The organism is Lactiplantibacillus plajomi, from assembly GCF_005405405.1.
GTDB lineage: Bacteria > Bacillota > Bacilli > Lactobacillales > Lactobacillaceae > Lactiplantibacillus > Lactiplantibacillus plajomi.
The window spans coordinates 1-57,529 of sequence record NZ_BJDZ01000008.1 but is presented as its reverse complement, the minus strand read 5'-3'; the positions used below and the strand labels follow the sequence as shown (position 1 = coordinate 57,529).

At 50.2% G+C, this 57,529-nt stretch carries 57 protein-coding genes (1 of these 57 cut by a window edge); 26 read left to right on the top strand and 31 right to left on the bottom strand.

The annotated features are described in order from the left end of the window. A protein-coding gene (hisJ, locus tag FFM82_RS04735; protein WP_137644724.1) for a histidinol-phosphatase HisJ crosses the window boundary here: on the bottom strand, positions 1-24 show its 5' portion. It extends 813 nt beyond the left edge of the window; 24 of the gene's 837 nt are visible here — the first part of the coding sequence; its start codon is at positions 22-24; its stop codon lies beyond the left edge, outside the window. Between the two features lie 183 nt (positions 25-207). Here hisJ and FFM82_RS04730 point away from each other — a divergent pair, with 183 nt between their 5' ends. From FFM82_RS04730 to FFM82_RS04710, 5 genes are all read left to right on the top strand, one after another. Beyond that, positions 208-1,368: a VanZ family protein gene (locus FFM82_RS04730; RefSeq protein ID WP_137644723.1), complete on the top strand. Its 1,161-nt coding sequence runs from the start codon at positions 208-210 to the stop codon at positions 1,366-1,368. A 92-nt stretch (positions 1,369-1,460) separates the two neighbouring features. Next, positions 1,461-2,369: a magnesium transporter CorA family protein gene (locus FFM82_RS04725; RefSeq protein ID WP_137644722.1), complete on the top strand. Its 909-nt coding sequence runs from the start codon at positions 1,461-1,463 to the stop codon at positions 2,367-2,369. Between the two features lie 264 nt (positions 2,370-2,633). Beyond that, entirely contained in the window at positions 2,634-2,969 is a 336-nt protein-coding gene (locus tag FFM82_RS04720; RefSeq protein WP_225425620.1) for an ArsR/SmtB family transcription factor, read from the top strand. Next, a complete protein-coding gene (locus tag FFM82_RS04715) occupies positions 2,966-3,646 on the top strand; it encodes a type 1 glutamine amidotransferase domain-containing protein (protein ID WP_137644720.1) in 681 nt (226 codons plus the stop codon). Before FFM82_RS04720 ends, FFM82_RS04715 begins: the two co-directional genes overlap by 4 nt. Then, the gene (locus tag FFM82_RS04710) at positions 3,646-4,563 is read left to right on the top strand and encodes an NAD-dependent epimerase/dehydratase family protein (RefSeq protein WP_137644785.1); all 918 of its coding nucleotides are present in this window, start codon (positions 3,646-3,648) and stop codon (positions 4,561-4,563) included. Before FFM82_RS04715 ends, FFM82_RS04710 begins: the two co-directional genes overlap by 1 nt. Before the next feature lie 433 nt (positions 4,564-4,996). Here the strand turns inward: FFM82_RS04710 and FFM82_RS04705 are convergent, their stop codons facing one another. The 3 genes from FFM82_RS04705 to FFM82_RS04695 form a co-directional block, all read right to left on the bottom strand. Then, a complete protein-coding gene (locus FFM82_RS04705; RefSeq protein ID WP_137644719.1) occupies positions 4,997-5,446 on the bottom strand; it encodes a DUF3021 domain-containing protein in 450 nt (149 codons plus the stop codon). Then, complete coding sequence (locus FFM82_RS04700; protein WP_137644718.1) at positions 5,443-5,877, bottom strand: LytTR family DNA-binding domain-containing protein; 435 nt, start codon at positions 5,875-5,877, stop codon at positions 5,443-5,445. Before FFM82_RS04700 ends, FFM82_RS04705 begins: the two co-directional genes overlap by 4 nt. 223 nt (positions 5,878-6,100) lie before the next feature. Continuing rightward, positions 6,101-7,159: an aspartate-semialdehyde dehydrogenase gene (locus tag FFM82_RS04695; RefSeq protein ID WP_137644717.1), complete on the bottom strand. Its 1,059-nt coding sequence runs from the start codon at positions 7,157-7,159 to the stop codon at positions 6,101-6,103. Between the two features lie 156 nt (positions 7,160-7,315). Here FFM82_RS04695 and FFM82_RS04690 point away from each other — a divergent pair, with 156 nt between their 5' ends. Then, positions 7,316-8,266, top strand: coding sequence for a linear amide C-N hydrolase (locus FFM82_RS04690; protein ID WP_137644716.1), 951 nt, complete (start codon positions 7,316-7,318; stop codon positions 8,264-8,266). On the opposite strand, the gene FFM82_RS04685 is transcribed toward FFM82_RS04690, so the two are convergent. Beyond that, positions 8,263-8,475 (bottom strand): hypothetical protein, encoded by a 213-nt coding sequence (locus FFM82_RS04685; RefSeq protein WP_137644715.1) that lies wholly within the window; start codon positions 8,473-8,475, stop codon positions 8,263-8,265. The genes FFM82_RS04690 and FFM82_RS04685 overlap by 4 nt on opposite strands. Positions 8,476-8,662: 187 nt before the next feature. Here FFM82_RS04685 and FFM82_RS04680 point away from each other — a divergent pair, with 187 nt between their 5' ends. After that, complete coding sequence (locus FFM82_RS04680; RefSeq protein WP_137644714.1) at positions 8,663-11,317, top strand: MMPL family transporter; 2,655 nt, start codon at positions 8,663-8,665, stop codon at positions 11,315-11,317. Positions 11,318-11,387: 70 nt separating this feature from the next. Here the strand turns inward: FFM82_RS04680 and FFM82_RS04675 are convergent, their stop codons facing one another. Together FFM82_RS04675 and FFM82_RS04670 are read right to left on the bottom strand one after the other, a co-directional pair. Further along, entirely contained in the window at positions 11,388-13,463 is a 2,076-nt protein-coding gene (locus tag FFM82_RS04675) for a SpaA isopeptide-forming pilin-related protein (protein WP_137644713.1), read from the bottom strand. A 515-nt stretch (positions 13,464-13,978) separates the two neighbouring features. Then, positions 13,979-14,413 carry a GNAT family N-acetyltransferase gene (locus FFM82_RS04670; protein ID WP_137644712.1) on the bottom strand — a complete coding sequence of 145 codons (435 nt, stop codon included), beginning with the start codon at positions 14,411-14,413 and terminating at the stop codon, positions 13,979-13,981. A gap of 155 nt (positions 14,414-14,568) precedes the next feature. Here FFM82_RS04670 and FFM82_RS04665 point away from each other — a divergent pair, with 155 nt between their 5' ends. Both FFM82_RS04665 and FFM82_RS04660 read left to right on the top strand, forming a co-directional pair. Beyond that, positions 14,569-16,731, top strand: coding sequence for an LTA synthase family protein (locus FFM82_RS04665; RefSeq protein WP_137644711.1), 2,163 nt, complete (start codon positions 14,569-14,571; stop codon positions 16,729-16,731). Between the two features lie 203 nt (positions 16,732-16,934). Beyond that, positions 16,935-18,731: a glycerophosphodiester phosphodiesterase gene (locus FFM82_RS04660; protein WP_137644710.1), complete on the top strand. Its 1,797-nt coding sequence runs from the start codon at positions 16,935-16,937 to the stop codon at positions 18,729-18,731. A 106-nt stretch (positions 18,732-18,837) separates the two neighbouring features. Here FFM82_RS04660 and FFM82_RS04655 read toward each other — a convergent pair whose 3' ends face one another. Next, a complete protein-coding gene (locus FFM82_RS04655) occupies positions 18,838-19,839 on the bottom strand; it encodes an NAD(P)/FAD-dependent oxidoreductase (protein ID WP_137644784.1) in 1,002 nt (333 codons plus the stop codon). Positions 19,840-20,203: 364 nt separating this feature from the next. On the opposite strand from FFM82_RS04655, the gene FFM82_RS04650 reads away from it, so the two are divergent. Next, on the top strand, positions 20,204-20,428 hold the full coding sequence (locus tag FFM82_RS04650) for a hypothetical protein (RefSeq protein WP_137644709.1): 225 nt from the start codon (positions 20,204-20,206) through the stop codon (positions 20,426-20,428). A gap of 65 nt (positions 20,429-20,493) precedes the next feature. Here the strand turns inward: FFM82_RS04650 and FFM82_RS04645 are convergent, their stop codons facing one another. Further along, positions 20,494-21,378, bottom strand: coding sequence for a polyphosphate kinase 2 family protein (locus FFM82_RS04645; protein WP_137644783.1), 885 nt, complete (start codon positions 21,376-21,378; stop codon positions 20,494-20,496). Between the two features lie 241 nt (positions 21,379-21,619). Between FFM82_RS04645 and FFM82_RS04640 the strand changes: the two genes are divergently transcribed. After that, complete coding sequence (locus FFM82_RS04640) at positions 21,620-22,576, top strand: nucleoside hydrolase (RefSeq protein WP_137644708.1); 957 nt, start codon at positions 21,620-21,622, stop codon at positions 22,574-22,576. 173 nt (positions 22,577-22,749) lie between these two features. Then, the gene (locus tag FFM82_RS04635; RefSeq protein WP_137644707.1) at positions 22,750-23,604 is read left to right on the top strand and encodes a ribonuclease H family protein; all 855 of its coding nucleotides are present in this window, start codon (positions 22,750-22,752) and stop codon (positions 23,602-23,604) included. 66 nt (positions 23,605-23,670) lie between these two features. On the opposite strand, the gene FFM82_RS04630 is transcribed toward FFM82_RS04635, so the two are convergent. The 3 genes from FFM82_RS04630 to FFM82_RS04620 form a co-directional block, all read right to left on the bottom strand. Further along, positions 23,671-24,441: a Cof-type HAD-IIB family hydrolase gene (locus FFM82_RS04630; protein WP_137644706.1), complete on the bottom strand. Its 771-nt coding sequence runs from the start codon at positions 24,439-24,441 to the stop codon at positions 23,671-23,673. A 21-nt stretch (positions 24,442-24,462) separates the two neighbouring features. Continuing rightward, positions 24,463-25,401 (bottom strand): LacI family DNA-binding transcriptional regulator, encoded by a 939-nt coding sequence (locus FFM82_RS04625; RefSeq protein WP_137644705.1) that lies wholly within the window; start codon positions 25,399-25,401, stop codon positions 24,463-24,465. A 156-nt stretch (positions 25,402-25,557) separates the two neighbouring features. Continuing rightward, complete coding sequence (locus tag FFM82_RS04620; protein ID WP_137644704.1) at positions 25,558-26,574, bottom strand: Gfo/Idh/MocA family oxidoreductase; 1,017 nt, start codon at positions 26,572-26,574, stop codon at positions 25,558-25,560. Positions 26,575-26,736: 162 nt separating this feature from the next. Between FFM82_RS04620 and FFM82_RS04615 the strand changes: the two genes are divergently transcribed. The 4 genes from FFM82_RS04615 (at position 26,737) to FFM82_RS04600 (ending at position 31,779) form a co-directional block, all read left to right on the top strand. Further along, complete coding sequence (locus FFM82_RS04615; RefSeq protein WP_137644703.1) at positions 26,737-28,722, top strand: cation:proton antiporter; 1,986 nt, start codon at positions 26,737-26,739, stop codon at positions 28,720-28,722. Between the two features lie 92 nt (positions 28,723-28,814). After that, positions 28,815-30,566 carry a 1-deoxy-D-xylulose-5-phosphate synthase gene (locus FFM82_RS04610; RefSeq protein WP_137644702.1) on the top strand — a complete coding sequence of 584 codons (1,752 nt, stop codon included), beginning with the start codon at positions 28,815-28,817 and terminating at the stop codon, positions 30,564-30,566. A 205-nt stretch (positions 30,567-30,771) separates the two neighbouring features. After that, positions 30,772-31,326 (top strand): cysteine hydrolase family protein, encoded by a 555-nt coding sequence (locus tag FFM82_RS04605; protein WP_137644701.1) that lies wholly within the window; start codon positions 30,772-30,774, stop codon positions 31,324-31,326. Positions 31,327-31,491: 165 nt separating this feature from the next. Further along, on the top strand, positions 31,492-31,779 hold the full coding sequence (locus tag FFM82_RS04600; RefSeq protein ID WP_137644700.1) for a bacteriocin immunity family protein: 288 nt from the start codon (positions 31,492-31,494) through the stop codon (positions 31,777-31,779). Between the two features lie 76 nt (positions 31,780-31,855). Here FFM82_RS04600 and FFM82_RS04595 read toward each other — a convergent pair whose 3' ends face one another. Beyond that, a complete protein-coding gene (locus FFM82_RS04595) occupies positions 31,856-32,779 on the bottom strand; it encodes an alpha/beta hydrolase (protein WP_137644699.1) in 924 nt (307 codons plus the stop codon). 131 nt (positions 32,780-32,910) lie between these two features. On the opposite strand from FFM82_RS04595, the gene FFM82_RS04590 reads away from it, so the two are divergent. From FFM82_RS04590 to FFM82_RS04580, 3 genes are read left to right on the top strand one after another with little or no spacing between them, the layout of a single operon-like run. Further along, a complete protein-coding gene (locus FFM82_RS04590; RefSeq protein WP_137644698.1) occupies positions 32,911-34,713 on the top strand; it encodes a M3 family oligoendopeptidase in 1,803 nt (600 codons plus the stop codon). Positions 34,714-34,730: 17 nt separating this feature from the next. Then, positions 34,731-35,147, top strand: a complete 417-nt coding sequence (locus FFM82_RS04585) for a helix-turn-helix domain-containing protein (RefSeq protein ID WP_137644697.1) — start codon at positions 34,731-34,733, stop codon at positions 35,145-35,147. 9 nt (positions 35,148-35,156) lie between these two features. Continuing rightward, positions 35,157-36,008 (top strand): SAM-dependent methyltransferase, encoded by an 852-nt coding sequence (locus FFM82_RS04580; protein WP_137644696.1) that lies wholly within the window; start codon positions 35,157-35,159, stop codon positions 36,006-36,008. A gap of 44 nt (positions 36,009-36,052) precedes the next feature. On the opposite strand, the gene FFM82_RS04575 is transcribed toward FFM82_RS04580, so the two are convergent. The 5 genes from FFM82_RS04575 to FFM82_RS04560 form a co-directional block, all read right to left on the bottom strand. Further along, positions 36,053-36,838: an alpha/beta fold hydrolase gene (locus FFM82_RS04575; protein ID WP_137644695.1), complete on the bottom strand. Its 786-nt coding sequence runs from the start codon at positions 36,836-36,838 to the stop codon at positions 36,053-36,055. Positions 36,839-37,047: 209 nt separating this feature from the next. Beyond that, on the bottom strand, positions 37,048-37,362 hold the full coding sequence (locus FFM82_RS04570; RefSeq protein ID WP_137644694.1) for a thioredoxin family protein: 315 nt from the start codon (positions 37,360-37,362) through the stop codon (positions 37,048-37,050). A 69-nt stretch (positions 37,363-37,431) separates the two neighbouring features. Then, positions 37,432-38,553 (bottom strand): aminotransferase class I/II-fold pyridoxal phosphate-dependent enzyme, encoded by a 1,122-nt coding sequence (locus tag FFM82_RS04565; protein ID WP_137644693.1) that lies wholly within the window; start codon positions 38,551-38,553, stop codon positions 37,432-37,434. Positions 38,554-38,673: 120 nt separating this feature from the next. Continuing rightward, positions 38,674-38,802, bottom strand: a complete 129-nt coding sequence (locus FFM82_RS13850) for a hypothetical protein (protein WP_263854478.1) — start codon at positions 38,800-38,802, stop codon at positions 38,674-38,676. Positions 38,803-38,920: 118 nt separating this feature from the next. Next, a complete protein-coding gene (locus FFM82_RS04560) occupies positions 38,921-39,589 on the bottom strand; it encodes a hypothetical protein (RefSeq protein ID WP_137644692.1) in 669 nt (222 codons plus the stop codon). A 156-nt stretch (positions 39,590-39,745) separates the two neighbouring features. Between FFM82_RS04560 and FFM82_RS04555 the strand changes: the two genes are divergently transcribed. Beyond that, a complete protein-coding gene (locus tag FFM82_RS04555) occupies positions 39,746-40,186 on the top strand; it encodes a MerR family transcriptional regulator (RefSeq protein ID WP_137644691.1) in 441 nt (146 codons plus the stop codon). Here FFM82_RS04555 and FFM82_RS04550 read toward each other — a convergent pair whose 3' ends face one another. From FFM82_RS04550 to FFM82_RS04525, 6 genes are all read right to left on the bottom strand, one after another. Further along, on the bottom strand, positions 40,187-40,381 hold the full coding sequence (locus FFM82_RS04550) for a hypothetical protein (RefSeq protein WP_137644690.1): 195 nt from the start codon (positions 40,379-40,381) through the stop codon (positions 40,187-40,189). A 154-nt stretch (positions 40,382-40,535) separates the two neighbouring features. Further along, positions 40,536-41,135: a hypothetical protein gene (locus FFM82_RS04545; RefSeq protein ID WP_137644689.1), complete on the bottom strand. Its 600-nt coding sequence runs from the start codon at positions 41,133-41,135 to the stop codon at positions 40,536-40,538. Positions 41,136-41,606: 471 nt separating this feature from the next. Next, a complete protein-coding gene (locus FFM82_RS04540; protein WP_137644688.1) occupies positions 41,607-42,059 on the bottom strand; it encodes a hypothetical protein in 453 nt (150 codons plus the stop codon). 14 nt (positions 42,060-42,073) lie between these two features. After that, complete coding sequence (locus FFM82_RS04535) at positions 42,074-42,457, bottom strand: hypothetical protein (RefSeq protein WP_137644687.1); 384 nt, start codon at positions 42,455-42,457, stop codon at positions 42,074-42,076. A gap of 13 nt (positions 42,458-42,470) precedes the next feature. Beyond that, a complete protein-coding gene (lplA, locus tag FFM82_RS04530; protein WP_137644686.1) occupies positions 42,471-43,484 on the bottom strand; it encodes a lipoate--protein ligase in 1,014 nt (337 codons plus the stop codon). Positions 43,485-43,956: 472 nt separating this feature from the next. Continuing rightward, a complete protein-coding gene (locus FFM82_RS04525) occupies positions 43,957-46,419 on the bottom strand; it encodes a glucosaminidase domain-containing protein (RefSeq protein ID WP_345368672.1) in 2,463 nt (820 codons plus the stop codon). 543 nt (positions 46,420-46,962) lie between these two features. On the opposite strand from FFM82_RS04525, the gene FFM82_RS04520 reads away from it, so the two are divergent. Next, on the top strand, positions 46,963-47,415 hold the full coding sequence (locus tag FFM82_RS04520; RefSeq protein WP_137644684.1) for a universal stress protein: 453 nt from the start codon (positions 46,963-46,965) through the stop codon (positions 47,413-47,415). A gap of 132 nt (positions 47,416-47,547) precedes the next feature. Continuing rightward, complete coding sequence (locus FFM82_RS04515) at positions 47,548-48,450, top strand: RluA family pseudouridine synthase (protein ID WP_137644683.1); 903 nt, start codon at positions 47,548-47,550, stop codon at positions 48,448-48,450. A 73-nt stretch (positions 48,451-48,523) separates the two neighbouring features. On the opposite strand, the gene FFM82_RS04510 is transcribed toward FFM82_RS04515, so the two are convergent. Then, positions 48,524-50,890 carry a phosphoketolase family protein gene (locus tag FFM82_RS04510; protein WP_137644682.1) on the bottom strand — a complete coding sequence of 789 codons (2,367 nt, stop codon included), beginning with the start codon at positions 50,888-50,890 and terminating at the stop codon, positions 48,524-48,526. Between the two features lie 236 nt (positions 50,891-51,126). Then, positions 51,127-51,852, bottom strand: a complete 726-nt coding sequence (locus tag FFM82_RS04505) for a GntR family transcriptional regulator (RefSeq protein WP_137644681.1) — start codon at positions 51,850-51,852, stop codon at positions 51,127-51,129. 121 nt (positions 51,853-51,973) lie between these two features. Between FFM82_RS04505 and ybaK the strand changes: the two genes are divergently transcribed. The 3 genes from ybaK to nfsA are packed head-to-tail and all read left to right on the top strand — an operon-like array spanning position 51,974 to position 54,016. After that, positions 51,974-52,480 (top strand): Cys-tRNA(Pro) deacylase, encoded by a 507-nt coding sequence (gene ybaK, locus FFM82_RS04500; RefSeq protein WP_137644680.1) that lies wholly within the window; start codon positions 51,974-51,976, stop codon positions 52,478-52,480. Positions 52,481-52,484: 4 nt separating this feature from the next. Beyond that, positions 52,485-53,255 (top strand): hypothetical protein, encoded by a 771-nt coding sequence (locus FFM82_RS04495; RefSeq protein WP_137644679.1) that lies wholly within the window; start codon positions 52,485-52,487, stop codon positions 53,253-53,255. 20 nt (positions 53,256-53,275) lie between these two features. Then, positions 53,276-54,016: an oxygen-insensitive NADPH nitroreductase gene (nfsA, locus tag FFM82_RS04490; protein ID WP_137644678.1), complete on the top strand. Its 741-nt coding sequence runs from the start codon at positions 53,276-53,278 to the stop codon at positions 54,014-54,016. A gap of 57 nt (positions 54,017-54,073) precedes the next feature. Here nfsA and FFM82_RS04485 read toward each other — a convergent pair whose 3' ends face one another. The 3 genes from FFM82_RS04485 to FFM82_RS04475 all read right to left on the bottom strand — a co-directional run bounded on the left by FFM82_RS04485 (position 54,074) and on the right by FFM82_RS04475 (position 56,204). Further along, positions 54,074-54,730, bottom strand: a complete 657-nt coding sequence (locus FFM82_RS04485) for an HD domain-containing protein (protein ID WP_137644677.1) — start codon at positions 54,728-54,730, stop codon at positions 54,074-54,076. A gap of 10 nt (positions 54,731-54,740) precedes the next feature. Beyond that, on the bottom strand, positions 54,741-55,490 hold the full coding sequence (locus tag FFM82_RS04480) for a LytR/AlgR family response regulator transcription factor (RefSeq protein ID WP_137644676.1): 750 nt from the start codon (positions 55,488-55,490) through the stop codon (positions 54,741-54,743). Positions 55,491-55,682: 192 nt separating this feature from the next. Next, positions 55,683-56,204: a DUF1836 domain-containing protein gene (locus FFM82_RS04475; protein WP_137644675.1), complete on the bottom strand. Its 522-nt coding sequence runs from the start codon at positions 56,202-56,204 to the stop codon at positions 55,683-55,685. A gap of 155 nt (positions 56,205-56,359) precedes the next feature. On the opposite strand from FFM82_RS04475, the gene FFM82_RS04470 reads away from it, so the two are divergent. Then, positions 56,360-56,710 (top strand): hypothetical protein, encoded by a 351-nt coding sequence (locus tag FFM82_RS04470; protein WP_137644674.1) that lies wholly within the window; start codon positions 56,360-56,362, stop codon positions 56,708-56,710. A 56-nt stretch (positions 56,711-56,766) separates the two neighbouring features. Here the strand turns inward: FFM82_RS04470 and FFM82_RS04465 are convergent, their stop codons facing one another. Both FFM82_RS04465 and FFM82_RS04460 read right to left on the bottom strand, forming a co-directional pair. After that, complete coding sequence (locus tag FFM82_RS04465; RefSeq protein WP_137644673.1) at positions 56,767-57,186, bottom strand: Hsp20/alpha crystallin family protein; 420 nt, start codon at positions 57,184-57,186, stop codon at positions 56,767-56,769. Between the two features lie 22 nt (positions 57,187-57,208). After that, entirely contained in the window at positions 57,209-57,418 is a 210-nt protein-coding gene (locus FFM82_RS04460; RefSeq protein WP_225425618.1) for a hypothetical protein, read from the bottom strand. Positions 57,419-57,529: the final 111 nt, after the last annotated feature.

The window sequence follows — 57,529 nt, the reverse complement described above, 5'->3', positions numbered from 1 at the left end:
GTGGGTATGGCCGTCTACTAACATTTTTCTCATGCTCCTTTAATGTTTTAGGACTATTCAACCATATTCTGACACCGGCTGCAAGCGCACCCAGTCGCCGATTCATTAACATTTCACTAATTTAGTGGCCAAAATACTAACTTAATCCGCATTTATCCGCTATGCTAGGTTTATTAATTGTCGCTTTTCGGAAACGGGGGACTGTCCATGGTCGACATCATTACCAAACTTTATCACTTAGCGCAATCCAGTAACGTTGTCAGCGCGCTACTAGAACCCGCCCACATCTTAATCTTAGTTTTACCGCTAGCCACGTTATTTTTTGCAATTATCGTCCTAGCCAGTCAATTGCGACTGCGTAAAACCTTGACGCAACAAAATTTAATCGCAACCTACACATTTATTTGGTACCTCGCCGCCGCTTACTTACTAATCATTTTACCGTTGCCCACGCGCACATCCGTGGCAACCTTAACGTCCGCAGAATACAACCTACGCCCGTTTTACTTCCTAACCCAATTCGTTAGTGCCACCCCGTTCGAACTCCACGACACTAGTACTTGGCTCAACGCATTCAAGGCGTCCAGCTTCTTCCAGCCGTTCTTCAACGTGCTACTATTTATGCCGATTGGCGCTTACTTAAAATGGCGCCACCACTGGCCACTGTGGTTGATCACCCTGACCAGTTTCGCCGGCTCATTATTTTTTGAAACGACCCAATTAACCGGGCTTTACGGCTACTACCCGCGGGCCTACCGAATGTTCGACGTCGACGACCTGCTCACCAACACGCTCGGCGGCATCGTTGGTGCCTGGTGCTTACTCTTTATCCCTAAAAGTATCAAGGAACGTGATAACTCAACCGTCTTGCGGGCGGACCACCACCCGATCAACTGGCGGCGGATTTTCGCCCTCCTCACCGATTGGCTGTTGATTGCGGCGTTCGACACCGGCTACTTCGTTTTAGTCAAACACTTTGGTTGGCAGTTACCGCACGACTTTCGCTGGCTATACGTGGCCGACATCCTGATTTTCTTCTTACTTTCCGCTTTCTTGACCGGCAAAACGCTGGGCGGTTGGCTGTTTAACAGCCGGGTCACCGCCACCAGCGGCCAGCGGGCCAACTTAATTCAGCTACTCATTCACTACGGTGGCCTGTATTTAGTCAGCCTACCGCTGCTCTTTCTCGACCTATGGCTATTTAACCGCTTGGGAGACATGCCGAGCGCGGCACTGAACCGGCTAGACATTTACCTGGTCGTCGTTTCACTGCTGCTATTACTGATCAGTTACGACCTGTTATTAGCCTTATTTAATCGTGAGCATCACTTATGGTGTGAACGACTGAGTGCCACCCGGGTCGCTTGACCTCGAATCGCCTGATTATTGAAATCTACCTTTACGCTAACTGGTTAGTCGTGTTAAATTGAAGGTAAATCAAATTTTTGGAAGTTAAAACTATGATAAAAGTACAAGATTTAAGCGACGATTTCCGGTGGGTCGCGGTTAACAACTATACTGATAATGATTACAACCAACTGGTCAATGACGAACAGGTCACCGACGAAATGCTCGGCTACGCCACCGACCAACACGAACGGGGGCGCTTAGAGTACGATGCCAAGAGCGCCATTACGACCATTATTTTTGACGTGGTCACGAATAGTAAAGCCGAGGGGACTTACACGGCCCAGGTCAGTTTTATGATGATCGACCACACCCTGATCACCTTTACCACCGATAACACGATGTTTGTCGAGGACATGCTGGCCGACGAGATCGACGCCGACTGGGAAAAGGTGCTCCACCCGTTCGACTACATTTTTAACGTCCTCTATAAATTATCGCGCCAGTACTTTTCCGCCATTAACAAGATCAATAAGGAACGCCAAAACATTCAGCTCAAAATGAAGCGCCAAATTCAACGCTCCGTCATTTTACAACTGATGGACCTCGAAACGACGCTGGTTTACTTTTTGACCTCGTTAAAAAGTAATAACGACTTGTTACAATCGCTAAAGCGCTTTGCACCGGTTAAGTTCTCAACCGCCCAGAAGGAACGGCTGGATGACATCATCGTCGAAGCCCAACAGGGGTTGGAAATGGCCAACATTGCTTCCGACATTATCGGGCGGGTGTCCAACGCCTACTCGAACATTCTGGATAACAGCTTGAACAACACGATGTGGCTGCTGACCATCTTTTCAATCGTCCTCACGATGCCGAACATCGTTTTCGGGTTCTTCGGCCAAAACGTTGACTTACCGTTCATGAAAAGTCCGTTTGGCTGGGAAATCACGATTGTGATCGCCATTGGGTTCTGTGCCCTGACCCTATGGCTGTTACGCCGGAATTCATTTCGAAAATGATCAAAAGGCCCGGGACCAGCAAAACAGGAGCAAGGCGGTTTACAACTAATCTTTTCACCACTGATACTCGAATTAAAGACTAGCACGGTAAAACTAATCCAAGTTTTACCGTGCTAGTCTTTTTTACATATTGCCAGCGTTAACGTCGGTTACTGATTGCCTACTTCGTGTGCTAACCCACGCTAAGAAACCTTTTAATTGACAATTATCCGGCACGATAGTTTAATTGTTTAAACCATTAAACCAATGTTTGGAGGAATTCATTTGTCAGATTATACTGAACTACAAAAAAATTTAACCGACATCAGTGATTTTTTAATTGCCCTCGGTGACGATAAGCGCCAAGCCATCATCATCAAGCTTTTAGAAAACGCCGATTGTACCGGGTTGCAAGTCAGCCAACTTATGGACGCGACTAGGCTATCACGCCCCGCCGTCTCACACCACTTAAAAGTATTAAAGGACGCCCATATTGTGAGCTATCACCGCGAAGGAACCAAAAACTTTTACTACCTGACACACGTAACCACTGAAATTGATAAGTTACTGGCTTTTCTGACCGAAGCAAAAGAAATTATGAAACGGAGTCCCCGCAAATGATTAAAGTCTTAATTGTCGAAACCAACGTTCAAAATTATCAGGGTACCACCGACCCGACCGGATTATGGCTAGGCGAAAGTGCTGAATTTGTTGATGAAATGCAGCGAGCCGGTATTGCTGTGGATTACGTGAGTCCCAAAGGCGGGTTTGTACCACTTGATCCGCGCAGCATGAAGTATACCGATGCCGCAATTATGGGCATCTATCGGGATCGCGATTTCATTGAACGGGGGCTTAAAAACACCTTAGCTCCCGGCACGATCGACCCAACGACTTACTCGGCAATCTACTATACGGGCGGTCATGGGGTAATGTGGGACTTCCCCGATAACCCGGAAATTCAAGCCATTGCCAGCGCCATTTACGCTCACGGTGGTTACCTTCTTTCCGTTTGCCACGGAATTGCCGGACTCCTGAATTTAAAAAATACTCAGGGTGATTACGTGATTAAGGGTAAAACCATTACCGACTTTACCACCGCCGAAGAAATTTTGGCGGGCAAAAAGAAGGTGGTCCCGTTTCTAAACCAGGACGTTGCGACTGACCACGGTGCTAATTTTCAAAAAAAGCGGTTTTATAAGGACTACACCGTTCAGGATGGTCACCTGATCACTGGTCAGAACCCCTTTTCAGTCCGTTCGGTCGCGCAAAAGTTCATTACGGAGGTCTCAAAATGATGCAAACGATTCTTGGTAGTAACGGCCCAATCGGCCACGAATTGGCCTTAGAACTACGGCGACACTATACGGATAAAATTCGGTTAGTCAGCCGCCACCCCACTCAAATCAATCCCGGAGACGAAGTAATCGCAGCGAACATGCTTGATCACGAAGCAACTGATGCCGCCATTGCTGGCAGTGACATCGTCTACTTCACGTTAGGACTGCCGATGAACAGCCAAATGTGGGAAAACCAATTTCCGACCATGATGGCAAACGTTATTCAGGCTTGTAAAGCGCACCACGCCAAACTCGTCTTCTTTGATAATACCTACATGTATCCAAAAACTGCCGCAATGCAAACGGAAAAAACGCCGTTTGAACCTGTAGGCCGTAAGTCAACAGTGCGGGCGAACATGGCAACCATGCTACTCAGAGAAATGGCCGCAAACCGAATTACCGCCGTAATCTGCCGGGCACCTGAATTCTACGGCCCCTTATCCACCAAAAGTATTACAAACACACTTTTTTTCAAAGCCATTCGCAATGGTCAACGTGCGAAAATCCCGGTTAGCCGGAGAAAGAAACGTACCCTCATTTGGACACCGGATGCCAGTCGTGCGATGGTCTTAATTGGCAACACGCCCGACTGTTACGGACAAACTTGGCACCTGCCCGTCGACCAAAGCCTTTCGTATCAAGAACTATTGCGGCTAACCAGCCAAATACGGGGTAAAGCCGTCAAAGCCACGGTCATTCCCATGAGCGTATTTAAGTTGGGGAGCCACTTCAGCCAGCCAGTACGCGAATTAAACGAGTTGCTGCCCCGTTACCGATTTGATAATTATTTTAGCGCCGCTAAGTTTAACCACCGTTTTCCTAACTTTAAAACCACAACGTTGGCGCAGGGAATTCGATCAATTCTTGCGCAATAGCTTTCAGTTCTAATGACGATGATAAGTATAGTGACAAACATCTTCAAAAAAGTGTCCCAAGAATCTTCACCAACTGCTCTCATCCTGATTCAAATGGGCAGCGGCCGTTTAGTGACAACTGCTAAAAACAATACTATTTTATGTTGGCTCACTATCAGACTGGATTGATTGCTAGTATCCGATAGTCTTTAGTTTCCTTTTAGCTTATCAAGCGGACTTATCCGACGATTCAGCGGATTATGACAGTAGCTTGGCATTCTAAACTAAATTACCGTGCTAAACAAAAAATTAAGCAGTTCGCTCAGTAAACGTCTTTTAAAACTTATTTATGTCAACGTTGATTACTTAGACGTGACTGATACAAGCAAAACTAGTTGATTCCGAGCCGCAACACGCTATTTGTTGGGTCCGGCCTTTCCTTAACTCACCAGCGTTAGCCCCGCTTAAGTCGCCGATTAATCTTGTCAATCTGATGACGGACAATGGCAACGTTGATTACCCACATCAAGACGTAAATAATCATAAAGATCACCGTAAACGAGATTAAATACGCTGGTGTGACCGGAAACCAGCCGGCAAGAATGGCTAACGGGGTAAATCCTAGGTAGTAGATGAAAAAGTTGACGACGGTCCGTTTGAAGAGTGACCAATCTTCGACGCCAAAAATGACCGCCCCCAAGCTAAAGACTAACCCCATCACCGCCCACAAAATAACCGATACTAAGACGGCGTCTAGCGACGTGGCAAAACGTGTTGAAAATTGCGGTGACGAAGGATAATAGCGCTTAGCTCCCGCTAAATAATTAAAAATCAATGATATCACTAAGCCTAAAACGACGCCCGTTTGTACCCCATAAACAGCTTTTTTTACGATTCTTTTCATAGGCCTAATTTCTCCTTCAAATTTTTTATTTTACGCCGTGCCATTTGAACCCGTTCTTGGTTGACCATTAAGACATCGATTTTCCCGTTTCCCAATAATTCAAGGTGATCGATTTTTTGATAATTAATCATCGTCCCGCGCGCCGACTCAATAAACTGAGCGGGAAGTTGCGCCGCCAACTTGGCCATGCGCGCACTGTAGTAATAGCGATTATCAGCCGTGGTAATCTGAATCTGACTGCCAACGGTTCTAAGCACGATGATATCGCGGTAAGCAACGGGTTTTACTTGATCATCCTGATAGCACCACAACGCTTCTTGTTCCTGGTTTAACTGCGCAATAATGGCTGTCATGCGCGTCGTCATTTGGCGTAACCAAAAGTCAGCCCGTTCAACGTCTAACTTGGAATCAATGTGCAAATCCACTTTCATCGTTTCAGACCTCCTTTCACGATAAATATTACCACGCTTCACCGCCCGACCTGGTACGTAGCTGGGCAGTGGTCACTTTCAACTCGTTAGCGGTACTAATAGCGCGTTCAGCGGTCTTGCAATCAGCCAGCAGCTACGCGTCTTCGCTTAATTAGCCTGCAAAAAAGCACCGACTAAGTAACCTAGTCGGTGCCTTTTAGACCCTAACAACATTCATTAAGGTTTATTGCATGTGTAGTAAGCCCATCTTGTGCATCGTTTCAGCAATCTGAACCGAGTTCCAAGCGGCACCCTTCAGCATGTTATCCGAAACATCCCACATCTGGAAAGCTTGCGGCGTTTCTTGGTCCGGACGAATCCGGCCAACGAACGTATCGCGTGACCCTTCAGCGTTGTGCGCTTGTGGATAAATTTGGTGATCCGGGTCATCTTGTAAGACCAACCCAGGCGCCTTAGCGATAACGTCTTGAATGCCCTTAACGGTGGCCTTCGGATCTTCAACTTCAAAGTAAATCGATTCTGAATGCGCAACTGGTACCGGAATCCGCACACAGGTTGCGGTTACCTTGATATCCTTGCTATCCATGTCGTTTAACATAATTTTCTTAGTTTCATGAATCATCTTCCACTCTTCGTGGGTGTAGCCATCTTCCTCGAACACGTCGATTTGTGGTAACGCGTTGAAGGCAATTGGGTAGTGTTTCTTATCCCCGGCCGTTGGTAAAATGTGGGCGTCCATTTCCTTGCCATCTAAGTAGGCTTGGGTTTCGTCCCGCAGTTCCTTTAAAGCCCGGTTACCGGCACCACTAACGGCTTGGTAAGTTGACACGATGACCCGCTTCAACCCGAAGGCTTTCCGGATCGGTTCCAAGGCAACCACCATCTGAATCGTTGAACAGTTGGGGTTTGCCACGATGCCGTGATGGTTCTTTAGGGCTTCCGGATTAACTTCCGGTACGACTAACGGAATGTCCGGTTCCATCCGGAAAGCACTGGTGTTGTCAACAACTACCGCACCCCGCTTGACCGCTTCCGGTGCAAATTTTTTCGATACGGAACCCCCCGCTGAGAAGAGTGCCAGATCAATTCCTTCAAATGATTCGGGAACCGTTTCTTCAACGGTCATCGGTTGACCGTTATATTGTAACTGTTTCCCTGCTGAACGACTTGATGCTAACAGCTTAACCGAATTAACCGGCAAACTCGTTTGTTCCACCATTTTGATCATCCGGGCACCGACTGCACCGGTTGCACCGACGATCGCGACGTTATATCCACTCACTATGAAGACCTCGCTTTGATAGTTATTGAAACATAATTATAGCACGATTTTAAAAATTAGAAAACAATGAGGTAATTAATTTAAACATTGTTACCGTCACTTAACAGTCCGCCAACCACCTGCGGTATACTAACGATAAAGACAGGAGGCCTACCAATGTGTACTAGTCTAACTTACACCGACACCGCTAACCAGCCCTACTTTGCGCGCACCATGGACTTTCCGACGACCACCCCGTGGCGGCCGATTTTTTTGCCCCGCCATTACGCTTGGCCGACCGGTCTAGACACGACCCGCCAGACGCGTTACGCCATTTTAGGTGGTGGCCGCCTACCCGTCAACTTCGATAGTTGTCTGATGGCCGATGGTATTAACGAAGCTGGTTTAAGCTGTGCCGAACTCTACTTACCCCACGCCGTTAATTATCAAGCGCAACCGGTGGCCGGAGCCATCAACTTAACACCGCAGGGCTTTATCAACTGGGTGCTCGGTGAACATACCGACGTCGCCGCGGTGATTGCCGACCTGCAGCGGGTTCGGATTATCGCCGCAAATTGGGGTGATGCCGACCAAGTCTACCCGTTTCACTGGCTAATCAGTGATCAAAGTGGCGCCAGCATCGTGGTCGAGCCGACGACCGCCGTTTTACAAGCACAACCCAATCCGGTCGGCGTGCTGACCAACACCCCGATTTTGGCAACCCATATCGCCAACCTCAATCAATTTTTGAACGTGCCCGGATCGTCCTTCTCAAGTGAAACGGCTGCCGCCGCCCGAACCTGGATTGCGGCGAGCCGACCGTTACCCAGCGGTCCGGTGCCGACGCGCCGTTTTATTCACATGGCCCTGCAACGCTTGGGACAACCCCAATTATCACCGGCAACCGTTGTACCAACCTTGTTAGCCTGGCTGGCGGGCGTCCAACTCCCCTACCAGCCTGACCATGAACAGCTAAGCCATAACTACACCCACTACCGCGCCGTCATCGACCTGCGTCAACGCGCCTACACGTTCATCGCCCGCCAAGCCTCGGCACCACGGACAATCCAGTTAACCGCCACGATGGCAACCAATTGGCAACAGCCGGTGATTTATCCGGTCGTTTAATGGCGCCGCTTCAAGAAATGCTCAAAATTGGTGTTGATTTGCTGAACCACATGCGGGTCCTTGAGATCCGCTTGCTGGTCGGTGCCACTCACCTGACTAACGACTTGTAAGTACCCGAATAAGACCTGGCTCGGGTCTAAGTGGTACTGAGCTGCCAGGGCGACGGCCAAGTCATAGCGGTCCGGTCCGAGTAATGCTGAATAATCCATCGAGATGCCCCCTTTTTTGAGTATTAATGGAAACGATTCCATCATTAATTTAACTAACGTCGTAGTTTAACATACCCGTTAGCAAAAAGCTGAGATTGACTTTTCTGCTCCTCTGAACCGTAAAAGACCCGAAATTGTATGGTAAGATAATGCTAATAATTGCAATCAAAATCAGGAGTTTATCACCATGCGAAAAGTCTTAAAACCAAAGTTTTATTTTCTATTATTTTGGATCATTATGGTTGTCGCCAGTATCGCCGCTTTACCAAACGTCTCTCAGTGGCTGACCCGCCAATCGACGGCCGCTAATTCTAGCCAAACCAGCTCACAAACTTACCGCTGGGAGCACGGGTTGGACGGCACGAAGCAGTTAACCTTGGTCTTCAATAATCCTAGCGGTAAGTTGACTGCCAGCCAAAAAATGCGGATTACCGATACGCTCGCCACCATCCGTTCTCAGGCTGACCAGTACGGCATTCGTCAACTACGGACAACCACCCTACTGGCCAACGACCGCGACCTGCTGTCCGCCGCGGACGGTTCGACCGAACTCGCGATTGCCGCGGTCAAAAGTAAGACCGCCGACTTACCGATTATCGCCAACGAATTAAATAACGCCATGGCCGATGCCGGCGTTAATACCGCTGTCACCAGCCCACAATTGGTAGTCAGCGACCACCAACAACGGCACCGCGAAGCGGTTATTAGCAGTTTTCTCATCGGAACCGCCGCGTTACTGCTCGTTTTGGGGCTGATTTTTCGCTCACTGGCGGTCCCGCTCATCAACCTCACCATTCAAGCCGTGGTGACCTTGATTACCACCAGCCTAGTGATTAACGCGCAACAAGCTTGGCAATTGCCGATCGACGTCACCGCCCTGACCTTAATCGGCTGGATCACACTCGCCGGTACCAGTTTCTTAACCTGGTCATACATGCGCGACTATTGGCAACAAACCGTTGAAAAAGACGACAACGTCGCCGCTAGTTTGGTCAGTTTACAACGCCAATACCACCGCTGGCCGGTAATCACGGTGCCACTGGTTCTCGTTTTAATCGTCCTCAGCTGGACCTCATCCCCACTACTAGCCAGTGGGTGGGCACTCGGCGTGGCCATCCTGATGACCGGCTTAGCGACCCCAACCCTAAATTTCGTTTTAACCAGTTTACTCGGTGACGTCACCTTTTGGCCGGGAACCCAACTGTGGACCGCCCGTCCCAAAAACACTTGGGGTCAACTAAGCCGGTTTGGTCACTGGCGGCCATTTTGGGGCTGCGTTTTAGCCGGCCTACTGGTTTTGCCCGGCCTATTACTGGCCCGTCCCACTTATGATGATACTCAATTACAACCCAGCGGGCCGTTAAGTAACGCCGAGTACGGACAACAACTGCTGACCGCCCACTTTGGCGCCGGCGCCGCGAACCCGGTTACGTTGACTTTGCACACCGCGCAGCCGCTCACCGAACAAAAGTCGCTGCAGGCTATCGATACACTGACGACCAAGCTCCAGGTTTTGCCCAACGTTGACCGGGTCGTTTCGGTCACGCAGCCAACTGGTCACCGCCTGAACACCTTTTACGTCAAGCAACAAGTCAACTTGATCAACGCAGACCTAGTCGGTAAACAAACAACCGTAACCAACTTACAAAAAGCGCTCGCTACCGACCGGCAACACCTCGATCAGGCTAAGATCACCGCCCACACCGAAGCGGTCGACCGGCTTTCCGACAGCCTGAACCAGGTTGCCGACACTAACGACCAGTTGTTGACCCAACTGAGCGCCCTGAACACGACACTAGCCGAACCCAGCACCGTCCGCCACCACGTTGGCCGAATCAACCAGCAGTTTAGCGCACTTGACCAGACTACCGACGATTTAATGAGCGGGCTAAACGACCTGGTTGATCGCCAAACAACGGTTGCCGAACAGGCCAAACACGTCTCTAAACGGGTCCGCCAAGTCAACCGCTCGCTGAAAAAGTCCCGTCAGTCGTTAGCCACCGTCCTAGCAAGTTTGAAAGTCACGCAAAGCTATTTAACCGGCTTGGCCAACAGCCAAATCGGTGATAGTTTCTACCTCCCCGCTAACGGTCAGAAAAACCAACGTTACCAAAGTAGCTTATTTACTAACGTTAGCAGCAGTCAGCACAGCACTCGACTGACCATCACGCTAGCAACTGGTCCAAACGACCCGCAAAGTTTGAAAACGATGCAAACGATTCGACGGGTCACCAAGGACAGCTTTAGCGCAACCGCACTTAGTCACGCTAGCTTGCAAGTCAGTGGCGTGGTTAACCAACAACAGCGCCACCACGCACTGATCAGCAGGCACGCCACTGTTTGGTGTTTGCTAGTCTTAGGCTTACTGACCCTAGGGTTCTGGTTGATCATGCGGTCGCTTACCGCCGCCCTACTCGTCACGGGAGGTTTAGCGGCCGTAACAATCAGTAGCTGGGGGCTAACCCAACTCGTCATGGTCAACTGGGCCCACAGTGGTACTTTAGCCAGCACGACCTTCGTGTGGGGTGCCGCGGTGATCGGTGGGCATTGGTTAATTGCAACCGTTCCGGTCATTCGCCACCAGCTCCACGGCGCAGCAACCACCCGCACGCTCCTCGCTAAATTTTATCGGGGTGGGCAAACCATTTGGCCACCCACGCTGCTCGCGCTAGCTTACTTACTACCACTCGCCGTAACCGGCGATACTAGCGGCTACGCGTGGGCGCTGATGGCCAGCGCGGGGTTACTGCTAACCAACTTAACCGTCCCACTGCTATTCCCCGCCAGTTTAACTTGGCGGGTCCGGCCGCCCAAGTGGTCGTTGCACCCCTTAAAAAAATAATCCCAACCCAAAAAGGTGCCGTTGACTCGTAAAATTGCGAGTCAACGGCACCTTTCTTAACTAACCAACGTCAATCTTGACGCCGGCGGTAATCAATCAAGCCAATTCCAAATAATACGACTAAGACGGCTAAGCCAATCGTAACCAGCTCTGGCCGGTCTTCTAATTCGTTCGTCTGTGGTAACGTTGTTCCAGTTGACGGTGCTCCCTGCGGACGATTGGTACCACCAGTTGTCCCGGTTGCTGACCCCGCGGTTGCGGCAGTGTCCGCACCCGATTGGCTACCAGTCGTTGCTGGTGACTGACCAGCTGTTGAACCCGTCGTGGGAGTACCGGTGCTACCAGTGCCCGGTTGCGACGTGCTGGTGTCACCGTTAGCACCCGGCGTTGGTTCACCCGGTGTCGGTTCACCTGGTGTCGGTTCGCCTGGCGTTGGTTCACCCGGTGTTGGTTCGCCTGGTGTTGGTTCACCTGGTGTTGGTTCACCTGGCGTTGGTTCGCCCGGTGTTGGTTCACCTGGCGTTGGTTCGCCCGGTGTCGGTTCACCTGGCGTTGGTTCACCTGGTGTCGGTTCGCCCGGCGTTGGTTCACCTGGTGTCGGTTCGCCCGGCGTTGGTTCGCCCGGCGTTGGTTCGCCCGGTGTCGGTTCACCTGGCGTTGGTTCACCCGGTGTTTCGTCAGCTTCAATCGGTTGGTTCGTGGCGCTGACCACAATCGGCGCCGTTTGACCAGCCGTAATCGTGAACTTAATCGGAGTCTTATTCAATTGATAATCAGTTGGTGCCTTCACTTCCACGAACTGGTAATCGCCGGCTTGTAAGTCGTTCAGCGTGATTTTCCCGTTCGCATCAGTAGTCAGGTCACTCATCAACACGTTGCCGTTAGCATCTTGCAAATCAAAGGTGGCACCGGCCAACGCTTCGCCGGTCTTGGCATCGGTCTTGGATAGTACCACTGAACCCGTCGTGACGGGCGCCAACTTATGGTTGGTTTGTGAAACCAGTACCGGGGTCGTGATGTTTTGGGCGTCGATCGTAAACGGCACTGGTGTGGTATCCAGTTGATAGCCTTCCGGTGCTTTAGTTTCAACCAGTTGATAGTCTCCGGCCTGCAACCCGTTAACGCTAAGTTGGCCGTATTCATCGGTAGTCAAACTGGTGCGGATGACCGTACCAGTCGCATCGACTAACTTGTATTCCGCGCCACTCAACTTAGCACCACTTTCGGCATCGGTCTTCGTCAACGTAACGCTCCCGAGTTGGTTATCACCATTCCCGGTCCCGTCACCACCGTAGCTGACGTTACCGCTGACCGAATCACCGTTCATCGCCGCGGTATTCGACCAATTATTAGCGCCTTCCGTGACGTTCGCAAGCTTAGCTCCGTAGGTCATGTTAACGGCCGTCGTCACGTTACTAAAGGTAAACGTGATTTGACTGCCGCTAACCTGAACGGTCGGTGTGATACTGCCACTGCCAACAAAGTTACCGGCCTCATCGTAGTGACCGGTTTGTGCTGAAATGGTGCCAGGAATAAACGTCTGGTTCGGTCCCAACGTATCGGTGACCACCACCGTTCCGAGCGCTTGACCAGTCGGGTTAAAGGCAACGTTCCAAGTTAGACGGTCCGGTAAGCCGTTGGCATCGTAACTACCGATCCAACCAATCTTGTTAATGGTCCAGTTAAAATGAACTTCCGTATCACTGGTCCCCTTCGCATAAAACTGTAGGGTCCCGATCCGGTTCGTCCCGGTTTGTGATAAAACGTCGTTAAAGGTAATCGTTCCGGCCGACTGTCCGGCCTTAATGGTGAAGGTCCCAACGACCTGACCATTGTTATCCTTTAAGCCGATTGATAAATCGTTTGGTGCCACCGCGCCTGTCGGTAATTGAACCGTTGCCGTGTCGCCAGCCGCGATTGGTTGGCCATCGCGAATCGACCAGTTATACTTGACCGTGTAACTTTCCCACTTGCTCATCGTCGTGGTATCATTGACAACGTTACCATTTTGATCCGTCACCGCGGCATCCCCGCTGGTCAAACCCAGCGTGGGAATTTCATCCGCCTTAGCCACGGAAGTTAATAGTAACCCCATCGTCAAAACTGTTAGCAGACTGAGCAAGCTCGCAAACAATTTTCTTCGCATAATAGTAATCCCCCCATTCTTTGATACTTAAACCAAACCTTGCCGTTAAAACGAATCCGTTCATCCGTAAGTTATTCAGCCCAACAATCCGTTCTAACTACTTAAACTTTAAATCCAACTAATATCAGGCGTATACTGAAAAGCTTTAAACGGAAATTTAGCGAACAAATTCGCCGGTTAACAAATAACGTGTGCGCTAAACCAGGTAGTTGGTGCTCACTAACAGCGTATGGCGAATAATCTCGGGCCTAGTTATGGGACTAAGTTTAAACGGAGTCGCCGGACTTTTTGGCACACATTTCAACAATCGTAGACTTAATGCCAATTACCGGTAAAAAAGGCCCTATCCCAAACAGGATAAGGCCGTAGTGGTGTTTAGCATGAATAAAACCGATAAATGTCTGTTAGTCATGGTGAAAGTCATGCCCAACCGGCAAGGCCGAAAGCTGCCACGATTTGGGCTTGATTGATCGTAGGAATCGAGCCATAACCCTTGTCACAGCTTCGTCTCCCCATTAAAGGGCTAATTGCATCTGCTGGTGTCGCAACCCGGCTTCCATAAAAACCGCACCAATGGCTTCAAAACCTAACTGCTGATAAAACGATTGGGCGGTAACCTGGGCGCCGAGTACCAGCCGCTGATACCCCCGTTGCCGGCCATCAACGCTCATTTGACGCAACAACTTGCGGGCGTAGCCGAGACCGCGTGCGGCTTTTAACGTTGCCACCCGCTGAACGTGCAGCGTTTGCGCCGATTCGGGGGTCATCCGGGCAGTTGCGACCGGTCGTTGCTGCTCATCATAGGCCACGTAATGCCACGTCGCACTTGTCACGGTGTCCAATTCATCGGCGGGCGCGATGCCCTGTTCACCGATGAAGACTGCCTGACGAATTTTGATAGCGTCGGCGTAAACGGCCGAACTGCTCTGATTACTTTTTTTAATTTCCAATTAACTCATTCCCATCCCAAGGTAACCGCGGCTTTTGCGCGCTTTAACCCATTCTTAAAAATGTTAGCGATTACGGCTGACAATCTTATGTTAAAATGATTTGATGACGACAATTCAAAAGATTGTCAAATATGTCGCAAATGAGGTCTTTACCAATGCTTACCAAACTCCGTCAACACCTCGATACGCGAATTGGTTTTTTCTGGCTGCTCGTCATTTTATTTTGGGCCAAAACCTTGTTCGCCTACTTCACAGAATTTAGTTTAGGCGTTTCGGATATCTTGCAAGTTTTTCTGCTACTCGTCAACCCGGTCGCCACGACCGTATTCCTGTTCAGCCTCGCCTTTTACATCCGTAAGACCGGTTATTTTTATTACATCTTACTCCTAATTGACGCACTGAACACCGTTTTATTATACGCTAACGTGATTTATCACCGCGAATTTACCGATTTCATGACCGTCAGCACCATGACCGGCTACTCCAAGGTTAACCAGGGGCTGACCGGTTCGTCGCTGGCATTAACTAATTGGTACGATTTTATTTACTGGATCGACTTAATTATCGTGCTCGCCCTGTTTATTTTCCATAAAATCAAGCACGACGACCGGCCACTTGCCAAGCGCACGGCCTTTGCCTATACGTCAGTAGCGCTCGCCGGCTTCGGTCTAAATCTAACACTCGCTGAAGCTAACCGGCCGCAATTATTGACCCGCGCTTTTGACCGTAACTACATCGTCAAGTACCTCGGGTTAGACGCGTTCACCGTCTATGACGGTATCAAGGACGAACAAACTAACCACCAACGGGCCAGTGCGAAAAAGTCAGAATTGGACACCGTCCAGGACTTTACCAAGGCGCATTACGCCAGCCCCGATAGCAAAATGTACGGCATTGCGAAGGGCCGCAACGTGATTGTGATCCACTTGGAAAGTTTCCAACAGTTCCTAATTGATAAAAAAATCAACGGTAAGGAAGTTACCCCGTTCTTGAACAAGCTGTACCACAGTAATTCGACCTACGCGTTCAAGAACTTCTTCCACCAAGTCGGCCAAGGAAAGACCAGTGACGCCGAAAACATGCTGGAAACCAGTACTTACGGTCTGTCAACCGGTTCATTGTTCTCGCAGCTGGGATCGGATAACACTTTCCAAGCGGCCCCCGCGATTTTAAACCAGCGTGGTCACTACTCATCCGCGGTTTTCCACGGTAACGTCGCCAGCTTTTGGAACCGGAACAATACCTATAAGAACATGGGCTACCAATACTTCTTCGATGCCAGTTACTTTGATACTTCCGGTGATAAGTCGACCGGTTACGGTTTGAAGGATAAGTTACTCTTCAAGCACTCGGTCGACTACTTGGAACGGCTTCAACAACCGTTTTACGTCAAGTACATCACCGTGACGAACCACTTCCCGTTCAACATGGATAAGGAAGATACCGACTTTAAGACGACCGAGACCAGTGATTCGGCCATCAACGGTTATTTCCAGACCGCCCACTACCTGGACCAGTCGATCAAGGAATTTTATAGCTACCTAGACAAATCGGGCTTGTTGAAAAACTCGATGATCGTCCTCTACGGTGACCACTATGGTCTATCGAACGGCGAAAACATCACCTTAGCCCCGATTCTGGGACGCACCGCTGAAGACTGGACCGATTTCGATACCGCCCAACTACAACGGGTGCCATTCATGGTCAACCTTCCGGGGACGACCGGTGGTAAGATTTCCTCGACCTATGGTGGTGAAATTGACGTCTTACCGACGTTACTCCACCTCCTCGGGATTTCTAGCAAACGTTACATTCAGTTCGGGACCGACCTCTTCTCTAGTCAACACGACCAGACCGTGGCATTTCGGAACCGCGACTTCGTGACTCCCAAGTACACCGTTTTAAAGGACACGGTGTACAGTAACGAAACCGGTCAGGAAGTTGAAATGACCGGCGCGTTGCAGAAGAAGATCGATAAACTGCAAAAGAAGGTTAACAAGGAGCTGAGCCTATCCGATTCGCTCAACTCCAAGAACCTCCTGCGTTTCTACACACCGAAGGGCTTTAAGGCCGTCGACGCCTCGAAGTATAATTACGCCGACGCCCTGCAAAAAGAAATTGATTTACAAAAACGGCTCAAGGGGGATTTGACCAGCCTGTACTCGAAGAACGGCGATAAATCAACCGCGTCGCTCTACAAGACCGATGCACCGGAAGATACCCACCAAAAGACCGATTCGACCCGGATCAAGATTACCAACCCGGACGATAATGACAATAACACGACGTCGACGTCGGCTTCGAGCAGCAGTAAGTAGCCCAGCTTGACGAATCGTAGGAAGGGGCTGTGACTAATGTCGCAGCCCCTTTTTTCGTCGCCGAACAATCAGCGTCGAAACGTTTGCCAAAAAACAGCCAGTTTTTGGCAAACACGTATTTTCTAGCGAATTGGCCGTTACTCAGCGGTTATTCGTGATAAACTTAACGTTAAGTAATTTAGACTATTTAGGGGGTGTCGCCGATGGGTGCATGGCGATTTTGGTGGGCAGCGACCCGCCGGTTTTGCCGCAACTGGGGCAGTTACGTGGCGTTAATTTTTGGGACCAACTTGGTGATCAGCTACCTAGCCATTCCCATTTTTTCTTGGGCACTTGAATTATTATTGAAGTGGCAAGGTATTAGTTACGTTTCCTACACTAACGCCGCCGCAATTCTGGTGCACCATCCGCTGGCGGTGGTCGGGATGGTGGCGCTACTCTTTGCCGTTATTGTCCTGATTTATTGGCAATTCGCCTTCTTGTTGCTCGGCGTGCGTAACATCTTCCACGGCCGACCGCAGACGATTCGCCAAGTTCTCAAACAAACGGTGCAAAGTTTGCACGATACGTCGCTTCGAACTTTCATTTTCTTCGTTGGCTACTTCATCGTAATTTTACCGTTCGGGAGCATGATTTTTACCACTCCGTTACTAAATAAAGCGAAGATTCCGGCCTTTATCGTAAGCTTTCTTCTGGACAAGCCGTGGTTGACGGTACTCCTAGCGGCCTTCTACTTAATCGTTGGCTACCTCGGGATTCGGCTAATTAACCTGTTACCACTGATGATTTTGGACCACCACCACTGGCGTAAGGCCGTTAAAATCAGTTGGCAGCAAACCCGCCACCACGTGTTACGTGACCTCTGGTTCATCCTAGTGATTCTATTGATGACCGGGCTGACGGTCTCGCTTAGTTACGGCGTTATTTACGTTGCGCAGTTGGCGTGGGACCAGACCGGTGTCGCCATCGCGGCCGCCACCGTCAACCTTTTCTTAATGGAAATCTTGTCGGAAGTCGTCATTTGCTACACGACGGCGGTCTTCATGATGCTGATTTTTGCTTACTACCAGCAGGACTTTTCCATCGTAAACCAGCGACCCGCACACTATAACGAAGGGCGCCAACTGCGGCGCTGGACCCGCGTGAGCGTCACGCTCGGCATGGTCTTGGTTAGCGGGCTGCTCGTTATTTTTAATTTGATTTACTTGAACGGTTTAGCCATCAGCTCGCCACTGATTATTTCCCACCGCGGGGTCGACGACGAAAACGGCGTGCAAAACACGATTCCGGCGCTGGTTAAAACGGCGAAGGAACGGCCCGACTACGTTGAAATGGACGTCCAGGTCACCAAGGATCACCAGTTCGTGGTGTTCCACGATACGTCCTTAAAAACGCTAGCCGGCCGACCGCAAAAGCCTTACCAGCTAACGTTGAAACAGCTTCAAAAACTAACGGTGCGCGAAAACGGCTACCAAGCAAAAATTCCGAGCTTTGACGACTACCTAGCCGCGGCTAAACGGTCCCACCAGAAGCTGCTGGTGGAAATCAAAACCAGTGGCGGGTATACCCGCGCCGATACCCAACGCTTTTTAGACCGTTACGGCGACCAGTTACTTAAGCAACACGCCCAGATTCAATCCCTAAGCTACCAGGTGATGCGGGACATTCGTCGCCACGATGACCGCCAGTTCGTGAGTTACATCATGCCTTACAACTTGACGTTCCCACACACGAACGCTAACGGTTATACCATGGAAGTCACGACCCTCAACGAACAGTTCGTGGACCGCGCCGACCGCTTGAACAAGGCGGTTTACGCGTGGGACATCGACGACACTGATCAGATGGACCGAATGATGTTCATGGGCGTGACGGCCGTGATCACCGATAATTTGCACGAGATGCAGAACGAGGCCCGGACCAATACCGACCAGCCGAGTTATGCCAAGCTGCTCCTGACGTTCATGAACGAATTAAGCCTGACTGGGAGTGACACTTAACCAAGTTGCCCGCATGAACACAAAAGGCTGTGACATTAGTCACAGCCTTTTGTGTTTCTCCGAATATTGATAGCCAAAACGTGCGCCTAAAGTCAGTTGGCTCCGCTTAACGGCCGTTTTTTTCAAACAAAGTGGTACTATGCAACGGACTGCGCCGTTCTGGGTACAAGCGCATCATTAGCTGGTTGACCGCGTTCGGGGCTTCCCCAAAGCCACTGGCAATCAGTCCCAGTTTCCCCGGATAGGTAACCGTATCACCGATGGCCGTAATGCCGGCAACGTCGGTATTCATTTCGGTATCAACGGCAAAGCACTGATTGCTCATCGTCGGGGCAACGTCCCAGCCACGAATCACCTTATTATCCGCAATGAAACCGTAGTTCACGATCAAGGCATCGACCGCGAGCTGTTCTTCAGCCGTCCCGCGCACTTCCTTCATCGTTAATCCCAGTTGACCATCCGCCGTTGGTGCCAGCGCCTTGATGAGGTACGGCGTTTTAATGGTGACCGTCGACGCTTTCAACAAATCAACGCTGTGTTCCATACCGCGGAATCGGTTACGACGGTGCATGATGTAGACCTGCTTTGCGACCGGTTCCAACATTAGCGCCATGTCGATCGCCGAATCACCACCACCCGCAACCAGGACCGTTTGATCCTTAAACTGCTCGAGGCTGGGAATGTGATAAAATAGCTGCCGACCTTCGAAGTCAGCGGCGTTTTCAACCGCCAACCGGCGGGGTTCAAACGCGCCGCTCCCGGTCGCAATAATAATCGCCTTTGTGTGCGACGTCGCGCCCTGAGCCGTTGTCACCGTAAAATCACCCATTTGACCACTGACGTTAGTGACCGCACTGCTTAACGAAACGTCGATTGGAAATTCACCCATCTGCTTTTCCAGCTGCTTAACCAGGTCACTTCCCTTAATAGCGGAATAACCGGCAATGTCGTGGATCATTTTTTCCGGGTACATCGCTTGAACCTGGCCACCCAATGTCGGTAAGCTTTCTAATAACTGGACCCGTGCGTTACGCATGCCGGCGTAAAACGCCGCAAACATGCCGACCGGGCCACCACCAATAATTGTTAAATCGTATTCTGAACTCATCGTTTCACTACTTTCTTCTTGTTGATAACTTGGCTTAATTTTAGTGGATTGCGTGCAGATTTGCAAAAACGTTCCCAGCTAAGCTCCGCCAATATCAATCGTTTAATAATCATTATTAAACTTGACAGAACTGATTAAACAACTCAATCCACTTCGCCATTTAAAGCCTATTCAGCCTCTAAATAATTATTTTTATATTAGTTCTATTTTTGCCAGCAGTGCTGACGTTCGCCATCCTGACAAACAATTCATTCCCCACGACCGCTCACGGCTAACGTGGTACCGTTAACATTGTTCAAGCGGGAGTGCCCAATTCCCGGTCGCCCTTACCTGAACGATTTCCTCAAAAAAGACGGTGATAACCATGACGCGTCAGTCAAAACCGATTCTTAGTCGGCAAGCACAACGGTTCGCCCAGTCTGCCTACGCGCATGTGCGTCACAATCAGGTTGCCGCTAGTGATTTAGCGCAATCCGATCAAAAACGTCAAGTCTTGCGCCAACAGCACACCGTTGTCCTTAGTCGGCGTCAGCAACACGTCCTCCGCACTCGGCGGACGGTGGTGCTCAGTCGGTCCCACAATGGCTAACGTTGCAACCCCCACTACGCACGACGAAAGTTGCCAATTCCCATTACTTGGAATTGGCAACTTTTTTAATGCTTTTCGTGGTCTAACGCGTTCAGTGCCCGTTTAAGCTGGGCCTGCGCCTGATCATCCAGCGACGGGTAGGCCAGTGGCAATTCCCGTAAACGCTGATTAATAATTTCCGACACGCATAGTCGTGAATACCACTTACTATCCGCCGGAATGACGTACCACGGCACCGTCTTGGACGCGGTCGCACTGATAGCCTGATCGTAGACCCGCTGATAGTCGTTCCAGTACTGCCGTTCCGCCACGTCGGCCGCCGAAAACTTCCAATTATGACTCGGAATTTCAATCCGGCGAATAAAGCGTTGCTTTTGCTCGTCCTTGGACATGTGTAAGAAAAACTTCAAGACCAAGTAGCCGTTACGCTGTAAGTAGTGTTCAAAGAAACGCAGATCTTGACAACGCTGCGTAAAGAATTCGTCACCGACCTGGTGTTTGTCAGTTATCGCGCCAATATGGGCGTTTAAAATCAATTCCGGGTGAACCCGACTGACCAATACGTCCTCGTAATAAGACCGGTTAAAAATACCAATTTTCCCCCGCGCTGGAACTTGCTGGTGAATTCGCCACAAGTAGTCGTGGGCCAAGTCCTGCTGACTAGGTTGCTTAAACGACGTGACGTCGCAACCCTGCGGATTAATGCCACTCATAATGTGGGCGATCATGCTATCCTTGCCGGCCGCGTCCATGGCTTGAAAGATGATCAGCACGCCGTAGCGGTCCTGCGCGTATAACTTTCCTTGCAGTTCCGTTAATTGCTTAATATTTTTTGCAATCCGTGCTTTGATCCGTTTTTCGTCCCAGTCCGGCTTATCCGGTGCCGTTGCCCGTTTAGTTAAGTTCAACGGGTGCTTACCGGTATAGCGGTACTCTTTTTCAAAATTCAGTGTCATCGCCCTCTTCATCTATGGCCAGTTCATTCAACTAACCACCTTTGTTTGTTAGTATAAGGCAGCGATTACATTTTGACCAGTTTAGATTTAGTCCAACGTAATCCGAACAATGATTAGTGATTCGGGCTGGTAATTCGCGGACAGCCGTTGTCAGTACCGCGTTAAACGGTTACAATTAAACCATAGTTCTCGCGGTCACCAAACGGGTGAACACCTATTTAGGAGGATGTTACTTATGGCAAAACGTAAAATGATTTTAGACCTAGACACCGGGATTGACGACGCAATGGCAATCGCCTACGCCGTTGGGGCCCCCGACGTAGATTTGATCGGGATTATTAGTTCTTACGGCAACGTACTGATGCCGAAAGCGGCTGACAACAGTTTACGAATTTTGGAATTGCTCGGTGCGACCGACGTGCCGGTCTTTTTGGGCGAACCCCACTCTAGCACGACCGAACACTTTGAAGTGATGGCCATTTCAGAACAAATTCACGGTGCCAATGGTATCGGTGACGTTGACTTACCCGAACCTCAACGTCAGGTCGAAAGTCAATCCGGGGTCGACTTTTTAATCGACGCCGTTCACCAGTACGGCAATGATTTAACCTTAGTGCCAACTGGTCCATTAACTAACTTAGCAGCCGCACTTAAAAAAGCGCCAGACATCGCCACTACCATTGGTAACGTGACACTGATGGGCGGCGCGCTGACGGTTCCTGGGAACGTCAGCCACTTTGCCGAAGCCAACATCAATCAGGATGCCGAAGCAGCCAACGCCGTTTTCACCAGTAACCTCCCCTTAACCATGGTCGGTTTGGACGTCACACTACGGACGCTGCTGACTAAGACAGAAACGCAGCAGTGGCGGGACTTAAAGACGACCGCCGGCGCCAAGTTTGCCGACATCGTGGATTACTACATCGGGGCTTACGAAATTACCAGCCCGCACTTGCACGGTTGCGCCCTGCACGACCCACTAGCGGTTGGGGTTGCCCTCGATCCCAGCTTTGTCTCAACGATTGACTTGAACATGTTCGTCCAAGCTGAGGACGTGGATTACGGCCGCACGATTGGTGATCCGGCCCGCTTAAACGACCCAACCAACGTAAAAGTCGCCGTTAACGTTGAGCGACAACGGTACTTACAAACGTTCATGACTTATTTAACCACCCTTTTTAAACAACATTAATCAAGCGTGGGGCTGTGACATTAGTCACAGCCCCTTGTGTTTCTCCGAATATTGATAGTCGAAACGTGCGCCAAAAGTCAGCTGGCTCCGCTTTTATCACCCGCTCATTTTTGGTGCCCAGCCTTAAAACGTGGTACATTTAAGCTATTACCAAATAGAAAGTGGGAATCATCGTGGCACAAAAATACTACGCCGTCCGTAAAGGCAAACAACCGGGGATCTACCGGACCTGGGCAGAAACGCAACAACAAGTCAGTGGCTTTTCGCAGGCTCAGTACAAGAGCTTTACCACCGAAGCGGCGGCTGAGGCCTTTATGCACGCAACGGGTGCCCCTAAGAAGACGAGTACACCGCAGCCCGCACGCCCAGCCTTAGTCCCAAGCAAAGCCGATATTACCGTTTACACTGACGGCGGCTCGCGTAATACTGGGAACGTTGCGGGAGGCCACGTCAAACAAGTCGACCGTGCCGCTTGGGCTTACCGAATCGAACTACCCGACCAGCTCGTCACCGATTCGGGTGGCGAATGGGGTGCAACCAACAACCGGATGGAGATCATGGCCTTTTTGAATGCCCTGAAAAAGTTAGTGGCGTTGGAACAAACTAACGCTCAGATCTTATTTGTGTTGGATTCACAATACGTTTTGAACGCCGTCACCAAGGGCTGGTTAGCTGGCTGGAAGCGGCGCGGCTGGAAACGCAGCGCCGGCCCGTTAGTCAACGCCGAGCTCTGGCAGGCCGTTGACCGAGTACTCCCAAAATTCAAACACCTCCACTTTAACTGGACCAAGGGCCACGCTACTAATCAGGGCAACGTGTTCGTTGACCAGTTACTGAACCAGACAATGGACCGCATGGTGCCCGGCCAACCGGCACCCACGACGACGGCGAGCAAGCCAGTGACCGTCGCACCGCGATCGCAACCAAAGCCGAAAACCACACCCCAACCGGCCGACCCACAAGTCGCCGAAAAATCAGTCGCCGCGATCCGCCAAATGCTGAAGGACGCCGGGCTTAACAACGATTAACCACGCCTTAGCGTAGCCTAAAAATAGGCTGACGAAAAAATTTCGTCAGCCTATTTTTGCGTTTATTTACAGCCACCCGATTTGACGGAGCCCGTTGGCAATCCCGTCGTGGTCACAATCAGTCGTCACCTGGTCGGCAAGCGCTTGAATATCTGGAGTGGCGTTGCCCATCGCAACCCCAATACCAGCATGTTGCAACATCTCACGGTCGTTTTGATTATCACCAAACGCCGCGACGTTTTCCGGCGTCACGTTGAGTTGCGCCGCTAATTTATCGATTCCCAGTGCTTTTGACCCGACCTTCGGAATAATGTCGACGCCACAATCGTGGAAGCGAACGAAGGAGAACTCGTCGGGGTGCGGTAACAAGTGGTCCTGTTCATCGGGATAAAACATCATTGCCTGATAAACGTCGTTATTGCGGTAATAGTCGGGATCATAAGCCAGGTCCGGGGCCTTAAAGTTACTCAGGACACTATCCGTCAATTTCGACGGACGGGTGTGGCAGTATAAGCGGTCCAGTGATTCAACTACCACGTCGATGCCCTGATGGTCGGCCGCTTCTACTAATTTCGCCACGTTTGTCCGGCTCAGGGTGTGCTGATGGACCTGCTGACCGCCGGCAAAGGCCGCCGAGCCGTTACACAGCACGTAATCTTGAAGCTGCAACGCGTCAATGACTGGTTTGGCCATCGCGTAATTACGCCCGGTGGCAATCGCCACGTGCACGCCGTTCGCCCGTAACTGCTTAACACTAGCGACCGTACTTGGTAACAACCGTTTCTTACTGTTCAACAACGTATCGTCAATATCAAAAACTGCTAATCTAGCTACCATATCGTTTTTTCGCTCCTCCAGCTAACGCTTAATAAATTCAGATTTAATCAATTCATGGGTGGTCGACGACCCGATTGCTAAGCGAAAGGCCGCCTCGCCAAGTGCTTCCAAATGATGGTCAATGGTGGAAAACTTTAGAATTCGACTCGTCAGTAAATTTTCCTGACCAATGACTGGTAGCGGCTGGCAATCATGGTCCACAAAGAACTGGTGAACCCCGGCCGCGATGTTGTCACCGTTTACAAAAATGGCTTCGACCGGCGGCGTTAAGTTCGCAAAGTAGGCCCCCGCCCGGTAACCATCGTCGTAAGTAACCGCCCCGGTAAACAACTTTTCCGGCGCCAGGTCACCATAGACTTGTTCGTAGGCCGCGCGGGTCGTCCGGGTACTGGCGCTGATTAGGTTATTGCGACTGAGGACGACCCCCATCGTCTGGTAGCCCTGCCGTTTGGCCCAGGCGAGCGCGTTGATGTAGGATGCTAAGCGGTCCGTAAAGGCAGCGGCTAACGGCCGTTCATCGCCCGGATCCTCGCAACAAACAATCTGTCCGTACTTGCGGTACCGCTCTAAAGTCGCCAGCGAACTACTACGCGACGTAAAGATCAACGCGTCGTAAGCCTTACTCCGGAGTTGATCCAAGTAGCGGCGCTCCACCGTCACGTCGTAATTGGTCGGCAACATGGTAATTTTATAACCAGCCGCAAACCCGGCGCTGACAATACCGTCAATGATGCGGGCAAAGTACGGGTGGTTGGCGTACGGCAGGACCACCCCAACCGTCTTAGTTTGGCCGTTGCTGAGATCACGGGCCATCCGGTTAGGCACGTAATCGAGTTCGCGCATAATCGCTTCGATTTTAGCGCGCTTATCATCCGCCACGTACTTCTGGTGGTTAATGACCCGTGACACCGTTGATACGGAACAACCCGCTAAACGGGCAATATCATGAATATTGGTCACACCTGTCCCTCCTCTGGTACCCTTTCTGGGATGTTTCACAAAATTACCATAGTTTATGAAACCGGTCCCAGGTCAAGCACTTTTTAAGTTTACCACTAAATTGGCCCCCAAAACTGCGCAAAAAAACGCGGGGGTTCCCCCGCGCCCGCTAGCTTGCTAGTGACAAGCCTGAATGCCCTTTTCCAACATCTGAATTTGTAACAGCGTTTCTTCGTCCTTAACCACCTTCGGCCGACCGTTAACGATGGTCTGGTAAACGTCCTCGTAAACCCGGCTGTAATCGCCCACTTCGGAGACCACCCTTTCTTCGTGGTACTGCCCGTTGTCATCAATATAAGTCAACGTGCCGTAATTTTCCGGCTGGTCGAGGCCAAAATCGGCGTGATCCGGCAAGTAAAAGTGTTTAAGGTCCGTTTCCTGGCGATCCTTATCGGCCTTAATGAACATGCCCTTTTTACCGTAGACGACGAAACTTGGTCGTGGCTTAATCCGAAAATAACTCGACTTGACCGAAACTTTCAGTGCGTCGTAGTACAGGTCGATGTCAAAATAATCGTTCATCCGGTCGGGTCCCAATAATTGCCGAACGTCGTAATGGGTCGCATCCGGCCGGCCGAACAGGGCAATCACCTGGTCCAGCGTGTGGCAGGCGTGGCCGTACAAGTAACTGGTCGCAATTGAAAAGTGCTCGACGCTGGTTGGGACTTCCGGTCGGAAATAATCAAAATGCATCTCCATTTCCAACGGGTCGCCGATTTTTCCACTTGCCAAGACATTTTTAACCGTTAAGTAGTCGGAATCATAACGGCGGTTTTGATAGCACTGAATGAATAAGCCCCGTGAACGAGCGAGTTCAAAGAGCGCTTCGGCTTCCGCGACCGTTTCGGTGAAGGGTTTCTCCACCAAAACGTTCTTATCATGCATCAAGACATCCTTGGCCACCTGAAAATGGGTCGGACTCGGTGTCGAAACGACGACTAACTGAATTTCCGGATCGTGATAAATATCGTCTAAATTCGTCGTGTAGTGCACCCCGTCAATTGGTGTCCAGGCTTGCCGTCCCGAGCGTGAATAAATCGTTTTGACCTTGATCTTATCCTTTAACTTCAATGCAAACGGTAGGTGGTAGCGGTTGGCACTTTTTCCATTACCAATGTAAGCAATTGTGAGCATGGCGGTTCCTCCAGTACGCGTTAATAGCTTAATTATACCGGTCAGCCGAGTGAAACTAAACGTTTTTACCCACCATAATTCGCAACTTGAGCGCAGATAGTGGGCGTCACGTATTTTTAAGCGTAAAATAAATCAATTAACTTATTAAGGGGGCACTTGCAAGTGCAAACCGTTTTCTTAGTCCTATTACTCATTGCAGCGGTTGTCGCGGCCAACGCCGTGTACGCCCGCTTTAACAAAATTCCAGCCGCCTTTTTACAAATCGCGGCTGGCTTAGCGCTGGCTTTCACACCGTTGTACCATAATTTTGAATTAGAACCAGAAGTATTTTTATTCGTCATTATTTCAGTATTAATGTTTAACGATGGTCAAAATACGAATAGCCGCAAACTTGGTCGCCATTTCAAAACGACCCTGTCACTTGCCGTTGCCCTAGCGCTAATCACCATTCTACTGGTCGGCAGCCTGACCCATTACCTGCTTCCCCAATTCTCGCTGGCCCTCGCCTTAGCACTGGGGGCGATCATCACGCCCACCGACGCCGTCGCGGTGTCTTCCATCACTAAAAACGTTAAGGTGCCGACGGTGGTCATGGAAACGCTCGAAAACGAGTCGCTGTTTAACGACGCCTCCGGAATCGTGGCGTTTAACCTAGCAATTGCAACCGTCATGACGGGCAGGTTCTCCCTGTTACACGGGATCGGTAATTTTGGCTACGTCTTTTTCGGCGGTATCTTATTCGGACTAGTTTTAGGCTTTCTTATCGTCGCCGGCCGCATTTCTTTGATCAACATGCACGTCGACGCCCCGTCCGTCATCGTCCCCTATACCTTACTCACCCCCTTCGTCGTTTACTTATTAGCCGAAGCCATTGGTGTTTCGGGAATTCTAGCAGTAGTCGCGACCGGCCTATTACACGGTATTCAGGCTGACCGGCTCCGGTTGACCACGTCGCGCTTACAAATTGTGACAACCACGACCTGGTCCGTCCTGGCAAGCATCCTGAACGGGATTGTTTTCGTCTTACTCGGCGTTTCGCTGCCGCGCGTCGTTGAGCGTTTAAGTCAGCGTAATACCCATTCAATCGAGTTACTCGTCGGTGTCGGTGCGATACTTTACCTGTTAATGACCGTTGCCCGGTTCTTGTGGACCCGCTTTGACTTAGCGCCGATTCGCGCTTGGAACCCCTGCGAGAAAACCACTAACGCACTTATCATGGCACTTAGTGGGGTTCACGGGACCATTACACTCGCCATGGCTTTCTCCCTGCCGCTCACGTTAAACGGGCAAGCCTTTCCCTACCGTAACGACGTTATTTTTATTGCCGCCGTCGTCATCTTGATCAGCCTAATCATCCCGACGTTCATCTTACCGTTGGCCTTACCTAGCAACCAACAAACAATTAGTGACACCCAGCTAACGGACGCCAAGGCGGCCATGGTCAACTACGCCATGACGCTTATTCAGGCCTGTCACGGGAATAACCCGCTAACTAGTCAGGTGGTCATGCTCTTAGATAGCCAACGCACGTTAGCAGGGCGCCCCGATAAAGCCCAATTAAGTAATCTCTTTGATCAAGCCTACGCGGTTGAGGCACAAGTCATTGAAGAAATGGTTGCACACGCCGAACTCGACGCTAACTTAGCCGAACGCTACCTTCGAATTGCTAGTGAAACTAGGATTCGCAATCAACAGTCCTTGTCGCAGCGACTCCGATTATTCTTAAAATTTTTACTGTTAGGAAAGTTTTCACTCAGCAAGCGGGCTCGGCAGCGGCGCCGAGCCTTTCACCAGTACCGTAAGCAAGCTGCTTCCCATTCAGCTTTTGAGCACGCCAGTGGCTGGTCCGAACTCCGTACGGTCGAAAAGCCACCTTACCGGGCCGTCCTTGAATTTTTACGGACAACGACAACCGCTGACAACCAACAGGCCGTTGCCATCGTTCGCCGGGCCTATGACGAACGGCACCGGCGCTTATCCGGGGCGCGTGATGACTTGCCTGGTCAAAATAACCTGTTAATTGAAGCCTTTCAACTAGAGTATAACTTCATTCAACAACAAGCTTACCCCGCCGAACTCAGCAACCAACTGTATACGCAAATTTCGACCGACCAACTCGTTTACTTGCAATCCTTCGACCCGGAATAACTTTTTTTATCAAGCAGCTTGCCTTCGTGCTACTAGAAGGTGCTAAGCTAGTTAATGTTCAAGATTAACGCAGAAAGTGAGCGATAACTGATATGGAAACTCCCATTTTAAATAAAATCAATCAGCCAGCTGATTTAAAACAACTGAGCTTAGCCGACCTAACCGCGTTGGCGAGCGAAATTCGCTACCTATTACTCAACAAAGTTAGCCAGACTGGCGGCCACGTTGGCCCGAACCTGGGCGTCGTTGAATTAACAATTGCCTTTCACACGGTCTTTAATTCGCCAATCGATAAAGTGGTTTGGGACGTCTCACACCAATCCTATACCCATAAAATTTTGACGGGACGTAAGCAGGCCTGGTTAGACCCGGCCCATTACGACGACGTTAGCGGCTACACCGAACCGGAAGAAAGCCCGCACGACTACTTCAATATTGGGCACACCTCCACTTCGATCGCCCTCGCAACCGGGATGGCGGTCGCCCGCGACTTAACTGAAAAGACGGGCAACGTCATGGCCGTGATTGGCGACGGCTCGCTTTCCGGCGGCTTGGCGCTCGAAGGCTTAAATAACGCCGCCACCCTGAAATCGAACCTAATTATTCTGGTCAACGATAACGGGATGTCGATTGCTGAAGACCACGGCGGCCTCTACCGCAACTTAAAAGAGCTTCGCGAAACTAACGGGCAGAGTGCCAATAATTTGTTCAAGGCAATGGGTCTCGATTACCGCTACGTCGCGGATGGTAACGACTTGACCACCATGTTGGCCGCCTTCAAGGACGTTAAGGACGTCGACCACCCCATCGTGCTCCATGTCCACACCGAAAAGGGCCACGGCTATGCACCGGCAATTGCAAATAAGGAAGCCTTCCACTGGCACGTGCCGTTTGACCTCAAAACTGGGGAAACCCTAGCTCCCGCCAGCGGTGAAAGCTATAACGACGTCATTCACGCCGTCTTAGAGGACGAACTGACGACCCAGCATACGCCATTAACAGCGATTACGGCCGCCATTCCTGGTTCCTACGACTTAAAGCGCTTTGGGCGTAAACACCCCGACCGCTACTTTGATGTTGGCATTGCCGAACAAGAATCAATTACCTTTGCTGCTGGTCAAGCCCAACAGGGACTCCGTCCGGTCGTCTTCCACTCGGGAACCTTCCTGCAACGAGCCTACGACCAACTGTCCCACGATTTGGGTATCAACCAGCTGCCAGTCACGGTGATGGTTTCCGGTGGTCGCATCAGCGCCGGTGACCCGACCCACCAAGGGGTCTTCGACATCGCGATGCTAAGTAATATTCCGAACCTGACCTACCTCGCACCAACGACCAAGGAAGAACTGGCCGCCATGCTGCGCTGGTCACTGCACCAAACGACCGGTCCGGTTGCCATCCGTGTCCCAAGCAGTCCGTTGGAATGTGCACCGTTGACTAACTTTGACGCGCACCGAATGAATACGATTCACGCCGGTAAAACCGTTGCTTTACTAGCCGTTGGTAGTTTGCGCGGACTGGCAGAACGGGCTCAGCAACAACTTGCAACGCAGGGCATCGATGCCACCCTGATTGATCCCCGCGATATTTCCAACTTAGACGCGACCACCTTGACGGCGCTTCAGGCCGACCACCAATTAGTCGTCACCTTGGAAGAAGCCAGTCTAAGTGGCGGTTTTGGCGAAAAAGTGGCCCGCTTCTATGGCAACACCACAATGCGGGTCATCAGCCTAGGGGCGGCTAAACGTTTTAATCACCACGAAACCACCGCTGAACTGCACCACGAATTCAAGCTAACACCGGAACAAGTCGTTGCCGAAGTGACGGCTAACTTGGCCAAGTAAACTTTAAATCATCCCAACATTAACCGCCTGCACCGTGCTAAATTGCCCGCTGCAGGCGGTTTTAATGTATCGTCGCGCTTGATAACAGCCTCAACAACCACCACCCCAAATAATTAGCTTGGTTTTTCATTGACAGTCGCCCCTTAACTGGATACATTTATACCTAAGTTAATCATTATTTTCAAAAACACTTAGGGGGAAAATTATGCCAACTGATCAAGCACTGCTCATTATTGATTACACCAACGACTTCGTAGCCGATAACGGGGCCTTAACTTGTGGTTATCCGGGCCAACAACTGGCTCCGGTAATTACCGCGTTAGCCGAAAAGATGCGGGCTAACGGCGACTGGGTGTTACTCCCAACCGACGTGCACACCCCACACGACCCGTACCATCCGGAAAGTAAGCTTTTCCCACCCCACAACGTCCGCGGGTCCTGGGGCCGCGAACTATACGGCCCACTCAAAGACTGGTTCGACCAGCACCAAGAGGACCCCACCGTGTGGCAGTTCGACAAAACGCGTTACAGCTCCTTTGCCGGTACCGACCTCGACTTACGCCTCCGTGAACGGCACGTGACGACCCTGCACCTAGTTGGCGTTTGTACCGATATTTGCGTATTGCATACCGCGGTCGACGCCTATAATTTAGGCTACCAGCTCGTCATTCATCAGGATGGTGTGGCCAGCTTTGACGCCGAAGGTCACGCCTGGGCGCTGCGGCACTTCCAAAACAGTCTAGGGGCCACCCTTATTTAAGACATGCTTGGTATTTCTATGTTTCCAATTGATAATCATCGAAGCGTGCGTCAAAAGCTGACTAACTTTGGACGCTCGCTTTTATTTTTCACAAGTGCAACCGCTTTCATTTTCAACTTGCTTGTTACCATCACAGCGTTATACTAACAATAAGGGGATGATAACATGCTCAAAAACGAAAACGCGATTGCACTAGTTGCGGCAATCGACACCGCCTATAATGATCCGGCGGTCCAGGCAATTCCTGAACTGACCCAGTTACTGGTCGCCGCGCTGCAAAAGCTTGATTGCGTAGCGGATCACCACCAAGTGGCGGCTGATTTAAACCGTGATTTAACGGTTTGGAGTCAGGCACACACCACCGGTCCGGCGGCACTCAACGCGCTTTATTTAGAAACCCTCAAGGACGGTACCGGAATCGACTACCACCTACCTTATCAACAACGGGACTAGGAATCGCAATTATTCAAGCTTGTTCGGACAAAAAGGCAAGTGCTCATGCGCGAGCACTTGCCTTTTTGGAGTCGAACTAGTCAACGTACTGTTTTAAAAATTGTGCGACTCGCCGTTTATACTCCTGATAATTTTGGGTGATGGCCGTCGTGTGACCGGCTCCTTTGACCAGCCATAACCGTTTGGGCTGATTAGCGTGGCGGTACAGGGCCTTGCCCATCCAGGTCGGGACAAAGTCATCCTTAGTCCCACTAATAATCATGATCGGCCGGTGATTGCGTTCGATTGCCGCCTGGGCATCCGCCGTTTTAAAGCTGTAACCGGCTCGTACCCGGGTAATCGCACTGGTCACGTTAACGAGCGGAAAGGCCGGCAAGTGGTACATCTCCTTGGCCTGGTAACTAATAATTGCCTGCGCGCTAGTGAAGGGACTGTCAACAACGTACGCTTTAATTTGGGGCAGCTGCCGTTCACCGCTGGCCATCGTCATTCCGGCCGCCCCCATACTGATTCCACTCATGACGATCTTGGTCGTTTTGGTCCGCTGAACAACCGTTTGCGCCCACTTTAAATCGTCCTTGCGTTCCAGCCAACCGTAACCCACGGCTTGGCCCTGACTGGCACCGGCCGCGCGCGCATCCGGAACTAAGACGTTATAGCCTAATTCATGGTACATCCCGGCCCAGGCGCCCATCAGTGCCTTATTACCGGCAAAGCCGTGCGCTAAGACCACCGTTTTAGCGGACCCCCGCTTGGGGACGTACCACGCCACCAGTTTCAACCCGTCCGCGGATTGAATCGTCCAAGTTTGCTTTTTGACGTGCTGGTACCAATACTTTTGGTGATAAACCTGACTCTTCTTGGATAGCTTAGTACTCTGGGTCACAAACGCCTTATCTCCACGTGCAATCGCCACGTGGTAAAAGTAGCTCCCGGCACCAAGCAGGCCGCCCCCAATCAACACGACCAACACACCTAATGTTATCCATAATTTTTTCATTGAAACGCCCCGTTTTCTCTTAGCTTACTCGTTCAAAAAATCCCCGTGATAATCAGTTGAATTTTGCCACACCCATAATAATAACGTTTATAATTAAAGATAACTAGACCAGATTAGGAGGTTCCCCACAGATGCATTATTCAGAAACTTGGGACTTAGACAACATCTTCCCGGGCGGTATCACCTCGCCACAATTACGGGCCAAACTAACGACCCTCGCGCACCAGCTAACCGCGACCCAGGATAAAATTGCCAATTGGCGCGCCGCTAGTGACACACCGGATTACGACTGGTTCACCGAACTAGTCAACGACTTACAAGCCATTCAGGCGGGCCTCGCCCAGTGCGAAGTCTTCGTTGTCGCCGTCCAATCCGCCGATGCTAGTAATACGCAAGCCGGTCCGCTCCTCAACCGCCTCTACCAATTCGACAACCAGTTAGACGACCTACTTAACCGCTTTAAAAAACAACTGGTTAAGTTGGACGACCAGACGTTTCAAACCATTATCGCTCAGCCGGGACTCCAGGCGGTGGCCTTCAACTTAACCGAAATGCGCCACCAAGGACTGGCCCTACTGGATGATCAAACGGAGGCGTTGATCAATAACTTGGCGCTGGACGGTTTTCAGGGCTGGAGCGACCACTACGACACGTTGGTCAACCAACTAAAAATCAAGTTTACCGACGGCGATGGTCACGTCCAAACGCTGTCGGCGGGACAGGCCCAGAACATGCTGGCTGCCGCCATGTCCAACCAGCAACGTGCTAACTTGATGCACAACTGGGAAACTGCCTGGCAGGCTCAAGCACCGGCATTTGCGGACACCTTAAACCACTTGGCCGGCTTTCGATTAACAAACTACCGCGCCCACGGCACCCGTGACTTCTTGCAAAAGCCATTGGAACTAAACCGCATGAGTAAGGCGACCCTCGACGCGATGTACCGGGTCGTTGATACTGATAAATCGATTTTACTGAGTTACCTCAAGCGCAAAGCCGCTTTATTAGGTAAAACGACCGTTGACTGGCAGGACATCGAAGCCCCGTTAGACCTTGGTAATCAGCCGACCAGCCAAACCTATGACCAGGCCGCGGCATTTGTCATTCAAAATTTCAGTAAATTCAGTCCCAAAATGGGCCACTTAGCCCAGTACGCGTTGGAACACCGCTGGGTCGAGGCCGAAAACCGGCCGAACAAGCGCCCGGGCGGCTACATGGATAACCTACCAGAAACGCACGAATCGCGCATCTTTATGACCTTCACTGGTTCACCGAACGATACCGCGACCTTAGCACACGAGTTAGGGCACGCCTTTCACGCCGACGTCATCAAGGACTTACCACTGTGGCGTCAGGATTACGCGATGAACGTGGCCGAAACGGCCTCCACCTTTGCGGAGCTGATCGTTGCTGATGCCAGCGTCAAAGCCGCGCCGGACGCTAAGACCAAACTACAACTGCTAGATAATAAGTTGCAAAACCCGCTGGCCATGTTCCTGGACATCCGGGCGCGGTTTTTATTTGAAAGCCGCTTTTACGAGGCACGGCAAGGTGGCATCGTCACCCCAGCCAAACTTTCAACCATGATGAAGACGGCACAGGAAGACGCGTACGGCCACCTGCTGACAACTTACCACCCAATGTTTTGGGCCAGCAAGTTACACTTTTACATTGACGACGTGCCGTTCTACAACTTTCCCTACACGTTTGGCTACCTTTTCAGTCTCGGCATTTACGCCCAGGCAAAACGGCAACCGGACTTCGAAGACCGTTACGTAGCGCTACTACGCGACACCGCCAACATGACCACCGAGGAGCTAGCTCAAAAGCACCTCGGCGTTGACCTGACGAAGCCGGCCTTCTGGCAAGCTGGCGTTAACCTAATTAAACGGGACGTGGATGAATTTATGGCGTTATCCGCCCCCTTACTATGAGAAACGGAAGTGATCACATGTTTCCAGAACGATTAAGAGCCCTGCGACGTGGGCAAAAAATGACCCTAGCTGAATTGGCCGACGCACTGAACGCACAACCCGACGCCGACTTAACGACCCGCAAAAATACGCCCGCCCAAATCGGTAATTGGGAGCGTAATTTACGGACCCCCTCCTATTTGGAAGTCCGCAAACTCGCCGAATTTTTCAACGTCACGACCGACTATTTATCCGGTCGCGCTGAACAGGAAGAATACGACTTGGGCCGCATCTTCTTGTCCGGTAAGCCGTTGACCTTCAATGGCGAACAGCTCAGTAGTGAAGACCGTTACGAGCTCTTCCAACTAATGAACGGCTACTTGCACGGGCGCCAACAGCGCAGTACCCCGGACGCGTTCGGTCAAGAAGAACTCGACCTACACTTTGATAACTAGGAGCATTGCATGAATCCCAAGAAATTAAAACAACTAAAAAAACGCGCCAAAAAGCAGGCGACGCCCCCCTACATCACCCAGATGACGCGTTACCGCGAACTGTTTAAAGACGACCCGAAAATCCTGGTCATGATCAACAACGTCCTGGAAAGTGACCGTTTATTGGCCGCCGGGTTGCCACCGCAACAACTGCCGGTTCTTCAAGTCCCCGACGACTTTCAGGACGACTTGTTCGAACGCATCAACCAAACTTACCCAATGGGCGATCCGGCCGGCGATGCTGAATGGAACCAACTTTCCGCTGCCTTGCCAAAGGTCGACCAACTGCTGCGGGACTTTCGCGATTACGTGGAAGATAAATACGGGATGTGGGCTTACATTAGCGCCCCCTTCTTAAAGGACCTCGCTGACGTGGTCGGCCAAGCCCCCGTTTTGGAGGTCATGGCCGGCAACGGCTACATTTCCAAGGGGCTGCGGCGGTTACACCCGAACCAAACCATTTATACGACCGATTCCAAGGCCTGGACCCACGAAAGCGATAACCAAACCGGTCGTCAACCGGTCACCGCGATCGAGCAACTCGACGCGGTAAGCGCCTTTAACCGCTACGCCGACCAAATCAAGTTCGTCATCATGGCCTGGTCACCCGATAAGCTCACAATTGACTGGGACTTACTGCAAGCGATGCGCGCCAGTGATGTCGACGTGCCCCTGATTTGTATCGGTGAAAAATACGGTGCGACCGGCTCCAAAGCGTTCTGGGACCACGCCGATTATCAAACCGGCGCGCTGGTCGACCAATTGAACCAGCACTACCACCCGTTTGATTTGATCCATGATCAAGTTTACGTCATTCGGTAAAAATAAAGACGTGCTCCCCATTGTTGGGAAGCACGTCTTTTGGTCTATTCATTAATATGCGTTGCTAAAAACTTAACGGCCGCTTCGTGCATCCGGTGTGGCACGTGGTGCACGCCACCGTCCGCGTGCTTAAAGACCGTTCCGGCCAACGCGGGTTGGTTGGCGAAACGTTGCTCGAAGTCGGCAACGTACTGGTACGGCACCATCTGATCAGCGGTGCCGTTAAAGAAGAACATTGGCCGCCCCGCCAACTGGTCAACGTGTTGTGCTAGGTCGAAGCGGCTAATCTGCTCGTAAGTCGCCGTTAAGAGCTGCTCCGGTAACTTAGCCGCTAAGGCTGCGGGTAGCTTGGCGACCTGATCCTTTGCAAACGCCAGCGGCTCCGGCGACCCAATCAGGGAAACCCCGGCCTTGACCGTTGGCTGGGTCGCCATGATTCCCGCGGCGGTAATGCCGCCCATCGAGGTCCCCATAACGCCGATTTTTTCGGGGTTGCTAATCCCCGCGGTCACCAAGGCGTCAACTAGCTGAGGGAACTCCGCCACGGAATGGCCCACGATTGACCAAAAATGCTCCGGGTGGCGGTCAAGGTCAGTGCCGTCATTGCGACTACCGTGCAAATAGGCGGTCGGTAAAATGACCCGGAACCCTTGGCGAACCAGGTCGTAACTGGCCACTAGTTCCGACGAGGTCTGCGTCGTCCAGCCGTGATAATCAATGATGGTTGGTAGCTCGGTCTGCGCCTGGCTGGCCGCAAACACGTGTAATACGGGTAAATCCGCGATTTTTGTGGTTCGTACGACCACGTCTTCAAATTGATTGCTTGTCATGATTGATCACCGTTTCCAGAATTAATAGTTAACAGTTTACCAAAAAAGCGCGTAAATTCCAAAAAGCGCGTGTCCATTAACGGCACGAACGCCGAAAGTTCCGGGCTCAAATGGCTTGATTAGGTGTAGGAAATCAGGTTAAAAAATTTATCACCGCGTCAAAAAAGCCGGTCATTGGCGTTTCCCCGTGACCGACTTTTGGACTTTAATTATAACGTATCTAAGAAATCTTCCACTTGTTTTTGGGTCTTGCGGAACTTATCCACGTAACGGCCGATTTCCTTACCGTCTTCAATCCCAACGAAACTTGGGATTCCCATGACACCCATCTCTTGAGCAATTTCAATGTTGGCATCACGGTCGACCGTGATCCAATCGTATTGGTCGTACTTGGCTTCGATCTGGGGCATCACTGGTTTGATGAACGCGCAATCCGGGCACCAATCCGCCGTAAAGAATAACATGTGCTTACCTGTTTTGATGCGATCACGGATTTCCGCGTCGCTTAAAGTTGCAGTTGCCATTAAAATGCCTCCAATTTAATAAGTTAATTTAAGTTTAACACATACTTTAAGTAAGTAAAGTCTTTTGCCCTAGTCGGCCGCCGCGGCTAACGCTTGAACTAAGTCAGCTCGTAAATCATCAGCATTTTCAATCCCGGTAGATAAGCGGATTAAGTTCGCCGTAATCCCCTTTGCTTGCCGTTCAGCTTCACTTAAATCCGCATGGGTCTGAACAGCCGGCACGGTGACCAGACTCTCGACGCCCCCCAGGCTTTCCGCAAACGAAATAATGTTGAGTGCCCGTAAAAAGTGGTCAACGTCAACGTTGTCCGCTAAGTAAAAACTGATCATCCCGCCCCGGCCGGGGTACAGCACCCGTTGGACGTGCGGATCATGCGCCAGCGCGGCAACTAGGATTTGGGCGTTGGTTTCGTGCTGGTGAATTCGTAACGGTAACGTCTTTAAACTCCTCAATAATAACCAGGCGTCAAACGGATCCAACACGGCCCCGGTCGTGACCAGGTTAAAGTTCAACTGGTCGGCATCGGCTTGATATTTCGCCACCACCGCCCCAGCTAAGACATCGTTATGCCCCGCCAAGTACTTAGTTGCCGAATGCACCACGATGTCGGCACCTAAGTCGAGCGGTTTTTGAATCAGCGGTGTGTAAAACGTGTTGTCGACAATCAGTTTAATGCCGTGGGTCCGGGTCGTCGCAGCAGTTTGCTTGATATCAATCACCTTCATCGTCGGGTTAGACGGTGTCTCCAACCACAACGCCACGGTCTGTGCATCGATCAAAGCCGCCAGCTGTTGTTGGTCCTGGCCATTCCAAACGGCAAAGTCGAGGTGATAGTGCTCGTGTAACAAGTCAAAAAAACGGTACGAACCACCGTACAAGTCGTCGGACACGATAATCTTATCACCACTATGGAAAAGCGTGAAAACCAGCTGAATGGCCGCCATTCCAGACGTCAACGCGAAGGCCGCCACCCCGTGTTCGAGCCGCGCCAGCGTTTCTTCCAAAATACATCGGGTCGGTTGGGCTTCGCGGGGGTAATCAAAACCTGTTGATTGGCCTAGGCCAGCGTGTCGGTAAGCCGTCGATAAATAAATCGGTGCGGAAATCGCCCCCGTTTTTTGATCATCCGTACGGTTGCCCGCCTGTGCTAATAACGTTTCAACATGTACTTGCTTTGAATTGGTTGTCATGATTTTAAACCTCTTTCACTCTTATTTGACATTGCTGCGAGAAAAGCGCGGAAAACACAAAAAAACCGCCATCCAATTTGGGACGACGGTTGCGTGTTACCACCCAAGTTCAATAGCGGGTCACCCCGCTAAACTCAATAAGTTCATTAAACTTTCTGGGATATCGGCCAGTGCCGCCGCGGTAGCCTCACGACCACGCACGGGCATTCCGAGCTCATCTTCAGCGTTTCCCGACCGACCGTTTTGCACTTTCCACGGCTCCCTGCACGGTCCGTTCACGCCTACTCTTCTCATTAACATGTCTTTTAATGTTGCTATCATCGTACTCTAATCATCACCAGACCGTCAAGCAAAAAAAGTCATATTTTTAGTTATTTTTTTGCTCAAAATCAGCAATTTTAAACAGCGTCCAAGCACTCGTAAATTGTAGGCGCTGTGGTAAAATCGGTGTTTGATTCAGCACGAGGGCGTCGTTGGCCAGTCGCCACGCCTTAGTAGCCCGTTCCGATTGACAGACCGCCAGTTTGCGCGGTTGCTCGCTTAAATAGGTCAACAGATTTTTCAACGGTTGCGGCGTCGCCACCAATTGTAGTGGCGTAACCGCGGCCGCCACCAACCAACAGCGGGCCTGATCCGCCAACCCACGGAGTTCCCGGCTAGTAATACCTGGCAACTGGGCTTGAACGGTCACGGTAACCAACGCCGCAGCCGTATTCAGCAAGGACTGGCGTTCCAACAAAGCTAAGTCGATGACCAAGTACCAGGTCGACTTCAATTGATGCGTTAATTGCGGGTCGGTCGCGATCGTCATCAGCCGAGCTAACAACTTGGCGTACGCCGTATGTTCGACCCGCTCTCCCAAATCTGCGAGGTCCCGTTGCGCATAAATTCGACACTGATCCGTCACCGGTTCCCAAACCAACAAGTCGTAGTCCGACGTTTGGTGAACCGCCGCAATCGCCGCTTCGGGATCGGTCGACCAACCGTTAATTGGGACAAACGGCGCACCACTGACTTGAATTGCATACTTGATCACCTCAGCTCACTTCCTTTGGTCCCACCCTAACACCTTCGTCTAACTAGAATGCAAGCTTTTCCTCTGCACGCACTAAGCCCGTTCTGGCAACTCTTCAGTTTACAAATCATTGGCTAAAGCTTAGACTGACAATAACACTAATCGGGAGGGTTTACTTTGTCATACACCATTCAAGAAGTCGCCAAAAAAATGGCCATTTCAACTTACAGCATCCGCTACTACCATGATCACGGCATGTTGCCGTTCGTTAAGCGGGACGCTAATAACAACCGCGTGTTCGAAGACGTCGACCTCGAATGGCTGCACCTCATCATTTGCTTGCGCTCAACTGGGATGCCAGTCGAACGAATTCAACATTACCTTCACCTGGTTCAGGAAGGTGAACAGACCGTGCCCGAACGCTACGAAATGATGAAGGTCCAACAGCAGCGAACACTTGCCGAAATTAATGAACTCCAAAACCATTTAAAAACGATCAACCACAAAGTTGACCATTACGCGGACATCCTGATCAACCATAAAGTTGATAGTATCGTACCGTCCAATATGGAAGAAAGTGTCCAACACGAAGTCTACCAAGCCGATAAGCAGGCCTAACTAAAAGCGAGCGCCCCCGGCAATCACCGCCAAGGTTGCTAAATCCAGGCCCAAACTGCGGCTAACTTGATAAACGAACGGGCTGATTAACATGGCGACCACTGCAGCCCACTTGGCGACAATCAGTAGGGTCCGCCCCCGTTGCTTATCTTTTTCATCATAGATTTCGTACTTTCCTGATTTTTCGGTTGCCACGAGATACCAGCGCCATTCCTAGGGTCCAACCCGAGTTTTATTAAGTTCTAGTATGCCGTAGTTGCACCCCATTTTCAAGAAGGCGCTTACTTTTCCTAAAAAATAAGCCGGGTCACGCAATCCAGTGACCCGACTAACTTGCTGTTTTTATCGATTATTCCGCTGGTGCGGATGCAACCACGTGCCAGCTACTCCCGTTCGAAAGCGACTGTTGTTCTAGGTTTCCAGCCGCATTGACCCGGAAACGCCCCGCTAAGTGCGCAACCTGATCATTTTGGTTTTCGTAGACATCCACGTAGACAAGACCGTTCCGTTGGTACTGGTTAAATTGAAAATCTTGTTTAGTCACGTCCGCGCCACTGTACTGCCGTTTAACCTGGGTCCAGGCCCAGTCATTAACTTGGGCGGTCGTTAAGTTCGATTTGCTAAGGGCTTGACTAACTTCACTACTGGAAGAACTGCCCACTTCACTGCTACTCAAACTACCGGTTGAACTAGTCGTCGAAGCGTCACTACTGCCGCTGGCATCGGTACGACTGCTACTGGTCGATTCCACCTTACTAGCCGTCGTCGTGTTTTCTTCAGCTGGTGCAACCTGCTTAGCGACCGCTTTTTTCGTCGTTTTATGCTTAACCACCGAAGAACTCGCGGTTTGGTTACTCGTGACCGGATCACCCTTTGGCCACAGATAAAAGCCGCCCCCGAGCACTAAGATACCTGCCACCATTGCGGTGCTAATTAACATCTTTTTCATAACTAATCAACTCCCCAAAAATTAATCGTTCTGATGCTAACTTAACCATACGCCACATTGACTAAATTTGCCAACGATTACCGGTATTAAACATAATCTTAACACTTTATATACAAAAAAAGCGTTCGAATCGAAATTCGAACGCTCATCACGGCACCGGTTCAACCGGTGGGGGTGACATTCCACAATATCAGTGACCCAAGCACTCTGAATCCGCCAGAGTAACGTGCCCCGCTATCAATATTAGTCACTAGCCGCTCGCGCGGAACCCCCATTACTGGAAGTCTGACTCTATCGACTCATCGCACTTCAAAAGGTACCATTTTTTCGTTTAAATTACAACCAAAAATCACTTCCCCGCTGAAAACAGCTCGAGAAGTGATTACTTGGCACAATGATTTGGCTTGGCTCCATATCACAAGTTAATCATACAAAACCATTGTAAAGATATGATTGATTTGAGGTAAAAATTTAGGCTTTATCCGCCGTCATAATCTGATCTAGGCGAGCCTGCTGATTAGTTAACCAAGTCGTTAACAACTTTTCCGCACTATTCTGATCAGCCAATACGTCCGCCACACTGCCCAACTCATCAATTCGCAATCCGGAAGGCAACGCCTCGGATTCCGCAATCATATAAACGTTCAACGGTAACGTGTCCTCAGCAGCCGTTACTTTGCCGATTTCCGTTAGATTGGCCCATGGTAGGTTAATCAGTCCGGTCTCTAGGCGAAAGCTAATAACGGGCTCGTGGGTTACCGTCAAGGTCGTCTGCGTTAACTGGTCAGTCGCAACCGTCTTTGTAAACGCAGTCAGCCAAGCGCCGACCTGCTCCGTTAAATGTTCGTAGGTGCCCGTTACGGACGTCTGCGTGACATTTTCGGCTTTAACATCATCTATAAATGTTTGTACATTTCGTTGCATAATTTCCCCTCGTCTTATTCCTTATTATGTCGCCAGCGTGTTAGTAGAACTAGCGTGTAAAAGTTCAATCCGAGTCCAATAACGCCAACTATTTCTAATAATAACTTGATCGTCATGCCAGCCGTACTTTGATACCCCGAAATCAGGGCACTGATCATTCCCAGTGAATAAATGACGAGTACGAGACCTAATACGTAAAAACCAAGCATCCGGTTTACGTAAACGGCCAAAATTCCCACAAAATACAGGACTAACGCAATAAGTAATCCCTGCCACATTTCTGGCGTTGAGATTGCCTTGGCCTGCAGGTGAAAATGGCTGGTGGACATCATCCAATTGACGATACCGTAACAAAAAAAAGAAACAAACGCAAATGCAACCAAGCGGGTCAACTTCAATAAATCACTCCCATTACTGGGCGATCAAATCGATAATATCCGTCCGTGGGATACCGGTAAAGTACTTGTTTAAATCAAGTCCAGCTAACTGTTCATCAATCACTTCATGATCATAACGAATTCCAGTCAGCGCTTGTTCAACGTCATGAACGTCACCACTACCGAAGAAATCACCGTAAAATTTCACATTTTTAATATGGCCACCGTTCACGTCTAAACGAGCATCAATCGTTCCCATATCAAAGTGCTTGCGGCGCTTTACGGAAAATTCTGGTGATTTTCCGTAAACCCAATCCCAATTAGCATAATAGTCTTCGTAAATTTTATCAATGGCTTTTTGTTGTTCGGGGGTCACGTGGTACGCTTTATCCGCAATTTCGTCCAATGACTTGACGTGGAACAGTTCCTTTAGTAACGCGTCTTGGAATTCCGGTACGGTAATATTTTGATATTCTGGCGCAAGAAATGGCCGTAAATTGGTGACCCGACTTCGAACCGACTTAATCCCCTTCGACGCGATTTTATCGGTTGGCACCGTCAACGCTTGTGGGACGACCCCTAAGTCTACGTTCAACATTAAAGTTCCGTGGGAGAACGTCTTGCCGTTCTTCGAATACATGGCGTTCCCAGAGAACTTCTTACCATCAACTAACAAGTCGTTCCGACCACTGACCGTCGCGGTCGTTGCCCCCATGTCATGGAGCGCATCAATGATTGGCTTAGTAAAGGTTTTAAAATCACCAAACTCTTGGCTATCGCTGTCGACCACAAAACTAAAGCAAAGATTTCCTAAGTCTTGGTAGACCGCGCCACCACCGGATAACCGCCGCGTTACCGTAATGTTGTGTTCGCGGACATAATCGGCATTGATTTCTTCCAAAGTATTCTGATTACGGCCAACAATAATGCACGGTTCTTCGTAATAAAACAAAACTAACGGTTCGTCAAAATCCACATTATTCATTAAATATTGTTCGGTGGCGAGGTTCCGACCAATTTCGTGATCTTTCATTGCAACGTAATACATCAGTACTCAGCTCCTCAGATTTTAGTTATGACCAGTATCAGTTAAGATTAAAAAAGGACCCACAACGTGAGCCTTTTTTAGGAAGAACCATTCAAAAAATTTCGCGTGGAATTCTTCATTCCGCAAATACCATTGAATCACAATCCACATCCCAGAACGGTCTGATTGGCGGCAACCCGTTCTCCGCGGATAATCCGTGCCATCATATAGATGGAGTTTTGGCCAGCCAGTTATCCGAAATTAGCGGAAACGCTGTATACTGCACTAGCTATCACTTGACGGGTTTGTTACAACAATTGGGTAACGGTAATACTGACCTTAGATTCTTCCGATAAATTCAATATAGCACACCATGTAAGCGATTGCAACGTCCCAAAAACAACCTGGGTCACAATCACAAACCCAGGTTGTCCGCATCAATCGCGCTTAAATAATTCAATTGTCAAATAACAGTGGTTCTTTCACTAACGACCTAACGGATCGCCGCAACGTAGTGGACTGCCCCACTGCGGCTTAGGTACCGGAGCCAAGTGTAGCCTTCCGCCCGTACCTTGCCGTCGTAATAAACGACGTCACCAGGGTAGTATTCACCGACCCGGGCTGCATGCGTACTTGGTGCCGTCCGAATATTGGTGGTGGTGGAAAAACGGAAACTACCACGGGTTGCGGTTACCGGACTGGTTGTCGTGGCGGTTGGCGCACCACCGTCAATTTCAACGTAGTGGGTCGCACCAGAATAAGACTGGTAACGGAGCCAAGTTTGTCCATTGACGGTTACTTTTGCATTGTAATAAACCGTATTACCCGTGTAGTAAGTCCCAACCGTCCGGGCATTGCGATCCGCGGCCGCCTTAATTGCCGTTGGTTTAGTAAAGCGGTAAGCACCCTTAGTTGCGGTAACGTGCGGCTTAGCAACGTTATTCGTCGATGCAACATCGCTCACCAAAACGTAGTGCGTGGCGCCGGAATATGCCTTATAGCGTAACCAGGTTTGATTTCCCACCGTTACCTTGGCGTTATAGTAAACCGTTTCGCCAGCGCCGTACGTGCCGACCGTTTGGGCACCGCTGTTAGCAGCGGTCTTAATTGCCGTCGTCCGGTTAAAGCGGTAAGCCCCGCTGACCTTCTGAATTTGTGGTTTAGGCGCCGCCGCGACAAAATCACCGCTAACGGCAACGTAATGGGTCGCACCAGAATAGGCGACGTACCGTAACCAAGTTAAGCCACCAGCCTGAACCTTCCCGTTATAACGAACCGTTTGGCCGGCACCGTACGTCCCGACAATTCCCGCGGACTTAGACGCGCCGTTACGAATATTGGTTTCGCGACTAAACTTGAACGTCCCCGAGTTAGGTAACCCATCCGCCGGGGTCGTTGGTGCTGGCGCTGGCTTACTTGGTGCCGGCGTCGCAACTTCGTTGATCAAAACGTAGTGTAAGCCACCTGAATAGGCCAAATATTGCAACCAAGTCTGGCCACCAACTTGGACCTTAGCATTGTAATAAACCGTTTGACCGCTTTCGTACGTCCCAACGACCGCGGAGTTCTTGTCCGCTGCAACGTGGATACTCGTTGGCTTAGTGAATTTGTAACGCCCGTTTTCTGCAGTCACGTGGTAATCACTAGGCTGACCACTAAGGGCTTCTTGATCCCAAGCTTGTAAACCGTATTGTTGAATCAGGTTAATCAGTGAACTAGCGTAAGTCGGCGAAGTTGCGTAACCATCCTGTTGCATCAACGTTGCGACCCGGCGGTAATCCGTAAGACCGAGTAGGTTCGCATAACGCGAATTTTCAACTAAAAACGCCCCGTGGTCTTCCAAACTGGCCGCCCAACTTGGATACTTCCGAAATGCCGCCGTCACCGTAATGTACTGTGACCCATTCCATTCATTGGTCTTAAAGTAAACTGACTGACCGTTATAACTGCCTTTAATCCCGAATAAGTTGTGACCACTTTGCGCTAACTGGGACTTGCCCCAGCCACTTTCAAGAATGGCTTGCGCCGCCGTCACTGACGGTAACACCCGGTACTTACGCCAAGTTTCAATAGCTCCCGCCTTAATGGCGTTCAAAAATTCTTGTTCGGAAACGACCCGGGTTGCCCCGGTGGTCGTGCGAACCATGTAATAATTGACGGCATTAGTCGTCTGAGCCGATTCCATCACCGGTTTCAACTGTTGCGTTGAGCTAACGGCCTTACCAACACTATTCTGGATTGTACTAGCAGGCTTAGGCGCTGGGGTCCCCGCGACACTCGTCGGCGTTTTTACAGGTGCAGTACTTGTCGCGTTAGCTGGTGCCGTCGATGCCGCCGTTGAACTAGCATCCTTAGCTGGTGCCGTCGATGCCGCTGCTGAACTAGCATCCTTGGCTGGTGCCGTTGAGACCGCCGTTGAACTAACATCCTTGGCTGGTGTCGTCGATGCCGCTGTCGAACTAGCATCCTTAGCTGGTGCTGTCGATGCCGCCGTTGAACCATCATCCTTAGCTGGTGCCGTCGATGCCGCTGCTGAACTAATATCCTTAGCTGGTGCCGTCGAAGCCACTACTGAACTTGTCGTTTCAGTGGCCGCGGGGGCGGTTGAAGCCGTCGTGCTCGTTACCGGCGCCGCAGAAACGGTCGGTGCCACTGATTCAGCTGAAACTGGTGCTTGCGTCGCACCGACTGAATCAGCCGCAACGGCACTCGTCGCTGATGTGCTGGTTGATTCGGCACTGGTGGGCGCCGTACTAGTTGCGGAAACGGCACCTACTGACGCAGCCGCACTTGTACTATTGGTTTTTAACGTTGTCATCTGTTCGCTAGTTGACGACGCAACGGGTTGAACTCGTTCAGTCGTGCTCGTTGCACTGTCTTTAGTCGTGGTGGCTTTACTACTGATCATCGGCAATAAAGCTGTACTTAGCATTAAAGATGCAACAATTTTTGTCATTTCCATTTTCAATTGTAAGTCCCCAAACTTTCTGTGATTTTTAACAATCCTACCAACAACTTAATTTCCAAAATCTTACTTCCAAAAACGCTGTACAACCCCTCAACTACACGGTTATCGTACCATTATCAGAATGGTGCTTCAAATCAAATAACGGAATATTGATTTATTTATATTACATTTTTTTACAGTTATGTGTATTGTGTATATTAAAAAAATTATATATAAATCACTTATATTTTCTCCGGTTTGTACGGATGCCTAAAATACCAATAGTTTACCCGTTTTACAATTCCCGTCAGATATAATAATTAAAATATAATGAGCGTTGCAAATATTACAGAGGTTTTCATCATCCGCGGATACCCGCCGCTATTTGTAACAAAAAAGTTAGCAAAAATCAGTTTGAATTAAAAAAATGTTGGTCGAATTTCAAAACAGTAATGACTTTTTTCTGAAAAGGCCGTCAAAATCGCTTACACTGACGCTAATTAATGATAAAATGAACATATTTATCAGCCACATCATACGGGGGTACGCATTATGTTACAACAATATCAAAATATTTTAGTACCAGTTGATGGCTCAAAAGCCACCGAAGAAGTCTTAAAACGGGGCATTGAAGTTGCAAAACGTAACCAAACCCATTTAGATATCCTCAACGTCTTAGAAATCAACCAATTTAGCGATACTTACGGCGGGGCCGTTAGCGGCGACGTCATCTATAAATTATCGGAAGACGTCCAGGAACGCTTGAAAGAACTCAAGCAGGAGGCGGAAGACGCCGGGGTAACCGACGTCGACATTCACGTGCGCTTCGGTAACCCAAAGACGGTCATCGCCCGTGAATTTCCGGCAGACCACCATAACCAGCTGATTCTAATCGGTTCAACCGGGCTATCCGCCGTTGAACGACTGGTTGTCGGCTCGGTTACGACTTACGTGAGTCGTAATGCCGTCTGTGACGTTTTGATCGTCAAACCAGCAACTAAGTAAGTGACTAGGCGAGGCCGTGACAAACGTCACGGCCTCCTTTCGTCTCTGAACAACCGTAATTAAAACGGGCACCAAAAGTCAGCCGACTTTTGGCCCCACTCGTTTTTCATTAACCATGAAAGGAGCCCCACCATGCACTGGACCTACTCGTTACCCATTCCCGCGACCCTTGATCAGCAAACGGTGCGGGCCTGCCTCAAAGCGTGGCTGATTCCTAAACGAATTCAGGGCCAACTTCGTCAGGGCCGCCGAATCATCGTCAACCAGCGACCGGCCTCGGTTGCGACCATTGTCCACACGAATGACCAATTAACGCTAGTTTTTGTGCCAACCGATTTTCGAACACCAAAGTCCGCGTACCTTCCCGATTCGACCCAGACGGTACCGATTTTGTATCAAAACGCTGATTTACTAGTGGTGAATAAGCCGGCGGGCGTTAAATCCCACCCCAACCAGCCGGGCGAGACCGGCACCCTGCTTAATTTTTTAGCAGCCCAAACGGCAGCCCAAGCCGGGGCGCCTTACATGGTCCACCGCCTCGATCAAATGACTTCCGGTGCAATGCTGGTGGCTTTAAATCCGGTTGTCGTCCCAATTTTAGACCGGCTCATTAGTAGTAAAGCCATCCGGCGCACATACCGCGCCTGGGTCCGCGGTCGGTTTGCGACCGACCGCGGGCAGTTCACCGCCCCGATTGGCCGTGACCCGCTGGATAAACGGAAGCGTTGGGTCAATACGGCGGACGCCCAACCCGCCGTTACCGACTACCAAGTCCTAACCACGGCTGGGGATCACAGCCTCGTTGAATTACACCTACACACTGGTCGTACCCACCAACTACGGGTGCACCTGGCCGCCAGCCGGCACCCGATCATCGGTGATCCGCTTTACGACCCGCTGGCGAAGCGGGCACCCCGGTTGCTCTTACACGCAATCGAATTGCAGTTAATCATTCCCTTCACGGGCGAAAGCGTACGTGTCAACGCCCCGCTCCCCGCTATTTTTAACGACCTAGAACGGTTGAAAACGTACTAATTAGAAAAGTCACCCCAACAGCGCCGGCACACTTGCCGCTGTTGGGGTGACTTTTTAACTTAATTCTTGTAAATTACTTTAAACCTTTCCATTGCCAATCGTTAACTTCCGGTAAATCGGTCCCGGCGTCACGAATGTACGCATGGTGTTTAGCTAGCATGTTGTCCATGTCTTGAACGAAGGCCGCCCCAGTTTCGAGCATTGCTGGTTGAGCGGCAATCGCCGTCTTGGCTAAGTCGAAACGGTCCATTTGGTTCATGACCCGCACGTCAAATGGTGTGGTGATATCGCCGTTTTCACGGTAACCATGAACGTAAAGATTATGGTTATGACGGTCAAAGAAGATGTCCCGAACCATGTCTTCGTAGCCGTGGAAAGCAAAGACAACCGGCTTATCCTTGGTGAAGTAGTGGTCAAATTCAGCATCGGACAACCCACGGGGATCCTTTTCAGGGTTCCGTAACTTCAAGATGTCGATCACGTTAATAAACCGGATCTTCATCGCTGGGAAGTTGTCGTGTAACAGCTGAATCGCCGCTAAGGTTTCCAGCGTTGGTTCCGTCCCGGCAGCGGCAAAGACGATATCTGGTTCGCTACCTTGGTCGGTACTTGCCCAGTCAATAATGCCGAGGCCGTTATCAACTAACTGCTTAGCTTCATCAATACTGAACCATTGTTGCCGCGGATGCTTGGAAGTAACCACGTAGTTGATCTTTTCCTGACTCCGTAAAACAACGTCGCCAACGGCTAACAAACTGTTTGCATCGGCTGGCAAGTATTCACGGATGTATTCCGGCTTCTTTTCAGCTAAATGGGTCAAGGCACCCGGATCTTGGTGGGTGTAACCGTTATGGTCTTGTTGGAAAACGGTCGAGGCCGCAATGATGTTCAGTGACGGGTACTTCTTACGCCAATCAAGTTCGTTGGCTTTGCGTAACCACTTGAAGTGTTGGGTTAACATCGAGTCGACGACCCGTAAGAAGGCTTCGTAACTAGCGAACAACCCGTGACGACCAGTCAGGACGTAACCTTCTAGCCAGCCTTCAGCTTGGTGTTCAGATAACTGAGCATCTAAAATTCGACCTGCTGGGGCTTCAAATTGGTCACTATCGGGGTGAATATCTTCCATCCACTGCCGGTTAGTTGCTTCAAAAATACCGTAGAGGCGGTTTGACATCGTTTCGTCCGGACCGAACAACCGGAAGTTATCCGGGTTCTTCTTGATGACGTCACGCAAGTAGTCTGACCAAACGATCATGTCCTGCTTTACGTTAGCGCCACGGTCCTTGGTATCCACAGCGTAGTCGCGGAAGTCCGGTAAGTTCAAGGCCTTCGGATCGACCCCACCATTGGTGATTGAGTTAGCCGCCATCCGGAGTTGGCCTTCGGGGATGATTGCTTTAATATCGTCCTTCAAAGTCCCATCATCATTAAATAATTCTTCCGGCTTGTACGACTTCAACCAGTCAACTAAGGCATCGGAATGTTCCATGTCATTTTGGTCAACGGGAATCGGAATTTGGTGCGCACGGAAGGAGCCTTCGATCTTGTCGCCGTCCCACGACTTCGGACCAGTCCAGCCCTTAGGTGCACGGAAGACGATCATTGGCCAAGTTGGTAAGCTGGCATCGTTATTTTCGCGGGCATTCTTTTGAATGGCCTTGATCTTTTCGACCGCTTCGTCCATGGCCTTAGCCATTGCTGGGTGAACCTTCTCAGGATCGTCACCTTCAACAAAAATCGGTTCCCAGTTCATGCTTTCAAAGTATTGCTTGATCTTATCATCGGGCGTCCGACCAAAAATCGTTGGGTTAGAAATCTTGAAACCGTTGACGTTCAAAATCGGTAATACCGCCCCGTCGTTAATCGGGTTGATGAACTTAGTCGACTGCCAAGAAGTGGCTAACGGACCCGTTTCGGATTCGCCGTCGCCAACAACTACGGCCGCAATTTCATCCGGGTTATCCAAGATTGCACCGGTACCGTGCGAAATCGAGTAGCCTAATTCGCCACCTTCGTGAATTGACCCCGGTGTTTCGGGTGCCGCGTGGGAAGCAACCCCGCCTGGGAATGAGAATTGCTTGAAGAGCTTTTGCATCCCTTCGACGTCCTGCGTGATTTCTGGATAAATATCAGTGTAAGTACCATCCAAATATGAGTTGGAAACCATCACTTGACCACCGTGACCGGGACCTTCAACGTAGAACATCTTTAAATTGTACTTATTAATGACCCGGTTTAAATGGGCGTAAATAAAGTTTTGGCCGGCAATCGTGCCCCAGTGGCCGATTGGGTGGACCTTAACGTCGCTAGCCTTTAACGGCTGTTGTAATAATGGATTATCTTTCAAATAGAGTTGACCCACTGAGAGGTAGTTTGCTGCCCGCCAGTATTTATCAACTTCTTGCAAATATGCTGGTGATGAGTAATCTGTTGCCATTTCAAAACACTCCTTAATTTGCGATTGACGATTTTCATTGAGTAATTGATATCGTTTATAGGTACTATTCTAACAACTCAACTTTAAAAGTCAACCTTTTTGTTAATTGGAACGGTCCAATTAAACGACCGGAAAATAAAAAATAGGCTTTAACTCTTGTTAAATCCCACTTTTCAGCACTTCTAAAACTTTATAAATTTGGCAATATTTTTGCAAAAACAATCAACACTTGGCATCTAACTGTTGGTTGAAACGAAGGTCGTATACTTCATATACTGATAATGTAAGCGCATATTTGAGACCTCGAACGGCGTGCCGTCGTCCAAGAAAAAGATCCCGCTCATGACCCCGACCGGTTCCGTTGGCTTTAGTTGCAATAACTGTTGATCGTTGTCGTTAGAACTATCCGCCGAGATTGATAGGAACGATTTAGTGACCGCCGCGTTAAGCGTTTCCTGAACGTAGTTAAAAATCGAACCACTGACCACTTGGCGGTTCAATTCTGGTACCAGCTTAATTGGAATGTAACCCGATTCAATCATGAACGGCTGGTCGTCCAGCAAGCGTAAGCGCTTTATTTCGTATACAAACTCGTCCGCTGTTAAAAATAGGTCCTGTTGCAACTCTTGACTTGCAGGAACCACCTTAAAGTCTAATAATTGAATACTGGGCTTGGCACCTTCCGTGTTCAAACTATCCGTAATTCCCAAGTTGGTACCCTCGTATTTAAATGAGGACTGGTTTTTGAGATATAATGGATTGATAAACGTTCCCGAACCACGCTTTTTGAAAATTAAGCCCTGGTTCGCTAACACGTTAAGGGCCCGCTTAATGGAACTACGGCTCACTTGATACTGCTCGCTGAGGCTGCGCTCGTCCGGCAACTTTTTATTGGCAAACTCATCAGCCATAATGCGTTTGTTGAGGTCGGTGATGACCTGTTGGTAGACTAAATCTGCCATGCGACTCCCCCCTTAAGTTATTATTGGTTGCCTTCAGTATAGCAGATTTTGAGCACTTCCGGTTAATTGAACCGGTCCATTTTAAAAATTGGAACGTATTTTATGTTTGTGAGGGATTTAAATGTCAAAGAAAAAGAAAAAAAACGCTGCTTTAGGTAAAACGCTGGTCGAAAAGATTCTGGATAAAGCCAACGTTAGCTACCAACAATACGAATTTCCGACCCAGGTCGAAGGCGACGTCGAACAGTTGCAAGTTGACCACCTCGGTGTGGATGAACACCATATTTATAAAACGTTAGCCCTAATCGGCAATAAGACCGGCCCGCTCGTCGGCGTCCTCCCGATTGACGAACACTTAAGTTATAAGAAACTCGCCAAGCTTTCGGGAAATAAAAAGGTCGGTATGATTCCGCTCAAGGACCTTGAGAAAACGACCGGCTACCAACACGGTGCCAATACACCGGTCGGGATTTGGGAAACTAAGAAGTTCCCCATCTACATTGATGAAATTGCCAAGCAACAAGGTAAAATTTTAGTTTCATCCGGTAAAATCGGCCGGTCGATCGAAATCGACGCGTCCGACTTACGTAAACTCGTTCACGGAACGTTCGGCGAAATAATGGAGTGATGACGTGGGCAACCTGCTGACGAACAACTTAATCGTACTAACGATCGTCATTGGTGTGCCGGCGGTATTTGCCTGGTTACTGACGCTGGTCAACCGGCGGAGCAAGGCCAACCTGGTCAACCGCTTCGGTATTAACAGTCAGGTGTACTGCGGCTTTTTAGGCATCATGCTCCACGAAATTAGCCACTTATTCGTCGCACTGATTTTCCGCCACGGTATTCAATCGGTTCGGCTGATCAAGTTACCGCACCTGCACGCCGACCAAACGGACGACTTGGCGCTGGGCTACGTCAACCACACCTGGAACCGCAACAGTCCGTACCAAGTTATCGGTAACTTATTCATCGGCGTCGCCCCAATTTTTGGTTGTACCGCCGCCCTACTTGGGTTGGACTTCTGGTTGGCGCCCGGCATCGGTCGGGCAATTGTCCACCTAGCAGCCACCCCGGAACAACTCGACTGGCAAGGAAGCTTACAACTGCTCATGACCAGTCCAACGAATTGGTGGCAGCTGGGACTGCTATTGCTACTCAGCCTCTCGATCATTCTCGGGGGCTTTGACCTCAGCCCCGCCGATTACGAAAATAGTGCGCTCGGCTTATACAGCACCTGCGGGGGATTAGTCGTGTTGACCAGCCTGGCGACCCTCATCGGTTGGACCGGCTGGATGGCGCCGCTCATCGCTTGGGGGCTAACCGTTGCCATCATTTTAGGCTCATCGCTGATCGTTTCAATTCTCGTCATGGTCCTGACGTTCAGCTTTACCGACCATTAATCTTACCAAAGGAGCACCCTATGAACCCAACAATTCAAACTTTAATGAATCACGTCTCGGTCCGTGACTTTGAAGCCACGCCGTTGACCGCAAAAGAAACCAGCCAATTAGTTGCTGCCGCCCAAATGGCTTCGACCTCCAGCTACCAACAAGCTTACAGTATTATCGGGGTGACCACCCCGGCACTCAAAGCAAAAATTGCCAAGCTTGCTGGTGACCAGCCATTCGTCGCGGGCGGCGAAAGTCTCTTCATTTTCTGTGCCGACCAGTACCGTAACCACCAGTTAGCTGAACAAAGCGGCGTTGACGTGGCGGACGCGCTAGCCGGAAGTGATGCCATGATCGTTGCGACGGTTGACGCCGCCCTAGCCGCCCAAAACATGGTAATTGCGGCCGAATCCAAGGGCTTGGGCGCCTGTTACGTCGGTGGTATCCGCGACGGGATCAGTGCGATTTCCGAACTACTCGAACTGCCCAAGGGGGTCTACCCGGTCTTCGGGCTGGTGATCGGTCATCCGAAGACGCGTAACGCGCCCAAACCACGCCTGCCACAAGCAGCCGTCTACCACGAGAACCACTACCAAGCAGACAAACTCAGCTTAGTGAACGACTACGACCGGGCGACCGCGGCCTACTATGACCAGCGAAGCGGCCACCCGGTGAACCGTAGTTGGTCAAAAACGGCCCTGAATAGCTACGTCGCACACCCGCGTCAACACATGCGCGATTACTTGCACCACCAAGGATTTATGACCCGTTAACTCAAAATGGCGACTGGGACTCCGAATTCGGAGCGTCCCAGTCGCCATTTTAATACGTTAATACTGATCGTCCGCTTGCCACTCCGCTTTAAACTGAGCAACAAACTCGCGCATGACCGCCGTTCGGTGCGCCGCTAACTGCTTGGCTGCCGCCGTATTCATTAACCCTTCCAACTTAAACAATTTTTCGTAAAAATGGTTAATGGCCGTCCCCGGCTGCTGTCGGTACTGCGCTTTCGTTAGGTGCTCCCGCGGTGCGATGGCCGGATCATAAATCGTTTCACCGACGTGGCCGGAATAATACAGGGCCCGCGCAATGCCAATCGCCCCGATAGCGTCTAAACGGTCGGCGTCCTGAACGATCTGTCCTTCCAAGCTCAAGTTCTGTGGGCCGTTAAACGACTTGCTAAACGACATGTGGTCGATAATATCGAAAATGGCCGCCTGGTCGGCTTCCGGCACCCGCCAAGTCGTCAACCGCTGCGCCAATTCTTGGTGCGCAGCGCTGGCATCCGTCACCAACTTATCATCGATCACGTCGTGCAACCAAGCCGCCGCTAGCGTCAAGTTCAGGTCGGCACCCTCCGCCGTTGCGAGCCGGTTAGCAAGCCGGTTGACCCGTTGCAAGTGGTCGCTACCGTGGCCACTATGGTCGTTAGCTAACCGCGCCAACGCAAACGTTTTAATCGTTGCTAGTTGTTCATTTGAAATCATTTTGTTCGCCCTATTCCTGAGTCTGATAGACCCGCCGTAATTTTTTGATGGTCCCGCGACTAAAGGACAGCCGGTCACCATTTTGCATCCGAACCCGTCCCTTATTGAAGTCCACGGTCACCACTTGTTCTAAGTTTAACGCGTAACTTTGAAACTCGTTAAAAAACCGGCCGTTGGTCAACTGAGCCTTAATGGTACTCAAATTTTTACGAACCACGTAAGCCTGGTCGGTCGTCACGATGCGGGTCGTCCGCAAGCCGTGAACTTTTTCGCAGTAAACGATGTCTTTCAAGTGCAAGGTTAATAACAACGCCCCGCTGCGAACCGTTAACGACGGCTCGGGACGTTGTTGGTATTTAACGAACCGCTTTTGGATCACCTGTAAGACTGCGCGTACTTCCGGAATAAAAGCCGCTTTATCAAACATGTGGGTCTTTGAAATAAAACCGGTTGGTGTGGTCATCGCACTCAGCGTTGCCGGCATCATATCATCACGAACCGTGACGTAAACGATAAAGCCGTCCGGATCGTAGTCCCTGATTTTAGACGCCAGTTGAATCCCATTAATTTCGCGCTGTAAAACAATGTCTAAGAAATAAATATTGGGACCGCTACTTTCTTTAACGGCTGCTAAAACGTCGTTGGGTTGCCAAACGCTCGCCATTTGATAGTCAAAATGCAGCGCGTCTAACTGGGCCGTAATGATGTCCGTTAACCAGAGACGTTGCGGTTCCTGATCGTCGCTGATAAACACCTTCATGTCAATCACTCTTCCTAATCGTTAAGATAGTTCCCAAATAAACTAACGGGAAGTTTTTGGTTCATCTTAATCGTCATTTTAGTTGGTTGCAATTATCTTTTCCTCGTTTAAATGATACTAGAGCTGTTCGTTAACGGCAACTAAAAACGGGAATTGATCACCGCTTCCGGCCACGCCTTCCCGTTAAATCCGCTACTTTTCAATTTGTTTCGGGGTGACCATCGCCTGGTTGATTCGTAGCAATTCATCCGTCCGCAACTTGGTCACGATCAACTGTGCCGCCGCCGCGGTCAGGCTTTCGCTTGGGTTAGCGTCGGAAACGCTTACCGGTGCATCGGGATCTTTTAATTGGCCAGTTAAGGCTTCGATGAAGTTATCGTACGCCCGCTTCGGGTACCCGGTCGCCGTGACCTGGTCAATCCCCCGGCGAATCTGATCCAACGGGTAACTTGATTTGAGGAGACTGATGACAATAATGTCGGCGAGCTGCATGATTTGATACTTCTTTTTCACCGGTGACAAAATCACTTTATGCTTGACGTAATTATTGATCATGGCGGCGGTCACGGGATCAACCCCCAGCGGTTGCAAGGTTTCGTTAATGAGCAGTAACACCTGATCCATGTACAGGTCGAAATTCGGGAGCTCCGTCCATTTCGGTAACACGACCTTGCGCATCCGTTGACGCCACGCTTCGTATGTTCGTTCCGTCATCTAAATCCCTCCTAACTTATTACCATCATTATATACAGATAAACTAGTCTTGTAAACTAGATAACGTTAAAACAGCTCTTTACCGCTAATGGGGGGTTCTATGGTATTATTTATGAATGACGTGACAAATCTCTAGAAAAGTAGGTCCACTAATTATGTATGAAATGACCAAGAAATTACGCGTCGGTGACGACGTCAAAGCCCGGGTTCCCCAAGCCGTGATTGCCGGTTTATGGGACCGGTTGAAAGCCATGCGGCAGGAAAAGATTCTGATCGACGCCACCATCGCCGTCATGTTTAGCGATGATTACGAAGACGACAAGATCTTCTTTATGACCTTGCAAAAGGCCGGTTCGTTCGCAAAGGAATACGAGATGGCGTACAGCGGTCCTAAGGACTTTCTCGGTAAAGGCACTATCGTGATTATTAAAGACCGTCCCAAAACGATTCAGATGAGTCTTTCGGACGCCAATAAGCAAGCCGAAGCGCCCACGGAAGAATCCTAAGTACGACAAAAATAAGCCCTTGGAGCCAACCTGGTTCCAAGGGCTTATTGCTTGCCTCATTGAATTTCAATGTGACCCGCTTGATCACGGACCTTTTTCGGCAAAGTGACCGTTAATAACCCGCCGTGGTAATGCGCACTAACCCGGTCTGCAACCACGTTAGTCAGCCGAAAACGACGGGTTAAGCGACTGGCTCGCCGCTCACGCCGAAGTATCCGACCGTCGTCATCGAGCACCTCACCCGATGACTGACTGGCCGTAATTGTCAGGGCATCGTCACGATAAGTTACCGTAATGTCTTCCTTATCAAAACCGGGTAATTCAGCCGTTACGGTATAGGCGTCATCGTGAGCAACCACGTCCGTCCGCATCACTAGTAACGAATTCACGGCATTTTCAACGTCGTGCTTAGTCCGACTAGCAAGTTGAACGGGCCATAAGCTTTTCAACTGGCGCTTGATTGAGAACTGGAACATGGCAAAACCTCCACGTAATTAATTAATAGGCCTTCTGGTGAATGGCGTCCGCAAGTAATTGGAGTGCGTTTTCCCGCTTACCGACTTGGTCCATATCAAAAATGATTGAATCAATGTCGCCACCCTTAAAGTCAAACTGTTCAAAATAGATGTAAGGGTCTTCATTCTCGACCTTTAAGAAGGCGTCTGAGATTTTCTTTTCAAATCCTTCCGCCCAATCTTCATCATCCATTTGATTGAAGTCTGGTCCCCTGTCAATAAAATAGACAATTTAAATAGAGACTTTTTTGTCCTATGCCACGACTAAATTTTGAATTTGAGTTTGATACTCATCTTCAAGTTG

Excerpts from the sequence above, each read along its gene's own strand:
- FFM82_RS04730 (WP_137644723.1), top strand. The coding sequence starts at position 208 with ATGGTCGACATCATTACCAAACTTTATCACTTAGCGCAATCCAGTAAC.
- FFM82_RS04725 (WP_137644722.1), top strand. The coding sequence starts at position 1,461 with ATGATAAAAGTACAAGATTTAAGCGACGATTTCCGGTGGGTCGCGGTT.
- FFM82_RS04715 (WP_137644720.1), top strand. The coding sequence starts at position 2,966 with ATGATTAAAGTCTTAATTGTCGAAACCAACGTTCAAAATTATCAGGGT.
- FFM82_RS04710 (WP_137644785.1), top strand. The coding sequence starts at position 3,646 with ATGCAAACGATTCTTGGTAGTAACGGCCCAATCGGCCACGAATTGGCC.
- FFM82_RS04705 (WP_137644719.1), bottom strand. The coding sequence starts at position 5,446 with ATGAAAAGAATCGTAAAAAAAGCTGTTTATGGGGTACAAACGGGCGTC.
- FFM82_RS04700 (WP_137644718.1), bottom strand. The coding sequence starts at position 5,877 with ATGAAAGTGGATTTGCACATTGATTCCAAGTTAGACGTTGAACGGGCT.
- FFM82_RS04690 (WP_137644716.1), top strand. The coding sequence starts at position 7,316 with ATGTGTACTAGTCTAACTTACACCGACACCGCTAACCAGCCCTACTTT.
- FFM82_RS04685 (WP_137644715.1), bottom strand. The coding sequence starts at position 8,475 with ATGGATTATTCAGCATTACTCGGACCGGACCGCTATGACTTGGCCGTC.
- FFM82_RS04680 (WP_137644714.1), top strand. The coding sequence starts at position 8,663 with ATGCGAAAAGTCTTAAAACCAAAGTTTTATTTTCTATTATTTTGGATC.
- FFM82_RS04675 (WP_137644713.1), bottom strand. The coding sequence starts at position 13,463 with ATGCGAAGAAAATTGTTTGCGAGCTTGCTCAGTCTGCTAACAGTTTTG.
- FFM82_RS04665 (WP_137644711.1), top strand. The coding sequence starts at position 14,569 with ATGCTTACCAAACTCCGTCAACACCTCGATACGCGAATTGGTTTTTTC.
- FFM82_RS04660 (WP_137644710.1), top strand. The coding sequence starts at position 16,935 with ATGGGTGCATGGCGATTTTGGTGGGCAGCGACCCGCCGGTTTTGCCGC.
- FFM82_RS04655 (WP_137644784.1), bottom strand. The coding sequence starts at position 19,839 with ATGAGTTCAGAATACGATTTAACAATTATTGGTGGTGGCCCGGTCGGC.
- FFM82_RS04650 (WP_137644709.1), top strand. The coding sequence starts at position 20,204 with ATGACGCGTCAGTCAAAACCGATTCTTAGTCGGCAAGCACAACGGTTC.
- FFM82_RS04640 (WP_137644708.1), top strand. The coding sequence starts at position 21,620 with ATGGCAAAACGTAAAATGATTTTAGACCTAGACACCGGGATTGACGAC.
- FFM82_RS04630 (WP_137644706.1), bottom strand. The coding sequence starts at position 24,441 with ATGGTAGCTAGATTAGCAGTTTTTGATATTGACGATACGTTGTTGAAC.
- FFM82_RS04620 (WP_137644704.1), bottom strand. The coding sequence starts at position 26,574 with ATGCTCACAATTGCTTACATTGGTAATGGAAAAAGTGCCAACCGCTAC.
- FFM82_RS04610 (WP_137644702.1), top strand. The coding sequence starts at position 28,815 with ATGGAAACTCCCATTTTAAATAAAATCAATCAGCCAGCTGATTTAAAA.
- FFM82_RS04605 (WP_137644701.1), top strand. The coding sequence starts at position 30,772 with ATGCCAACTGATCAAGCACTGCTCATTATTGATTACACCAACGACTTC.
- FFM82_RS04600 (WP_137644700.1), top strand. The coding sequence starts at position 31,492 with ATGCTCAAAAACGAAAACGCGATTGCACTAGTTGCGGCAATCGACACC.
- FFM82_RS04595 (WP_137644699.1), bottom strand. The coding sequence starts at position 32,779 with ATGAAAAAATTATGGATAACATTAGGTGTGTTGGTCGTGTTGATTGGG.
- FFM82_RS04590 (WP_137644698.1), top strand. The coding sequence starts at position 32,911 with ATGCATTATTCAGAAACTTGGGACTTAGACAACATCTTCCCGGGCGGT.
- FFM82_RS04585 (WP_137644697.1), top strand. The coding sequence starts at position 34,731 with ATGTTTCCAGAACGATTAAGAGCCCTGCGACGTGGGCAAAAAATGACC.
- FFM82_RS04580 (WP_137644696.1), top strand. The coding sequence starts at position 35,157 with ATGAATCCCAAGAAATTAAAACAACTAAAAAAACGCGCCAAAAAGCAG.
- FFM82_RS04575 (WP_137644695.1), bottom strand. The coding sequence starts at position 36,838 with ATGACAAGCAATCAATTTGAAGACGTGGTCGTACGAACCACAAAAATC.
- FFM82_RS04570 (WP_137644694.1), bottom strand. The coding sequence starts at position 37,362 with ATGGCAACTGCAACTTTAAGCGACGCGGAAATCCGTGATCGCATCAAA.
- FFM82_RS04565 (WP_137644693.1), bottom strand. The coding sequence starts at position 38,553 with ATGACAACCAATTCAAAGCAAGTACATGTTGAAACGTTATTAGCACAG.
- FFM82_RS04545 (WP_137644689.1), bottom strand. The coding sequence starts at position 41,135 with ATGAAAAAGATGTTAATTAGCACCGCAATGGTGGCAGGTATCTTAGTG.
- FFM82_RS04540 (WP_137644688.1), bottom strand. The coding sequence starts at position 42,059 with ATGCAACGAAATGTACAAACATTTATAGATGATGTTAAAGCCGAAAAT.
- lplA (WP_137644686.1), bottom strand. The coding sequence starts at position 43,484 with ATGTATTACGTTGCAATGAAAGATCACGAAATTGGTCGGAACCTCGCC.
- FFM82_RS04525 (WP_345368672.1), bottom strand. The coding sequence starts at position 46,419 with ATGACAAAAATTGTTGCATCTTTAATGCTAAGTACAGCTTTATTGCCG.
- FFM82_RS04520 (WP_137644684.1), top strand. The coding sequence starts at position 46,963 with ATGTTACAACAATATCAAAATATTTTAGTACCAGTTGATGGCTCAAAA.
- FFM82_RS04515 (WP_137644683.1), top strand. The coding sequence starts at position 47,548 with ATGCACTGGACCTACTCGTTACCCATTCCCGCGACCCTTGATCAGCAA.
- FFM82_RS04510 (WP_137644682.1), bottom strand. The coding sequence starts at position 50,890 with ATGGCAACAGATTACTCATCACCAGCATATTTGCAAGAAGTTGATAAA.
- FFM82_RS04505 (WP_137644681.1), bottom strand. The coding sequence starts at position 51,852 with ATGGCAGATTTAGTCTACCAACAGGTCATCACCGACCTCAACAAACGC.
- ybaK (WP_137644680.1), top strand. The coding sequence starts at position 51,974 with ATGTCAAAGAAAAAGAAAAAAAACGCTGCTTTAGGTAAAACGCTGGTC.
- nfsA (WP_137644678.1), top strand. The coding sequence starts at position 53,276 with ATGAACCCAACAATTCAAACTTTAATGAATCACGTCTCGGTCCGTGAC.
- FFM82_RS04485 (WP_137644677.1), bottom strand. The coding sequence starts at position 54,730 with ATGATTTCAAATGAACAACTAGCAACGATTAAAACGTTTGCGTTGGCG.
- FFM82_RS04480 (WP_137644676.1), bottom strand. The coding sequence starts at position 55,490 with ATGAAGGTGTTTATCAGCGACGATCAGGAACCGCAACGTCTCTGGTTA.
- FFM82_RS04475 (WP_137644675.1), bottom strand. The coding sequence starts at position 56,204 with ATGACGGAACGAACATACGAAGCGTGGCGTCAACGGATGCGCAAGGTC.
- FFM82_RS04470 (WP_137644674.1), top strand. The coding sequence starts at position 56,360 with ATGTATGAAATGACCAAGAAATTACGCGTCGGTGACGACGTCAAAGCC.
- FFM82_RS04465 (WP_137644673.1), bottom strand. The coding sequence starts at position 57,186 with ATGTTCCAGTTCTCAATCAAGCGCCAGTTGAAAAGCTTATGGCCCGTT.
- FFM82_RS04460 (WP_225425618.1), bottom strand. The coding sequence starts at position 57,418 with ATGGATGATGAAGATTGGGCGGAAGGATTTGAAAAGAAAATCTCAGAC.